Below are 57671 nucleotides of genomic sequence, written 5' to 3' on the forward strand. Positions count from 1 at the left end.
AGATGTTGATTTAGATCAGCTAAAGCAAAAGTAGAATAACTAACACCAGATTCTACTTCAAATTTATTGTCTTGAGCTATAACTATCGGTGTTGCTATTACTAGTATAAAGACTAACAAAAAAATCACTTGTTTCACCAAATTCCCCCTTTAAATAATATATTAAAGGAGTTTTAACCACTTCCTGCATCATATTTAATCCAATAACACAAAATTATTTATCTAAAGTTAAATTCATCCTCTAAAATTCTTAAAAAATAATAATTAATAATTTCCTCTAATCTCCAAATAATAAAGGTAAATAAATTAATTTAAATATAAAAAGGGAGGATTATTCGACTATTAGTTCTAAAAAAAATAAGTATTTGAAATCTACACTATTCTTATTAATTACAGCACTAAGTATATTAATCTTACTATTGACTAATAATTCATTACCAACTTACTACTCTTCAGAAAGGTCAAAATCAGAAATTGACTATCAAGAACTTAATCAACAAATTGAAAATTACTTAAAGAAAAAATCAAATAATACTAATCAGGCTCAGACTATTACCAACAAAGAAAATTTAAACAAATTAAGATCTGCTCTCTTTCTTTATCTACAAGATAATTACCACCTACCAACTGATATAAATCAATTAGTAGGAGATTATCTCAAATCAATCCCTCAAGAAAAGATGTCACATAGTAACAAAATAAGTAACCAACTAGACTACACTGGAGGTTGGTACTATAACCCTCAATCTAGTCTAAACCAAAACTTAAAATCATTAATCAGCACTAGTTTAAAACCAAATATTAAGAGGAACCACCCAACAGATTTTGAACCATACAAATTAATTGTGAATACTACTCAAGATAAACTCTATCTAACTAAAGGCAACAAAAGAATTAGAACCTATCCTATTGCCCATGGGAGTAAAAACAAACCAACTCCTACAGGGGAATTTACAGTTAAAAGGAAAGTTATTTTAAATGATAAGCAGAAAAAAGTTTATGGGGAATACTGGATAGGGCTTGATATCTGGACTAAAGGGGGCAGTTATGGGCTGCATGCTACAACTACTAAGAAAAAACTAGCTCAACAAAGTTCTCGTGGTTGTATTAGACTACAACCAGAAGATATAGCAGAACTCTATCAGCTTATTCCACTACAGACTAAAACAATTATAAAATAAAAATCGTAGGTATTCAGTGGTACCTACGATTTTTATCTAAACTAAAATTTATTTTTAAATCCAACACCAAAAGTAAATTCATCTAAGTCAATTGTTCCTAATCTAACTTCAATTCCTGGTTCAAACCTAAATTTAGCTCCTAAATTTACTCCATCATTATATTCGGCCATTAAGGTAGTAATTGGAATCTTAAAATTATTATTACCAGAAGAAATAGTAACTGGATTGATTATCTTGCTAACACCAGCAAATATATGATCATCAAAATAATCTTGATCACCAATTCCTATATGAGTTCTTACACCATAATAAGGAGTCATTTTACTAGCTACTAAATAATCACTACCATCATTAACTCCAAAGCTTACCTGGGGACGATAGTTATTATTTTCTGATAATAATCTAACTTTTACAGTAGGATAGAGTTGAGGATCATCATCTAACTCATTCCACTTAACTCCAGCACCTAATTGAACTCCTTTTCGCAAACCATAAATTCCTGTTATTAAATCTTGGTCATTACTACCAGCTACACCTTGATATCCCACATCTAAATCTCCAGTTAGTAGAATATCAGCTGTTGGGATCGTCAATAAACCATTACTACCAAAAGCTCCAACTTCATGGGCCTGACCTACACCTACCAGACTAAAGATTAACAATAAAGCTATGCTAAAAGTAACTTTTTTCATTCTGCTTCCTCCTTAGCTAATTCTTCTTCTAGTTGAGACACCTTCTTTTCTAACTTTCTCATTCTTCTAAGTAATTTAGGCAATTTCTTACGACTAGCTTTAATCCTTCTTTCAGAACGATGACTATGGGCCGGATAACCAGAAACAAAGGATTCAGCAGGTATATCATTAGTAACTACACTATTAGTAGCTACAGTTGTATTATTACCAACAGTCAGGTGTCCTGCTACTCCAGTCTGACCAGCTAAAGTTACTCTCTCTTCTATTTTAGCACTACCTGCAATACCTACCTGAGCAATAATCAAGCACTCTGGGCCAACTTCTACATTATGAGCAATATGAACTAGATTATCTATCTTAGTACCTTGCCCAATTATAGTTGAACCAGTAGCTCCCCGATCGACTGTTACATTAGCTCCAATTTCTACCTTATCTTCTACTATTACATTACCAAATTGAGGCACCTTGACATGGCCTTCTTCTCCTGTTTCAAAACCATAACCTTCTGAACCAATTACTGTCCCTGGATGAATCTCAACCTCTGCTCCTAGCTGACATTCATGTTCTACTACAACATTAGGATGAAGAGTACTGTCTTGACCTATCTTAGCATTGGCACCAACATAAACTCCTGGAGCCAAAATTACATTATCACCAATCTGAGCTCCTGCTTCAATAACTACTCCAGAATGAATAGAAATATTACTGCCTAACTCAGCCTCAGGGCTTACAGTAGCTTGGTTACTGATTTGAGGCTTATAATAGGGCTGAACTACAAACTCATTAGCAATCTTAGCAAAAGCTAATCTAGGATTATCAACTACTAATAATGGCTTATCAGTTTCTAGTTCAGCTAATTTAGAATTAACAACAATTGCTGCCGCTCTCTTTTCTGCTTGTTGAAAAAAATCCTTATTCAAAGCAAAAGTAATCTGATTAGCTTGAGCATTATCTGCTCCACCAACTCCATTAACCTCTACTTCTTCATCTCCAATAATCTCTCCACTGACTAATTGAGCTAACTCTTTTATCTTTTTTTCCATTCTTCTCCTCCTTTACCAACAGATCGAATATAACACCAATAATTATGTAGTATAAAAAGGGGGGGAGTCCCCCCTTTTATCAATTACTCTGATTTATCAAGCTTTTCAATTACTTTATCAGTAATATCTGTTCCACCATATTTAACTTCCTGCTTATTTAGAACTACATCATAATTCTTTTGCTCAACAATCTCTTCTACTATATTTATAATCTTATCTCTAAACTCACCTCTTAAATCTTCACGTAACTTATTAATATTATTATATACTTCCTGTCGTCTATCAGCCTTCTCTTCTTGACTTAAATCTTTGGCTTCTTGTTGATAATCTTGTTGCAATTTCTCAATCTGTTGATTCAACTTCTTCTGATACTGTTGTGCCTTTTCACTTTCAGTCCAGATCTTATCTTGACTTACTACAGCTACTTTTAACTCTTTCATTTTTACTTCAGTCTTAATCTTAGGTTTAGTTTCTTGTTGAGCACAACCTGCTAACAAAGCTAGTATAACTAATCCTAGCAATCCAAGCTTAACTAATTTCTGCACCAAATGTCACCTCCTACAATTCGTCCTTTACTTGAGCAGTTAAATTCTGAGCTGAAATATTTTCTTGTGCATCTGTTAAGACTAAATTAATATTATTCTTGCGTGCAACCTGTTTAATAACTTGATCAATATCTATTTTTCTTCTATCTTCTAGTTTCTTCTTTTGCTCTTTTAGCTGCTTGATTTCAGTCTCAACCTGCTCAACCTTAGATCTTACTTTAGATAATAGTTTCTCTCCAGCTTGATTAAAATCAGATTCAATATCTTGATTTAAATGTTTTCTACGTTCTACTAAAACTTGCTTTAACTCTTCTTCAAGTTGAGCTACTTCTGCTTTAAACTCAGTTTCCAATTCTTGTTTTCGTTCTTTGAAATCCTGCTGAGACTTCTTTACTAACTCCTCTTGATGGCTAGACAATTTTTCTTTTAACTCTTTTTCTTTTTGTTTAATGAATTGATTAACTTTCTGGTCATAAGCAGCTTGTCGTTTACTTAACTGATTCTCTTTAGTAGAAGTTAATTCTTTTAATCGTTGTTGATATTCTTTAGATTTCTCTTTACTTAGAGCACTTACCTGTAACTTTAACCTTAAGTTAAGAATTCTAGAGTTATACTGCTGATCTAATTGGGCTTTATACTCTTTTAATTTTTTATCATACTTAGCCCTCTTAGCTGCAATCTCTTTAGTTATCTTACTTTCTAACTCTTTTTTGCGCTCTTTAATCTTCCTATCTAACCTATCTTTGATCTCTTTATGATACCCTTCTAAATTAGATTTTAATTCTTCTTGTCTCTTACTCATTTTATTTTGATAATCTTGCTTAATAGATTCTAATCTATCTTGAGCTTGCTGATTAAAGTTAGCTAATTGTTTTTGACTATTCTTCTTAATCAGATCTAAATTATTTTTTTCTTGCTCTAATGTTAGCTCTGCATTAACAATCTTTTGTTGTAATTGTTTGATCTGACCAGTTAAAGGATGTTCTTGCTGTAATTCTTTAAAATCTACTATTCCAACTTGTGAATCATCTGTAATGTCTGTAGCTTCTTGTCTAATTTTAACTTCTGCTTGACTATAACCTACTACACCTAATAATAGAGCGATTAATAAAATACCTGCTCCAATTTTAAACCAATGACGTTGGAACATTTAAAATCACCTACCTTAATTACTATTCAGTAGTTTTTGTATTATTTTCTGTATTATCTGTTTGATCCTCTGTTTCAGCTTTAACTTCAGCCAATACCTCATCTGTTAGATTATATCCTCCAGTCAAGACAGCAGATTTATCAACTACAATAGTAATACCTTTTTCTTGAGCTACCTGACTAATTTTTTCATTAATATCCTGCATTACCTGTCCTACTAAATCACGCTCTAATTTATCAAGTTGTTTCTGATAATTCTGTAATAATTTCTGTCTTTCTTCCTTGCTTAAGTCTTTAGCTTCCTGTTCTAATTCCTGTTGTAGTTTTTTGGCTTCTCCCTGCAACTTACCTTCAGAAGCAACTTTTTGAGGGTGGTTATTAAATAACTTCTGCATATCAACATAACCAATCTGTGGTTTTTTCTCAGCTTTAGCAGGCTGATTGATTAAGAAACCAGCCCCTACTAAAGCAACTAATAATCCAACTAAAACTACAGGAGATAATTTTCGCATTATTTGTCCTCCTTAACTTAAAATCTATTTCCGATTCTAATACTAAAGTTACTATCTTCTTCTAACTGAGCATCTGGAGCATAACCATAATCTAAACCTAATTGTCCAATTGGTGTATTAAATCTAACTCCTAAACCAACTGAATAATTAATATCCTTTAATTCTTCTAGATCTAAGTGATCATTAAAAGTCCTACCAGCATCTACAAAACCAACTCCAGTTACTTTATCTACAATTTCAGCTCTATATTCTAAATTAGTAGCTAAGATCGAATCGCCAACAAAACCTTCTGCTACTGGATCATATCCTTCAGACTCATGTTCTTTATAATACTGATTATCATAACCACGTACCCCATCTAAACCAGCTAGATAATACTGTTCTGAATCAGTTAAATTACCACTGCTTTCACCTAGTTTCATACGTAAAGCCCAGCTATTTTCACCATCAGATAACAGCTTATCAGGAAGATACTTTCTTAAATCAGCTTCATATTTAGCAAAATCATTATCGCCGCCTAAAATACCTGCCTTCTCTACTGAAAATTCAGCTCTACTTCCAGTCTTAGGGTTAATGATATTATCTCTAGTATCGCGGATAGTCTTTAGAGTTAAGCTACGGCTATCATGCCATTCTGATTCCTCTTCAGTCTTTTCCCTATCCATAGTCAACTTAACATATCCTTTAGTATTCTCAGTTAGAGGTCTTCCAAGAGTAATATTTCCACCTTTTGTCTTTTCTGTTACATCATCTGCTCTATCTTCTTCTTTATTATAAAGGTTGAAATTAAGGCTAGTTTCTGTTCCAAAAGCCCACGGCTCATAAAAGCCTATCTCATAAGTGTTCTTTTTATTACCAAATTCCCAATTTAATTTGACACGTTGACCACGACCAAATAGATTATCTTTTTTAATATTAATTAATCCGGTCCACCCAGAAGTACCATTATAACCTCCACCAACACTAAAGGTACCTGTCTTCTTCTCTTTTACTTGAATTTCTAAATTAACTGCCTGTGGATTGTCTTTTACTTTATTAAACTTAGGCTTAACATCTTTAAAATAACCTAAATTATATATTTCTCTCAAATCTTCCCACATCTTATTAATATTAAATACATGACCTGGTTTCATAGATAGTTCACGTCTAATAACATAGTCTTTAGTTACATTATTACCGCTAATTAGAATCTTATTAAGCTTACCCTCTTTTATCTTAAGATGAAGTTCATCTTGATTTTTGATTGTTACATCAACTACTTTAGCTAATACATAACCTTCCTCTTGATAGTATTTATTAATCTCTTCTACACCTTTATTTAGTCGATTAACATTAAGCACTTGACCTACATCAAGACCTAGTAACTCCTTGACTTTGGCTTTAGAAAGATTTTTATTTCCTGTTACTTTTATAGATGATAATTTAGGGTTTTCAATCACTTCAAGAATTAACATTAAACCTTGTTTATGATTCTTAAAATTGACTCGTACATCAAAGAAATAACCTAAATCAAAGATTGCTTGTACATCTTTTTGTAATTTTTGATGAGAAATATTGTCACCAACTTGAGTTTTAACCTGACTCAAAATTTCATCCTTAGAAACATGCTTATTTCCTACTACTTTAATTTCAGTAATAACATTTTGACTTAACTTATTATCTGAACTGGATAATCCACCATCTATTTCAGCAGCTACTAAAAAACTACTATTAGCAACTACTAATACTAAGACTAAAGTTATTATTCCCAATTCTTTAAATCGCATTAGCTTTATCCTCCTCTATAACTATATTCTCTCACTAATATTTAAAATGGCACTGTCACTTCTACACCTAACTTATAATCACCTTGACTATCATAAGAACCTCTAAGTTGTAAGTTATCTAATCCTTGACTAAAGTTATATTCGAAACCAACAGCTTGCTTTTCTTCAATACCAAAACTACGATTATACTTTAGCATAAAGTTATCAAAGATAAACTTACCTATTTCAATCTCTAACTTATCACTTAATAAAGACTTAATTCTGACTTGATCTAAGTTCAATGATTCTTCAAAAGATCGTTCTACTTTATATATTAACTCTGTCTTAAAACCTTCGCCTACAATTCTCCATAACTCATCTTTAACAGCCTGTTCATAGTTTTTCTCTAATAAATTCCCAATCCCTCCTTGCTTAGTTAATAAAGTAATAATTTCTTTCTTTGTTAACTCGGGATCAGAAGAGAGAGAAAATTTCAAACGATCAGCTAAACCAGTTAGATCAAGGTTAATAGTAGTATCTTGCACCTTTGTCTGAGCCTGAATTTGTAAATTAGGAATATAACTATACTTATTAAAAACAGCTCTTCCTTCTTGTAGTTCAAATTCTGTATTATAATAAGTAAAGCGACCAGTAGTAGACTTTAACCTACCAGTTAGCTCTAACTTATCATTAACTGTCTTAAGATTTAACTCTCCACCTTGAACTAAGACATCAATATTGTCATTCCTCACTTTAACCTTCTCTCCTGGTTTAACCTGTAAGTCAAAACGTGGTTTAATAAATGGTTCCTGATTACTATTATCTCTTGGCCACTTAAAAGGAAGATTAAAGTTCATATTATGAGCTTTAATCTCACCTGAAACTAAAGGCTCTTGTAAAGATCCTGTAACTTCTAATTTAGCATCATTTAAACCTTGCCAAGAACCATGCTCAAAAGCAATATCTTGACCTTGGAATTTCAAGTCATAATTTATTGGCATTAAATCATTTAAAGCAATATCTCCTTGTAAATTAAAGTTACCTTCTCCATAATGGCCAGTCAAGTTATCAACTACTACTCTTTCATCTTTAAATAAAATATCACCTGTTAAATCTTGAATTTTTCTATCTAAAACAGGATGGGCAAAACTGGCTGATACTAACTTAGCTGCTCCAGTTAATCTAGGATTCTGCCAAGTACCTCCTAAGTTTAACTGGGCACTTCCTTGACCTCGGGCCAACTTAACATCATCTAACCAAAAAGAAAGCAGACTTAAATTTCCTTTCTTCATCTTTAAATTAAGCCCAAATTTTTGACTATTGTTTAAAGGGATAACTCCATCAGCTTGTAAAGTACTATTTCCTTTTACCTCTAACTCCTGATTTAGAATAAGTTTCTGACTATCAATTACCTTAGCTCGACCAGATAACTCTTCATAATCTAGTCCAGCCACTTGACCCTGGGTAATCTTCAAATTAGAATCAAAATCCAAACTATCTAACTCACCTGTTAACTTACCTGTAAGATCAAGCTGTCCTGCTATTTGATAAGGTAATAAATTAAATCTATTGAGGAAATCTAAATTAAACTGTTGTGCTACTAATGATAAGTCAACTCCATTACCAAACCAATAATCTCCATTTAGTTGCAGATTACCTTTTTGATCAATATCTGATATTGAGAGATCGGTCTTAAATTTAGGCTGTCTTACTGAACCATTAGCTTCAATTCGACCTGTCAGTTGATAATCTTCCCTAATTTGAATAGGAAGAATTTGATTTAAATAAAAAAGATTTCCTTGTTTAATATCAACTATAAAATCATCAAATTCTTGTTGGTGTAGGTTTATACCACCTCTAAAATCATATGAATTACCAACTTGATTTAATTGACCGTCTAATACAGATAACTTAGCATCATCATAATCTAATTTAGCATCTATCTGGCCTATCTGATACTGATTAACCTTAACTTCTTGGCTATCAACTGTAGCGGATACTTTAAGATCAGATACTTTACCATAAACTCTTCCTCTAGCCTTAGCTTTTCCTCTTATTGCACCTAATCTAGTTAAATGATCTAAATCCTGTAAAGATAAATTTTGGCTGTTAAAACTCAAATCCAACCTTTCATCCACAAAGGTACCACTTGCTTGAGCAGTACTATCTTGATAAGCAGCCTGTAAATTATAAATTCTAAACTCTCCTTGTTGAAAACCAAAATCAAGTTTAGCCCGATCAAAATGTTGATCAAAAGCTTGACCAGATTTAACAAAAGTCTGTCCTTTAATTACTGGATCAGTTAATAATTGCTTGATCTCAGTTCGCCCACTAGCTGCTCCTGTAACTGGTAGATCAATACCTAAGTTTGCTAATAGCTTAGCTGCTTCTACCTGTTGAGTATTAATCACTAACTTAGAATCATTACTAGCTAAATCAATCTTACCTTGCAGCTGACTATTCAACCTGGGTATATTTACTGACTGTAATTTAATTATTTGATTATTATAACTTAACTTACCAGTAGCCTGATTAATACTCAAATCCATTGGATCTGCTAAGACTAAATTTTGTAGCCCAAACCGACCTGTAAACTTTGGATCCGATATATTCCCAGTTAATTTCCCATCTAAACTCAGCTCACCTGATAACTTATCTAAGTTATGAAGTGAATTTAGTTGCTCTAATTTCAATTTATCAGCTTCCAAAGTCAAATCCAACTCTCCTGCTAAGTCAATCATACCTCCTAACTTAAACATACTCTTACCCGACTTTAATTGGGCCTGGTTAAGAAACAACTGACTTTGACTCAACCAGAAATTACCGTCAAATTGATCGAAATTATAATTACTTATCTTGCCTTGACCTATAGAAAGTGATCCTAATGCATTCAGTTGATCCCATTTAAAGGATGTACCTGAAATTATAGCGTCACCTTCAGCTTGTCCAGAAAGAGATAGACTTAAACCAAACTCTCTTTTCAACTTAGCTAAATCCAAATCTGAAAATTGAGCTGATAAAATATAATTGAATTCTTCACCAAAAGTCAACATACCGTCACCTGTAAACTGCCCTGTACCATAATTGAAATTTAACTTCTTTAAATTTAAAGCACTATTTTGATAATATAATTTACTTGTTAAATCACTAACTTCAACTTGATTTATCTTACCAGTAGTTAATTTTAGTTCAGCCGTTAGATTAGGATCCTGTAAAGATCCTCTCAATTGACCATTGATATTAGCTAAACCTGTTAATTGTAACTCAGATGGTAAGAAACTATTTAGCTTAGCCAACTGTAGTTGTGGTACTTGATAATTTAGATTAAACTGTGGCTTCTGCCAACTAAATACTTCTCCTTGAAACAATAAAGGGGCCTTCTTAAATCTAGCAAACAGCCTCTTTACTTTTAGACCATATTCATTAAGACTAAAATATCCACTAATATCATTTAGTTTCTTATCTTGATAGGATAAATTAGCATCCTTTAGCTGTAAATCACCATAATAGTTGGGTACTGCTCCCAACTTACCTTTAAAGCTAATATTACCATCAAGTTGGCCCTGATAATTAAGATCAGCTAAATTAAAATCAAATCTCTTTCCTACTTTAGCCAAATCAAGCTGACTAAATTCAAGTTTACCTTGATAGTTTTTGTCTTTAATCGACCCTATTAGCTTCAATTTACTATTATTTAAACTAGCTATTCTAGCTATTAAATCAACTTCTAGATTATTATTTACTTCTAAAGATCCTTCCAACTTATCAACTTTCTCTTTTAATTTATTAGACTGATAATCAACTTGGCCCTGCTTAATTTCAATAGTCAAATCTAAGTCACTAGATTCACTTGTAGAGGATGAATTATCTGGTTCTATAAACTTATCCTGTAAAGATTGATAATTCCATTGCTCTTGTTTAACTAAATTAATCTCTGGGCCAACTAAACTAATTTTTGCAATACTATCTAATGGCTTTAAATAATTAAATAGCAAGTCTTGCCAGCTATAATGAATTGTTATACTCCTAGCCTGTAATAAATCAGTATTATAATCACCTTTCATCTGAATCTGATTAATCTTTAACTGATTTAAACCTACTAAATTAATTGATCCTACTTTTAACTCTGTTTCTAAAACTTTCTCTAATTGATTGACTACACCAGTTTTAATTTCTGATAATAATTGATTACTATTTATAACTAATATAGAAGAAAGAATAAAGAATAAAGCAGCTACCCCGATGACTACTTTATTGTCTGCTAGAACCTGTAATTGCATTTTCCATCCTCCAGTCTAACTGGACAATCATGTATAAGATATTAGACTTATACTACAATACTTTATATAAATTTCGAGTCACTTTTAATAATATTATATTTTACTATCAGTTGCAATGGATATAATTAGTTATATGATCGACAAATAAATATAAGCAATATAATTTCCTACTATATAAAAAGAAAAAAGTCCCTTCTTAAGGGACTTAAATTCATTTAGCATTATCTTTTATTTGACTTTTATCTTGCTTGGTACTGACATCAACCTTCTCCATTACAGCACCTCTCAATACATAATTAGTATCAATCTTCTCTTTGACTAGATCTTTTTTAACAACTGGTTGTTCCTTTGAGGCTACCTTAGATTGGGACGTATAATTAGGTTTTACTTTCACTAATAACTGATTATTTTGATTCTGCTTCTGATATACCTTAATCAACTCTTCTAAAGACTTAATATTATTAGCTTTAGCCGATCGATTATCATTCTCCTGTTGGGTAAATTGTTCTAAGTTAGCTTCTTGCCCACTTAAAATATGCAACTCTAACTTTCCAGCTTCAACATCTTCTGGTATCTTTACTTTTACTTTCTTTTCTACTACTTCTTTTCTGTAAGGACGTAAAGTTATTTTAGCTTCAACTTCATCTCCAGGCTTTACTTTATCTTTGTCTAATTCTACTTGCTCTACTAAAGCCATTTTAGACTCTTTTTCTACTTCTATATTTAATTTAATACCATTGATTTCTACTTTCTGAAATGGGTTATTAATTATTAAATTTAAACCATTTAATAGGCTAGATAAAGAAGTTGCAGCTATATCACTAGAATTATAGTAGAGATCCTCTTTTTTAAGTAACTGATTAGGTAGATTATTCCCCATAATCTCCATCTTGACCTTAGCTGTACCTCCACCTTGACGATCAATAGTACTATCTATTACCTGTAATAAAGCAGCTGCAGACAGCTTAGGTAATAGTTCTTGATCTTGTACTATCTGAAAGTTATAGACTTGCTGCTTTTCTAAATCTTTATCTGTTACTTCAACTTCAACTGGGACAACATTAGAATATTTATCAATTACTCCAGCCAAACCTGCACTTCTATCCTGATTAATAGTTCCTTTCAAATCAATTGGGGAACCAAGCTTAAAAGGCATTTTAACACTAGTAATCATTTGATGAACATAGGCTGTAGATAAGAAATAATTAGCATTTCCTTTAGATAAAAAAGGATGACCAAAAGCTAACACCTGATTTTGATCACGATAAGTTAAAGTTCCAATTGCAGACACATTAATATCTCCTCGTACTAACTGAGCTGCTACTGCACTACCTGGCTCTAAAGTTGTTTCTTGCTTACCAGTAACTACTCCTCCACCATTAACAGGAGTCAAATCATAATTTTTTAATTCCTTGGCTAATCTACTTCGGGCCCTACCAGCTAAACCACTAACAACTAAAGGGGTTGTTACAGGAGTGGCCACTAGAACGTCAGATGAAGTAGTTTCTTCTTTTTTAGCAAACTTAACCTTATGATATTCTTTAGCTCCAACCTTAATTGGCTGATCTAACTTAATATCTTCTTTAGAGTTGGCTTTTTTATTTAATTTAAAGATATCAAGCATACTTTTAATAGGTGTTACCATACCAATCTTATGATTGGCCATCTGCCAACCATAACCAACAGCTCCTATCAACTTACCATCAATATAAACAGGGCTACCACTCATTCCGGAAGCAATACCACCTGTCTTATCTATTACTTCTCCACTAGTTTTAACTAAAATTAGAGGATTATTAGCCTTCTGCTCTAATATACTAATTACTTCTACATTAAAATCTCTAACTTTAGTCCCCTTAATAACTGTCTTACCTATCCCTTGCATACCAGGTTTAACCTTATCTAATGGCATAATCTGGGGACTAGCTATTGCTATTTGAGAAAATAAGAGACATATAAATGCTACTAGAATAGTCTTTCTGATTTTCTGCAATCAAATCCCTTCCCTTCTAGGTAAACTCTAATAGTTACCTTGATTCAACTGTCTATAGACAGCTTCAGAAATTCCAATCTTACTACCTTGAGCTGCTTTTTTAGACAGCTCATTGTAGTACATATCTTGATATATTTCTCCTTGCAGACCAGTATCTAATAATTTAGATTTAAAGCCTGCTTTCTTCATCTGTTTAAACATCATCCCAACAAACAAAGACTCAAACTTTTCACTAACCTTCTTTAATTCATCTTGACTGTTAGTTTTATCTTGTTCAACCTGATTAGTAAGCATCTTTTTAAAATCCTGTTTTGCTTTTGTCTGTTGAGATTGTTTCATCTGCAATTGATTCAGTTTTAATTTAGAATCTATCTTCATTCTTATAGCTGTCACCTCCTACATAATCTCTAACTTAGCATGTAAAGCTCCAGCCTGTTTAATAGCTTGGAGAATAGAAATTACATCTCTTGGTTTTGCACCTACGGCATTCAATCCTTTTACTACATCAGAAATAGTAGCTCCTTTAGGTAATACCATTAGTTTTTTCTCTTCTTGTTGAACATCAACATTAGTATTTTCTTCTGTTTCAGTCTCTCCATCAGAAAACTCTGGAGGCTGTACTACCTCTTCATTAGTCTCAATAGTTACTGTTAGATTACCATGAGAGACTGATACCTTAGACAAACGTACATTATGCCCCATTACAATTGTTCCTGTTCGTTCATTAACTACTACCTTAGCTTTAGTATCTGGTCGCACTTCCAACTGACCAATACGAGAAATAAAATTCACCTTTTTATCTTTAAAATGTCTTGGGATTTTAACCTCTACTTGACCTGCATCTACTGGCTGAGCATAAGCGCCACCTTGTGGAGTATATCCAAAGTTATTATTAATTACATCAGATATTCTCTGGGCAGTAGAAAAATTAGGTTCAGATAAAAGCAAAGTTACCTGGTCATTAGTTACAAATCTAGTTGGTACAGATTTTTCTATTAGAGCTCCATTAGGAACTCTACCTACTGTAGAATGGTTCTGTCTAACCTGATTACCTCCTTGACCACTATTAAATCCACCAATAGAAACTGGTCCCTGCGCTACAGCATAAACCTTCTTTTGGTTTGGCCCTTGCAAAGGAGTCATTAATAAAGTTCCACCTTGTAAACTGTCTGCTCCTCCAATAGAAGATAAAGTAACATCAATTTCATCTCCTGATTCTACAAAAGGAGGTAAAGTAGCCGTAACCATTACTGCTGCTACATTATCTCCTTCTAACTGAGAAGGATTAATTTGCAAACCAAAATTACGTAACATATTAGATATCGACTGCACAGTTTGGGCACTTCCTCCATCACCAGTTCCATTTAAGCCAACTACTAACCCATAACCTATTAGTTGATTGTTACGAACACCCTTAACTCGGGTTATATCTTTAATTCTAACTAAAGGATCATTTTTACTCTCTTGACTAGGGGTTAAAGCTAAAGCAGAACTAGCTATGATTAAAACTAATAATAATGAGATTATAACTTTTTTCATACTATTCCCTCTTTCTAGAATAACCAATTAAGAATCCTAGTAATAATTCCTGGTTTCTGCTTGTCAGCAACTGCTCCTTGGCCCTCATAATTGATATCTAACTGAGCAATTTTAGTTGAATCAATAGTATTATCAGGTGAGATATCTCCTGGTCTAATTACTCCATGCAACTTAATTTTCTGTTCTTCATCATTAATATTGATCTTCTTTTTTCCTATGATCTTTAAATTTCCATTATCTAAAACTTTTTCTACTTCAACAGTAACCTTAGCAGACAAATTACCACTACGACTAGTAGTTCCTGTTGCAGTACTACTATCACTTTCATTAAAACCAAAGGGATTAATAAAATCTAAAATTCCTGTCCCAGCTCCAGCATTAGCTTGATTACTTTGAGATACATCTGTGCTGGCCTGCTGATTAGCTGTAGCATTTTCACTAACAATTACTGTTAAAATATCCCCTGCTTTATAGGCCTTATTAGTTGAATACATAGGTTTTGAATCATCCCATAACGACGCTGCTTGACCTATTGTAGATACAAATAACAACAATAATAGAAATAAACCCCCTACTTTCTTAAACATACTATTATTCACCTGCTTTCAATTTAACGAATTATTACTTTAACCTGTCCTTTAGCAACTACTTTACCTTTTAGACTCTTACCACTACTCTTATTTTTAACTTTAATTATTTCTCCCTTATGCCCTGGCTCTAAAGAGCGCCCTATAGTACTTATTCTTACACCACCTATTTGAGCAATAATCATTACATCCTGCCAACGTTTGACCAGTGAAGGCATTTCAATCATATGTTTCAATAATGGTCTACCTGCTCTTAAAGAATTCTTCAGCTGCATATTTGTAAGAGAATCATCAAGAGTAACAAATTCTTGATTAGGATTAGTCACCAGTTTTCTCTTTTCTTTAAATAAACTCCGCTTAATAGTCTGATCTTGCTTCAAATTCTCTTTAGCTACCAATACTTTCTTCCATAACTTAACTTCATACTGTAAATAAAACCGTTTATAGAGTTGATTATCTACTAAAATCCTAACTGGAATCATAGTTCTACCAACTAAATGTCGTGAAAAAGTACTCTCTACTTCAATTTCTAAATTTCCAGTAGGAACTCTTAATTTCTGTGGTGGATTAATAGCTCGAATCTTTATATTATTACTAGAGTAAGGTAATTGATTATAAATGTAATTTTTACCTGTCTCAATTAATCTTTTAACTGGTAGCTTACGATAATTACTAATAACATTAAATTGATAAGGTACCTGTAAAACTACTTGAGATAAATCAATCTGTTTATTCCTTAAAACAGAAATTACTTCTTGTCGATAAATAGTTCTTTTATAATCTGGTAATGGAGCTTGGCCCAAATCAATATTTTTAATCTGTTCTTTAAATGATTTACTTCCTTTTATTTGAGCAATTTCTTGTAGTCTGACTTTGAGTCTAGTAACTTGAACCTGCTGAGGAATAACAATAGTATTTACCTGACTATCATTAGCCATAATACCAGATGTAAATAATAAGAGTAATAACAGTAAATTTAAAGCTATTAGATTCTTTTTCATCTCTAACGCTCCTATCTTCTTAAAGAATTAGCTTGCTGTAACATCTCATCAGAAGCTTTAATAGCCTTAGAATTTACTTCATAAGCTCTTTGAGCAGCAATCATATCTACCATCTCATCTACTACCTTAACATTAGATGATTCTAAAAATCCTTGGGCCAACTTCCCATAACCAGCTTGTCCTGGCTGATCAGTCATTGGTTCTCCAGAAGCAGCTGTCTGCTTAAAGATATTCTGTCCTATACTCTTCAATCCAGCCGGATTAGAAAAGTTAGCCAATTCGACTTGTCCACCTTCCTGTGGTACTTCTGCACCAGGTTCTTTATATGTAACCATACCCTCTTCATTAATTGTTACATCCTTAGCATTAGCTGGAATAGTAACAGGTGGTTGCAATTGATACCCATCAGAAGTTACTAGTTGACCACTACTATCTAAACTAAAAGAGCCATCACGAGTATAACCAATACTTCCATCAGGCAACTGTATCTTAAAGAAACCTTTACCTTGAATAGCTAAATCAAGTGAATTACCTGTATTCTTTAAACTCCCTGTAGTAAACATCTTCTGAGTAGCACCAGGCCGTACACCATGACCAACTTGAATTCCAGTTGGTACCTGAGAACCTTGACTATTAGGTGTCCCTGCTTGCTCAATTGTCTGATACATTAAATCTTGAAAGCTAACTCGAGATTTCTTAAAACCAGTAGTATTCACATTAGATAAATTATTTGAAATAGTATCAACATTCAATTGTTGAGCCTTCATTCCAGATGCTGCACTCCATAATGATCGAATCACTATAACTCCTCCTTGTTTATATTAGTGTACAATTTACAATTTACAGTTTACAGTTAAAACCATAAAATCAAACCATTAATAAACTATTAATATATAAAATCATAAAAATTTTAACTTTGGTTTTGATTTCAACTGTCAACTATCAACCGTCTACTGTCAACTATTGATATAAAGCTATAGCTTTATATCAATAACTAAACCTTCCCTACTTCATTAACTGCCTTACCTAAAGTTTCATTTTGTGCTTTAACTACCTTTTGATCAGCTTGATACTTACGACTATTATCAATCATCTTAACCATCTCCTCTACTGGGTTAACATTAGACTGCTCTAAATAACCTTGTTCTACCTGAGCCTGAGCAGCAAAAGCTTGTCCAGCTTGAGGGGTTCGTCTAAATAAAGCAGTTCCTTCCTTTACCAGACCTGATTTATCGGCAAAATCTTGAATCATAATTCTATTCTCCACTCTACCATCAACTACTAATTGATTATCTTTAATAGAAACTTGATTACTATTAGGTGGAACCTGTAATATTCCTTGTTCACCTCTAACTGGATACCCTTCTTGGGTTACTACTTGGTTCTGATTATTAATAGTAAAATTACCATTTCTGGTATATCTAACCCCTTGTTGTGTCTGAACAGCAAAAAAACCTGATCCTTTAATCGCCCAATCAAGTTTATTACCTGTTCTTTTTAAACTACCATCACTTTGGTCTGTAGGAGTCCCAGCCACAGTCACTTGACTACCAGATTTTCCTACCTTAGTAACTTCACCATCTAACCTTGCTACTAGTTCTTCAGAAAAAGACTTTTGAACTGTCATATCTTTTTTATAACCAGTTGTATTAATATTAGCTAAATTATTTGATATTGTATTATTCTTTTGTAAAGATGCTTGCATACCAGATGCCGCTGTGTATAGTCCTTTTAACATAACTGCCCCCCCTTTTTAATTACTTATTTATTAACTTATACACCTAGGACTAAAATCCTCTCTTAATCTATGATTAAATTAGTATTTGTTTTTTGTTTAACTAATTATTGATACTTAATAAAAAAAGAGACTGGCTTAATTGCCAACCTCCTTAGTCGTTTCTTCTGCACCCTTCCTTTCTTTCAAGTATTTTTTTCTTGTAGCTTCCCCACCTCTATAATGACGTTCAGATTTATTATAATCTAATACTTTACGTACCTCTTTTGCTAATTCATGATCTACTTTTTCAATTCTATCAGTTACATCTTTATGAACTGTACTCTTGCTAACTCCAAAAACCTTTGCTGCTTGTCTAACTGTAGCTTTAGTTTCATATATATAGTGAGCAACTTCTAGTACTCGTCTATAAATATAATCCTTCATAACTTGTCCCCCTTGTTCTATCTATATTTATTATATATATATGTTTAGGGACAAGTTATATTACAAATAATTAAAATTAATTCAAGTATTTACTAGGTGGTACATTTTCCCCTTCTTTAATCACTTCAAAATGAAGTCTATTATTCTGACTACCTCCACTATCACCAACTTTACCAATCACTTGCGCTCTACTTACTTGGGAACCTTCTTTTAAATTAGAGTTCTGTAAGTTACTATATAGAGTTTTAAAATTTCCTTGATGCTTAATAACAACTGTCACCCCCTTAAAATCATCTTTAGTTACTCTTTCTATTTGACCAGCTTGAGCTGCTTTAACATCTGTACCAATTTCAGCTACGATATCCATACCTGGATTATACTTCCAAGCATCCAAAGTCTGATCTTTATACCATTCTTGAGAATTAATTATTTCTCCATTGACTGGCATTACCAAATTATTTACTTGAGAATTAGTAGCTACTTTGACAGCCCGTTGGTTTTCTTTTTTCTTAGTCACCTGCTTCTCTTTTTCAGTTACCTCTTTTTCTGTCTGATTCTGTTCATCTTTCTTTTGACTTTGACTATTAGTAGGTAGAACTAACTCTTGATTCTTAAGGTCATAATCTGTAGGTTCTTTAACTTCAACTACTTCGACTTTACTACTAGGCTGTTTATTTCCACTCTGCTGATAAGCACCATTAAGCTGTTGATAAAGAGCAAAAGCAGCTCCTAGTCCAAAGAAGAGAATAAAGATCGCTAACCCCTTCTTCCAGTTTACTTCCTTCAACTTCTCTTTTATTTTAGCCATTAATTCCTTAATCTTGTTCATCATTTCCACCTCCAGGAATTATAATTCCCAGAGATTATATAGATATACATTTTAATTATATTTTACCAATGAAAATTCAATCCCTGTATAATAATGGGCCAATATCTCTCGAAAATTATACCCCTGTTTTGCCATACCAGAAGCTCCATACTGACTAAGTCCCACCCCATGACCATAGCCAAAAGTAATAAACTCTACTTCTCCTTTTCTCTTGTTAAGTTTAAGTCTAGTAGAAGGTAGATCCAAACTTCTTCTTAAATCTGGTCCAGAAAATAGTTTTTTACCTACTTTTAATTGTAAAATTCTATTACTCTGACTTCGCTTAACTACTTTTATTTGATTTAAATCAACATCTGCTAAATTTAATTTTTGCTCTAACTGAACTGCAGAAAGACTAGTCTTAACCTTATAGTAAGGAGATCTAGTCTCATAACTACTTTCAACACTCTGTAAATAAGGTATTGTTCTGCCCCATACCTCTTTAGCCGATGCCGTTTCTCCACCACTAGTAGAATGATAAACTGCATCAATAAATTCTCCCTGATAAGTTAAAACAATCCCCTGTGTCTCCTCTACTGCTGCAGATATTTTAGCCCAGTATTGCAAATAACCAATCAATCCCCATTTATGCAACAACTTCTGTTTAGAAACCCAAGCTTGATCTTTGGTACTATCTGTTGTTAGTTGTTCTCCTTGCTCTAAATGTTTTAAGGTATAAGTTCTAGCTGCTACTGCTTGTGACTTTAGGGCTGACAAAGGAAAACTAGCTGGCATTTCTGCAGCTAAAACCCCTTTTAAATAATCTTCTAAATCTAGATTCATCATCTGTTGTGTAGTTATATTGAAAACCTTAACTCTACGACTTTCTAAGTTATTTGTATTAATCAAAGTAGTTATTGTTGGTATGATAAGGGTGAAGATTAAAGTACAGATAATAAAAAACTCTAAAATATATCTCAATCTCAACCCCCTTTTTATGGTACTAATCTAATATAGTTACCCTATATGATATTTATTGTTGACTATAAAATTAAATCACAAAATTATCCCTTTCAAAATAAAAAAAGAGCAACGCTTTATGCGTCACTCTTACACTTCCCTAATATCTGCCCCTACATTAGTCAGTTTAGAGGTTATATCTTCATAGCCTCTTTTAATATGATAGATATCTTCTATTTTTGTCTGTCCTTGAGCTACTAAACCAGCTAAAACTAAACTAGCACCAGCCCTTAAATCAGTAGCTTTAACTTGAGCACCTGTCAATTGACTTGATTCTATTGTAGCTATATTATCATTAATCTTGATTTGGGCTCCCATCTTCTGTAATTCGTAAGCATGTCCAAAGCGATCTTCAAATACAGTCTCAATTACTTTACTGTTACCCTGAGCTTGAGTCAATAAAGCCATAAAAGGAGCTTGTAAATCAGTAGCAAAACCTGGATAAGGTAGAGTCTTAATATCTACAGATTCCAGTTGTTGATTAGCTATTACTTCTACCCCATCTACATCCTCTTTAATCTTAACTCCCATCTCTCTTAACTTAGCCAATAGAGAATTTACGTGTTCTACTAACACATTATCAATATACAACTGACTATTAGTAATAGCAGCTGCTGTTATGTAAGTTCCAGCCTCAATTCGGTCAGGAATAATGGTATATTCTCTTCCTCGTAACTCTTTAACACCTTGAATTCGTATTGTATCAGTTCCTGCTCCTTTTATCTTGGCTCCCATTACATTTAGATAATTTGCCAAATCAACAATCTCTGGTTCTTTAGCTGGATTCTCAATTATAGTTTCACCTTCAGCCATAGATGCCGCCATCATAATATTCATTGTAGCTCCTACACTAGGATAATCTAAATAGATTTTGGTTCCAGTTAATTGCTTAGCTTGTAGTTCAATTACTCCACAGTCTTGCTTTACTTTAGCACCTAGTGCTTTAAAGCCTTTTAAATGAAGGTCGATTGGACGATTACCAATTTTACAACCACCTGGTAAAGTCGTCTTAGCCTCACCATAACGGCCTAACAAAGCCCCTAGAGCATAGTAAGAAGCTCTCATTTCTGTAGCCAAAGAAGCAGGTACCTCTAACTTATCAACTGAGTCGGTATTGACCTGTAGTTTATTATCTTTAAATTCAGTTTCTGCTCCTAGAGAATCAAGAATCTTGATTAAATTATTAACATCACGTAAATCAGGAATATCATTTAATATACTTTCACCTTGGCCCATTAAGCTAGCCATAATTACTGGTAATGCTGCATTCTTAGCTCCACTGACACTTAATCTACCACTTAATTTATTGCCACCATTAATTACTAGCTTACTCATATTAATCCTCCTATTAATCAATTTCTTTAACAATATTCTCGATTAAAGGCTAATTTCCTTCTTAACCCTCAAATCTAATGGGGGCCAGGACACTGAGCACCAAATAATTTATCAAACCAGGATAATTGTTGATAATTATCTAATTCTTGCGGGGCTTTTTCTTGTAATAATTGATAGCATTCCCCACAGACCTTCTCTCCTTTAGCTGAAATTAACTCTTGAGGTATTCCTTGCTCTAATAAATAATTCTCTCTACTCTTAACAGAAATATCTTTTCGGTTAACAGCATGATCACTGACAACTACTAAGGCTATATCACCAGTAAAATCAGGGGACTCTACTTTCTTAAATGAAAGTCCAGCTTCCCTAGCCAACTTAATATATTCTTTAGCAGCCTCTCTATCAACTTGCCGATTAATAATCAACTTAGTAGCTGCAGAGTCATTCATACTATCTACTACTTGAGGGTAATTACCTTCCTCTTCTACCTGTTTAGAAGTTAGCGCCACTAAAACTCTTTCTCTATACTCACCTAAAAATCTATTTTTTTCTCCTTTCTTAAGTTCAAAACCTCCATGTAATCCTGCTGTTACCTGCTGTTCTAGCTTACTTTTCTGTTGTTGACCCTTAATTGCTTCTTGCTGAATATCCTGATCTTTCTTTTCAGACATTATCTCACCTCTGATTTATTATTAACGATTAGTTACTATTTTATGAAGAAACTATAAGATTAATATACCTACAATAAAAAAAGAGCAAGAGATTACTCCCTTACTCAAAATTACGACCTTTACTGACTTTAATTCTATTTAAGGCCTTCTGTAAAGCAATCTCTGCCCTTTTCTCATCAATATGTTCTTCATTTTTATCTAATCTATCTTCAGCCCGCTTTTTGGCTTCTTTGGCCCGCTCCACATCAATTTCATCTGATGATTCAGCGGCTTCGACTAAAATAGTAACTTCATCTGGCTTAACTTCCATATAGCCATGACTAGCAGCCAAATGATATTCATTGTTACCATCTTGAATCCGAATTGCACCAATATCTACTCCTGTTACCATTGGTTCATGTTCAGGCATAATCCCCCGGTCACCATCAATTGTTCTGACAGTTACCATCTCAACTTGATCATCATAAACAATTCCTTCGGGGGTAACAATATTAAGAGTCATTTGGCCCATAATTATTCACTTCCTTCTGCCTCTTTAGCCTTCTCTACAGCTTCATCAATTGTTCCTACAAATAGGAATGCTTCTTCAGGTAAATCATCATGCTTACCCTCTAGGATTTCTTTAAACCCTCGAATAGTTTCATCAATTGATACATATTTACCGGAAATACCAGTAAACTGTTCTGCTACAAAGAATGGCTGAGACAAAAATCGTTCAATCTTACGGGCTCTCTGTACAGTTAATTTATCCTCTTCAGATAATTCATCCATACCCAAAATAGCAATAATATCTTGTAGGTCTTTATACTGCTGTAATGTCTCCTGTACCCTACGTGCTACTTCATAATGCTCTTCTCCTACAGTATTTGGATCTAGAATTGTAGAAGTAGAGTCTAATGGGTCAACAGCTGGATAAATACCTTTCTCAGCAATCTGTCGCGATAGTACTGTTGTTGCATCTAAGTGAGCAAATGTAGTTGCTGGCGCTGGGTCAGTCAAGTCATCGGCAGGTACATATACTGCCTGTACAGATGTAATAGATCCTTTTTTAGTAGAAGTAATTCGTTCCTGTAAAGCTCCTACATCTGTAGCTAGTGTTGGCTGATAACCTACTGCAGAGGGCATTCGACCTAATAGTGCCGAAACCTCAGAACCTGCCTGGATAAAGCGAAAGATATTATCAATAAATAATAGTGTATCTTTACCAGCTTCATCTCGAAAATGTTCAGCCATTGTCAGACCACTTAAAGCGACTCGCATTCTTGCTCCAGGTGGTTCATTCATCTGACCATAAACTAAAGCTACTTTATCTAATATATCTGCTTCTTTAAATTCTAACCATAAATCATTACCCTCACGAGTTCTTTCTCCTACACCAGTGAATACAGAATAACCACCGTGCTCAGTAGCAATATTATTAATTAATTCCTGAATTAATACTGTCTTACCAACACCGGCACCGCCAAATAGACCTACCTTACCACCTTCAGGGTAAGGAGCTAATAAGTCTACCACTTTGATACCAGTTTCAAAAATTTCATTTGATGTATCCTGCTCCTCATAATCTGGTGCTTCACGATGGATAGGAGAATAATTTTCAGTTGGCACATCACCTTGGTTATCAATAGGTTCTCCTAACACATTGAAAATACGACCTAAGCATTCTTCACCAACAGGAACAGAAATTGGACCACCTAGATCTTTAGCTTTCATTCCTCTTACTAGTCCATCAGTTGAGGACATAGCAACACCTTTAACTCTATTATCCCCAACCTGATTCATGATCTCAACTGTAACTTCTCTATCATTTTCTTCATCTATAACTTTAATCGCATCATTAATTTCAGGTAATCTTCCTTTTTCAAATTCAGCTTCAACTACAGGGCCAATAACTTCAACAACCTGACCAAAATTTTGGCCCTCAGCATTACCTTGACTCATCATATTACCTCCTTCGTCCTAATCTAGTGCTTCTGCACCACCAACAATCTCAGTTAACTCCTGAGTGATTGCAGCCTGCCGGGCACGATTATAGGATAATGTAAGCTCCTCAATTAATTCTTCAGCATTCTCAGTAGCTGAATCCATAGCTGTCATTCGAGAAGCAAATTCACTAGCTTTAGATTGTAATAATGATCCAAAGATTACGTTTTTCACATACTGAGGTAGTACAGTTGCTAAAACTCCTTCAGCAGAAGGCTCATATAAAAAATTACCTTCTTGTTCTGTTTCATCTTCAGGAGGTTCAACAGGTAATAACTTGAAGAATTCTACATTCTGACTTAATACAGATTCAAATTCAGTATAAACTAAGTAGACTTCATCAAGCACCTCATCTTTATATAAATCAATCACTTCGTGAGCAATATTAGTAGCAGTAGAGAAAGTAGGATTATCTTCTAATTCTAGATATTCAGATAGAATTTCAACCCCATCACGTCTAAAGTAATTGCTACCTCGCTTACCAATAGCAATGAGAGCACTTTCCTCTGCTTTTTCTTCCATAGCTGCTTCTACTCTCTTAATAACTTTAGTATTATATGGACCACATAATCCTCTATCACCAGTGATTATTATATAGCCTACCTTTTCTACCTCTCGCTGCTCTAATAAGGGATTCAAGTCATCTTCTCCAGCAGCAAGACTAGTTAGTGTTTCTCTTGTTTTGGCAAAGAAAGGCTTCGCTTCTTCAGCCCGCTGTTCGGCTTTCTGCAATTTAGCGGCAGCAACCATATTCATTGCTCGAGTAATCTTTTTGGTATTTTCAACACTACTAATCTGCCGCTTTATATCGCGCATACTCTCCATTTCTAGCTCACCTCACTTTCTGACAACAACTAACTCAAATTAAGCAGTATCTTCTTCTCCGCTGACTGCAAAACTATCTTTAAAATCATTAAGAGCAGCTTTTAAATCTTCCTCTACTTCATCAGTCAATTCTTCTTCTTCAACAATTGTATTTCCTACTTGTGGATGAGTATCCTCCATAAACTGAATAAACTCAGCCTCAAATCTTCTAATGTCTTCTAAAGGAATATCATCCAAATAACCATTAGTTACAGCATAGATAATCATTACCTGATTCTCTACAGCCATTGGTGCAGTTTCATCCTGCTTTAGAACCTCTACAATTCTTTCACCACGGGCCAACTTCTGCTGCGTAGATTCATCTAAGTCAGATCCAAACTGGGCAAATGCCTCTAACTCACGATACTGAGACATATCAAGCTTTAAAGTACCAGAAACATCATTCATAGCACTAATCTGAGCATCTCCACCTACTCGAGATACAGATAGACCTACATTAACAGCTGGTCGGACACCAGAATAGAACAATTCACTCTCTAAGAAGATCTGACCATCAGTAATAGAAATTACATTAGTTGGAACATAAGCAGAAATATCTCCTGCTTGTGTCTCAATAATTGGTAGAGCTGTTAAAGAACCAGCACCTAATTCATCATTCAACTTAGCAGCTCGTTCTAATAGACGAGAGTGTAAGTAGAATACATCACCTGGATAAGCTTCTCGCCCTGGTGGTCGTCTAAGTAATAGAGACATTTCACGATAAGCAACTGCGTGCTTAGATAAATCATCATATACAACTAAAACATCTTCACCTTCATACATAAATTGTTCTCCAATAGAGCAACCAGCATATGGCGCTAGATACTGTAATGGAGCTGGTTCACTAGCAGATGCCGTAACAACAGTCGTATAATCTAAAGCACCTTCCTGTTCTAACTTATCTACAATTTGAGCTACTGTAGATGACTTCTGACCAATAGCTACATAGATACACGTTACATCTTGATCCTTCTGGTTAACAATAGCATCAATTCCTAAAGCTGTCTTACCAGTCTGACGATCACCGATAATCAACTCACGTTGTCCTTTACCAATTGGTACCATTGAGTCAATAGCTTTAATACCTGTCTGTAATGGTTCTTTTACAGGCTGTCGATCAACAATACCTGGTGCTTGGGATTCAACTGGACGTGAATCGTCAGCATTGATTGGCCCTTTACCATCAACTGGTTCACCTAAAGGATTAACTACACGACCCTTTAGTTCTTCACCTACAGGGACACTAACAACCTTTCCAGTTCTATGTACTTCGTCACCTTCTTCTATCTGTGACTCATCTCCCATAATTACGCAACCAATACTATCTTCCTCAAGATTTAGAATCATGCCATTAACTCCACTTTCAAACTCTAATAATTCACCAGCCATAGCATCTTCTAAACCATGGATTCTAGAAATACCATCTCCTACACTAAGAACAGTTCCTACACCCTCAGTTTCTATCTCTACATCATAATTTTTAATTTGTTCCTTAATGATAGAACTTATTTCTTCAGGCTTAAGATTCATCATCTCACCCCTAACTTACTTCTAACTCTTTTAGGTTTTGATTTAAATTTTCTAGTTGACTTGCTAAACTACCATCAATTATCTTATCACCAATCTTGAGTACTAGACCACCTATTAAATCAGGTTTAATTTCAACTTCTAATTTAATATCCTTATTTAATTGCTCTGCTAACTTAGTCTGTAATCTCTCTTGCTGTTCCTGAGACAATTCAATTGGTGATCTAACTTCAACTTCTAATCTATTAGCTTCTTTATCAACCAACTTCTTAAACTGTTGGTAGATAAGATCTAATAAAGTTTCACGACTCTTATCTATTAACAACTTTACAAAATTAAATAAATCATTCGATAACTCATCAGCAAAAACTTTTGCAAATAATTCTTTCTTCTGTTCTCCAGTAAGTTCTGGATGATGCAATACTTGATTTAGTTCTTCACTTTCTTGCACCATTGTGGTTAAATCAGCAAATTCTGTTAAAGTTGCTTCTAAATTATCTTCTTCTTGGGCCAACTCAAATAAAGCTTGAGCATATTTTTCAGCCACTTGTTCTTCTATCATGTTAGTTCACCTAACTTCTCTTGATCAAGTTCTTCAATAAACTGATCAATGGTTTCTGCTTTTAGATTCTGCTTAGCAACATAGTTAGCTAAGGCCTTCTTGCTCATTTCAGCAGCAATGTCAGCTACTTCATCTTTTAATTCCTCTTGAGCTTCTTGTTTGGCCCGAGCTATCTCTTCTTCTGCTTTAGCAATCTTTCTATTAGCTTCTTCTTGAGCTTTACTAACAATTTCATCTTTCTGTTTCTTACCACGACGACGACTATCTTCAATAATCTCTTGAGCTTCTGCTTTGGCTTCTCTTAGTTTTTGTTGATACTCTTCTTTTAATTCTTCAGCTTCTGCTTCCTTTTCTTCTGCTGATTCTATCTGATCAGAAACCTCTTCAGACCTCTGTTCCATAAAGTTAGTAATAGGCTCAAACAATAACCCCTTTAAAATTAGATATAACACAATAAAGTTAATTAACTGAAAGAAGAAGGTTATATCTAAACTAATCACTGTCTATTCCCTCCTTTCGAGACTACCATAATAAAAGGGAATGGAAGATGAATAGGCATATTCATCATTATCCAATCCCTTATTAAGATTTAACTTAGCCAAGAAGTGGATTAGCAAATAATAAGATTAAGGCAATTACCAAACCATAAATACCTGTTGTCTCTGCTACAGCAGCACCAAGTAACATTGTTCTAGTAATTACACCTTGAGCTTCTGGTTGTTTTCCTACTGCTTCAGCACCTTTTCCTGCTGCAAATCCCTGACCAATACCTGCACCAATACCTGCAATCATAGCTAAACCTGCTCCAATAGCAGATGCAGCTGCAATTAAAGATTGACCATCCATTATGTATTCCTCCTTTTTCTAAATTATTTATAGCAACTAACCAAGTAATGGGTTAGCAAATAATAAGATTAAAGCTACTACTAAAGCATAAATACCTGTTGTCTGACCTACAGCCTGACCTAATAACATAACCTTCATAATTAGACCTTGATATCCTGGTCTATTTCCAACACGTTCAGCACCTTTTCCTGCAGCAAAACCTTGTCCAATACCTGGGCCAATACCTGCAATCATAGCCAAACCTGCTCCTAAAGTAGAAGCAGCAATTACTATTCCAGCTCCTGCCACCCCAACTAGTGGATTAGCATATAGCAGGATTAAAGCTACTACTAGAGAAAAGATACCTGAAGTCTCAGCAACTGCTGCTCCTAACAGCATAACTAAAGTAACATTATTACTATTCTCTTCATTCTTACCTACTGCTTCAGCACCTTTTCCTGCTGCAAATCCCTGACCAATACCTGGACCAATACCTGCAATCATAGCCAACCCAGTAGCTATCGCAGTAGCAGCTAACACTTGAGTACGAGCACTAAATTGGTTAAACCACTCTAAAAGAAATACTACTAGGTTAGATATTTCTTCCACTCAAATCCCTCCTTTCTACCATGGAGAGATTACTCCATCTCCATTGAGATATAAGTCATAGTTAACATTGTAAAGATGAAAGCCTGTAACACACCAGAGAATAAATTAAAGTATAGATCAGCTAAACCTGGAATAATTAAAGTAACTACTCCATATAACAGCCCCATAATAACGACACTGGCCATCATATTACCAAACAAACGGAAAGATAATGACACTGGATCTGCCAGATTTCCAATTACATTCAATGGGAATAAGAAAGGCATTGGTTCAAAGTAACCCTTCAAATAAGTTCCAAGTCCATTAGACTTAATACCAAAGTAATGAATATTAAAGAAAGTAATTGCTGCTAAAGCAAAAGTAGTATTTAAGTCTGCTGTTGGGGTATAAAGATGCAAAACATCTCTTCCTGGAACAATCCCCATAATATTAGCAATAGTCAAATAAATCACTAAAGTTCCTATATAAGGAGTAAACTTCTTCATATTAGGGCCCATTGTAGTTTCAACTAGACCTGATACACTTTTTATAAATGCTTCAGCTATATTTTGAAGACTTCCTGATTCAGGTTCTCGTTTTAAATTACGAGTAGCTAACCAAGAAAATATAGCTAAAACAGCCATAATAACCCAAGTAGTAGTCACAGTTGATTTAATTGGAGCATTAGCAATATGTAACATTCTAGTTAATGCATTATCAGGCAAATAAAACATAACATCTGGGCTAAATGCATCAGCTGAGGGAGCCCCTCTTAAAAAAATCTTATCTAAAATACTCATCCTTTATCTTCCCTCCTTTCTTCCTACTTTCTTTAAATTATATTCACGACCTTGGGGCCAAAAATTAAAAGCATTAACTACCAAAATAACTCCTTTCACTGTTAACATACCTACTAGAACAGTTACTAAATTTACATCTGGCCTCTTTAGAGCTATATAAAAAGTTACGGACCAGAGAATATATCTTAGTATGTATTGAATAAAGGTATAAACTCCAGCTTTGACTGGTTTAAACTCTACTGCCCTCTGTAAGGAAGAAGAAAGTAGTTGGAGATTAAGCAAGCTCATTACTCCTCCTACAAAGATACCTAAAACAGCTTTCCTATCTAAAAAGATAGCCATTAACAACATTAAAACTATATTTAAAATAATTGTCCATTTAAAGATAAATGTCTTTGTTCTCTTTACTTGCTTCATAATTGATCACTTCCCACTATCTTGTTGGCTAATTAGTAGTCGATAAGCATTTCTAAAGCCAACAATAACTCCTAAAATAACTCCCAAAATCAAAAACAAAGGTTCAGTAGCCAATATACTATCTAAATAATCACCCAGCCAGACACCACCAATAATAGGAACAATAATAGCAATTCCTATTTGAGATAATAAAGCTAATGCCTCTAAAACTTTCACTTTTTCCTTCATACCAACTCTCCTAATTAGTGATTCCTAAATTAAGAAACATTATACATAAAGTACAAATAAATTAAAGAACTGTCTTTCTTCCCCTAATTATATCAGATATCCTTTGGCTTAACAACAAAAATAAACCAATAAGTTATAGGATGGTTTTAACTTTAACTTGACTAACAGCTGATCCTTCAGGTCTAAAAGACAAGACCTTTCGTAATAAAAACCATTCATAACAGATAACTCATAACAAAAATATAAAAAGACCACAGCAGATAGCCGTAGCCCTTTTTAGGTATACTTTTCTATTTATAGCTATAGAATGTTTAAATAGCTATAAACAGACTAGACTGATCCCCTTTCCGAATGCCTACGAGGTTAGCTGTCGGGCTCAGGTAAAAGGGTTACCTTACCACCTTGAGTTTAAGTCTGAGTCTAAGTCTAAGCAAAATAGATATTTACTTAAACTCAAGCTCAACTTCACCCTCAATAATGGATTCGCCCCAAAAAAATGGGTCCCCCGCTCCAATATAGGATTAGGCAATTAGCATAAATATTTAATTATCTACAAACATTATACAATAAAGTGATATTTACTGCAAGGAATTTGATTTCTATTTTTTATATCAAACTATCTCTAATTAATATTTCACTGCTTACATTATAATAGATATCTTAAATTTTGTAAAGGATATTTGTACTATTTATCACAATATCCTGTATCTTTGTAAACTTTAGAATCCGTCTTCAAAATTCCCAATTTATAACTACCACTTAACAGAAATAAAGTTATCATTCCTAATAAAAATACTAATTGATTTAAATCTGCTTGACTAATTCCTATAGCTACTAAGCTTAAAGACAGACTGACTAAATAAACGATAATCACAGCTTGCCACTGAGTTAAGCCTAAACTCAATAACTGATGGTGTAAATGGTTCTTATCTGCTTTAAAGATAGGTTTTCCAACTAATCTACGTCGTAAAATAGCAAATAAAGTATCAAAAATCGGAACTCCTAGTACCAAGATAGGAATAATAAAGGTAACAGTTGTTATACTCTTTAAAGCACCAGTAATAGAAATAACACCTAACATAAAACCTAAAAACATGCTTCCGGTATCTCCCATAAAGATTTGAGCCGGATTAAAATTGTAACGTAAAAATCCTAACGTGGCACCAATTAAACTTAAGGTCATTAATACAGCTAACATCTGACCTTGCTGATAAGCGAAGATACCTAATGGAATAGCAGCAATTACTGTCACTCCACCAGCTAAACCATCTAAACCATCAATTAAATTAATTACATTCATAGTACCTAACATCCAGATTAAAGTAATTGGTAAACTTAACATTCCTAAATAATGACCTTTGATAAATTCAATCTTAACTCCAGAAAAGACTAATAATAAAGTAATTGCTATTTGACCTATTAATTTAATCACAGCCGAAAGTTCATATAAATCATCTATAATTCCTAAAAATACAATTAAAGTAGCACAGACCATAATAGTTTTTATTTGAGAATTAAGTCCTAACCAGAAGAGACTTAGCATAACTCCAGCAAAGATCGCCAAGCCACCTAAATTAGGAATAGCTTCAGTATTAATACGACGCTTATTAGGTTCATCTACTGCTCCTAGAGCAAAAGCTAACTTTTTAACTACTGGAACCAATGCATAAGCTACTAATAAACTGATTAATAAAGGCATTAATAACATCAGTTTCACCTTCTTTCTAATTTTTATAACAATAAAAAACTGACCACACAATAGTGGTCAGTTTCCCAATAAGCAAGTCCATCTCTATTCTAAAAGATTAACTTACTTTTTGCAATTATTGAATTCTGATAATTTATCCAATTTGTTCTAATGTTATATCTGCCTCTTTTAACATCTTCTGGGCCAACTCATCTGGATAAGCTCCTTTAAAGACTATTCGCTTAATCCCAGCATTAATAATCATCTTTGTACAGAGAATACATGGTTGATGGGTACAGTATAAAGTAGCACCTTCAATTGAAGTACCATGTAAAGCAGCTTGAATAATTCCATTCTGTTCAGCATGTAAGCCACGACATAACTCATGACGCTGTCCAGATGGTACATTCTGCTCTTCTCTAATACAACCTGTTTCACTACAATGAGGCAAGTCACTAGGAGCTCCATTATAGCCTGTAGCTAAGACACGTTTATTCTTAACAATTAAAGCACCTACTTTTCTTCGTAGACAAGTAGATCGTTTAGCTACAACTTCCGTCATTTCCATAAAGTACGCATCCCAAGATGGACGCCCCTGCTTACTTAGTTCCGAATAATCTGTCACCAGCATCACCTAAACCTGGTACAATATAAGCATGATCATTTAGCTTTTCATCAACTGATGCAGTATAAATATCAACATCTGGATGGGCCTTTTGTAGTCTCTCTATTCCTTCTGGAGCTGCTACTAAACACATAAACTTAATATTCTCAGCTCCTCGTTCCTTAACAAATTCTAAGGCTGCCTCAGCAGTTCCACCTGTTGCTAACATTGGATCTACCATAATTAATTCTCTAGACTCAATATCTGTTGGCATCTTACAGTAATATTCTACTGGCTCTAAAGTCTCAGGATCACGATATAATCCTACATGACCTACTTTAGCTGCTGGTACCAAATCAACAATTCCATCTACCATTCCTAAACCAGCTCGTAAAATAGGTACAATAGCCAACTTCTTACCAGCAACTACATTAGATTTAGTCTTAGCAACTGGAGTTTCAATCTCTACCTCCTGTAGCTTAACATCTCTAGTAACTTCATAAGCCATTAATGCTGCAATCTCATCAGTTAACTCTCTAAAGTCTTTAGTCCCTGTCTCTTTCTTTCTTAAATGTGTCAACTTATGTTGAATTAATGGATGATCAATTGTATATACTTCGCTCATTATTTCTCCTCCTTTAGTTTTTAGTTGTTAGAGTGAGGAATTAGTGTGAGTAAAACTTTTACTAACCACTTACTACTCACACTCATCACTCACTACTCAGACTTAAACAATGGAAAATCTGCTACTAAATCTGCTACTTCTTTTTTGACTTCTTCTTTAACGTCTTCATTATCAATATGTAATAGTACTTTAGTAATTAACTGACCTACTTTCTTCATGTCATCTTCTTTCATACCTCTAGTTGTTAACGCAGGAGTTCCAATTCGAATTCCACTAGTCACAAATGGACTCTTAGTCTCAAATGGAATAGTATTCTTATTAACTGTAATTCCTACTTCATCTAAAGCTTCTTCAGCTTCTTTACCTGTAATCTCATGGTCAGTTAAATCTAATAGTAATAGATGATTATCAGTACCTTCTGCAACTAATCTAAACTCTTGACCTAATTCTTCTGCTAAAGTACGAGCATTCTTAATAATCTGTTCCTGATAATCATTAAAGCCTTCTGTTAAAGCTTCCTTGAAACAGACTGCTTTAGCAGCAATAATATGCATCAATGGTCCACCTTGAATCCCTGGGAAGATAGCCTTATCAATATCTTTAGCTAACTTCTCTTGACAAAGGATCATTCCTCCTCTTGGCCCGCGTAGTGTCTTATGAGTTGTAGTCGTTACTATATGAGCATACTGGACTGGATTTTGATGTAATCCTGCTGCTACCAAACCAGCAATATGGGCCATATCAACCATAAGATAGGCTCCTACTTGATCAGCAATCTCTCTAAACCGCTTAAAGTCTATCTCTCTTGGATAGGCACTAGCACCAGTCACAATCAACTCTGGCTCCTCTTTTTTAGCTATTCTTTCTACTTCATCATAATCTATTCTTTCTGTCTCTTGATTTACCCCATAAGAGACAAAATCATAATAACTACCAGACATATTAACTGGACTACCATGGGTTAAATGTCCACCATGAGTTAAATCCATACCTAATACTTTATCACCTGGCTCTAACAGAGCAAAGTAGACTGCTGCATTAGCTTGAGAACCAGAATGAGGCTGTACATTAGCATGATCAGCACCAAATAACTCTTTAGCTCGTTCAATAGCCATCTCTTCTACTTCATCAACCCACTGACAACCACCATAATAACGCTGGTTAGGATAACCTTCAGCATACTTATTAGTTAAAACAGTTCCCATTGCTTCTAAAACTGCATCACTAACAAAATTTTCAGAAGCAATAAGTTCTAAGTTATTCTTTTGACGCTCTTCTTCCTTATTAATCGCCTCAGTCAACTTAGGATCTACCTCTTCTAATTTACCCACTTTATCACTCCTCTAACTGATTAATCTTATCGATTCTTCTTTGATGTCTACCACCTTCAAATTCAGTCTCTAACCAAGTCTTAACAATTTCTAAAGCTAATTCACTACCAACTACTCTTTCTCCTAGAGTAAGCACATTAGAATTATTATGCTGACGAGTTGCCTTAGCTGAAAAAACATCATGGCATAGAGCAGCTCTAATCCCCGCAACCTTATTTGCAGTTATAGACATTCCAATTCCTGTTCCACAGACTAAAATACCTCTTTTATATTCATTATCTGCTACTGCATGAGCTACTTCCTTAGCAAAATCAGAATAATCAACTGATTCAGTTGTATTAGTCCCAAAATCTTTATATTGAATTCCTCTATCCTCTAATAAATCTATGATTTTTTGTTTTAAATTATATCCACCGTGATCACTACCAAGTGCTACTTTCATTTTTAGCCCTCCTTTTTTAAATAACTTTACTAAAGACTTCTTTAGTAAAAATAATTATCCTCCCTTTAATCTAAATTTTCGACAACTTTTTCTAGTTCTTCTTTAATTTCTTGAGCGCATTCTTGATATACTTCAACAGGTTGTCCAAAGGGATCACTTATATCTAAATCATTCTGACCACCTTGTAACCGGGCCAACTCTCTCTTTTCTGGAGATAGTTTACGGGCCAACTCATTCTCCAACCTAACAATCTCATTTTCTATCTCCTCTAATTCAGAAGTTAGTTTAGATCTCTTTTGTTCTAATTCTTCTAACTCATTCTGATATTGAGATAGAAATTCATTTCTCTTTTCTTCCATTTTATTATATAATTCTTCTATTCTTGCTTCCTCTTCTATATCTCTTTCTAACTTAGTAGAATACTCTTTAAGAGTATATACCTGACCTCTAACTTGAGGATAGTTATCTAAAATACTGACTTTGTGGCGTCGAGTCATAGTCAGAATTAAATCAGATTCTTTAACTAGATCTTCTGTTAAAGGGGTAGTTGTATGATCAGTTAAATCAAGCCCTTGCTGTTTTAGTACTTCAATGGCTTGTCTAGCTGCTGTACCTCCCTCTCTAGCAGATATACCAGCTGATAATACCTGATAATCATCTTTTCCTGACTTTTCCAATATTTTTCTACATAAAGCTTCAGCCATACTACTACGACAAGTATTACCAGTACAGACAAATAGAATTTTAGTCATCTTCTTACCTCCTAGACTAAAAGACAAAAGTTTTAATTCCCAAGCCGATTAATATTAAACCTCCAACTAACTCTAATTTAGCCATTACTGCTCCTAAAGCATCACCTAAAGTTAAACCTAGAATAGTCATTAAAAAAGCTACTGCCCCAAAAAATATAGCAGCCTGTACTATTCCAGCTCCTAAAGCACCTAAACCAAAGCCAACAGTCAAAGCATCTAAACTGACACTAATTGGAATCAAAATCAACTCTGCACCTGTTAATTTGAATTCTGTTTCTTCTTCTCCATCTTCCCGTACCATATTAATACCTAACAAGATCAAAACCCCTGCTCCTAAATAAGTAGCAACCTGCCCTAAATAACGGCTTAGTTGAGTACCTAAATAAAGCCCAACTAGTGGTAATACCAAATGTAATAAACCTATTATTAAACTAAACTTAATTACTTTTTTACTATCATCTACTCCTGCAACTCCTACTCCAATAGATACTGAAAAAGAGTCCATTCCTATAGCCAAAGCTATCAGCACTAGTTCATAGATATTCATGGCTTCAACTCCTTAGCCAGTTGTTAATATTAGATGGAGACCTAGTAAAACCAAAGCTAACCCACCTAGAATCTGTGCTTTATCAATTAAATTACCTAATTTAGTTCCTATTAATAAACCACTAGCTACCATTAAAGCTGCAATAATTCCTAGAGCAAAACAACTTAATAATAGACCAGCATTTAACATACCTAGACTAAATCCCACAGACAAAGCATCGATACTGACACTAAAAGCTAAAATTAAAACTGAGATACCATATAGATCAAATTTAAATTCTTTCTTACTACTAGTCATCTGGTCATAAATCATTAACATACCTAAAATCATCAATAAACCCGAACCAATAACTGTAGTAATCTGATCAATTGTATCTTCAAAGTAATAGTGCCCAAAAAAATGTTGTAAAAGATGTCCCAATTCTACTCCAATCAAGGGCATTAAAACATGGAAAGCCCCAATTATCAAACTTAACTTTAAAACTAATAACCAGTTTAGGCGTTTAGTTCCAATAGCTACTGAAACAGAAAAAGCATCTGTCCCTAAAGCCAATCCTAAAATTAATACCTCAATAGGTCCCACACTACCCCTCCCTATTTCATATCTAAACTATATATATTTTAGGAAGGAGTGATTTATTATAGTTATCCAGTATTGAGTTGTCAGTCAAAAGTCTTTATTTTAGAGAATTAAACTATTTTATGTTTTCGATTTTGAATTAGCTCATAGCACATAGCTCATAGCACATAGCACATAGCACATAGCACACGCCTCACACTTTAATTATATTATACCCCGCTGCCTTACGTAACCGATTCATAATAGCCAAGCCTAAGCCAGTCTTAGGTAAACCCTCAACTATTATCTTATCTACTCCTTGTTTATCAAGACTACGCAATAACTTGAAGATATTACTACTGACTTCTCTTAAATTAGCTCTACTTCCCATTTCTTTAACGATAGCTTGCTGATATCTATTACTTAATTCTGTAGTCGCCATCACACCTATTTTACCCTCTTCAGACCTAATTAATTCTTTAATCTTAGTTGAAATTTGATCTGGGTTTCCTTCAACTAGGATAACATCTGCCTGAGGAGCATAATGTTTATACTTCATACCTGGCGATATAGCCTGTTTAGATTCATTATTAACTTCAGCTTCTACTGCTGGATCAACCTCTACTTCATCTAATATATCCTCTAGCATCTCATATGTAACCCCTCCTGGTCGCAGTAAGGTAGGTGTCTCTTGTGATAAATCAAGAACTGTTGATTCAACACCGATTCCTGTCTGACCTCCATCTACTATGCCACTAATTCGTCCTTGTAGGTCAGCAAATACATGTTGGGCCAAAGTAGGACTAGGACGACCAGATAAATTAGCACTAGGAGCTGCAAGAGGTCTTTTGGCCTTAGAAATTAATTCTTTAGCTAGAGGATGATTAGGCATTCGAACTGCCACTGTATCTAATCCACCAGTAGTTACTTCAGGTATCTGCTCAGCTTTCGGGAGGACTAGTGTTAATGGCCCAGGCCAGAATTGGTCTATTAACTTTTGGGCTTGCTTAGGTATATCTCCTATAATTAAGTCTTCTAACTCTTCTTGTTGAGCAATATGTACAATCAACGGATTATCTGCTGGTCTACCTTTAGCTTGAAAGATCCTCTTAACTGCTTGATTATCTAAGGCGTTGGCCCCTAAACCATAAACTGTTTCTGTAGGGAAAGCTACTAACTTTCCTTGTTGTAATAATTTAGCTACTTCTGCTAATTGACTATCATTAAATACTTTAGTTTCTTTAATCTCTTCCATAATCATCACCTCTCCCAAACTATAAAGAAAAAAGTAGGCTCTAGAGCCTACTTAATACCATCCGTTCAATTCCAGCATAGTCTTCTTTAATTTCCACTTTAGTAAAACCTTGCTCACTTAATAAATCAGCTACATCTTTAGCTTGTTCAATGCCTACTTCAAAAGCAACTAATCCCGAATCAGTTAATAGTTTAGGTGCTCCTGTGACTAACTGGCGATAAAAATCTAGCCCATCATCTCCACCATCAAGGGCCAACTCTGGTTCATTTTGAACTTCTTGCTGTAAATCAATTAGATCTTCAGTAGGAATATAGGGTGGGTTAGAGACAATAATATCGAATTCCTCTTCTAATGGCTCTAATAAACTACCCTCTTTAAAATCTATTTTACCAGCTACTTGATGATTTAATGCATTTTCATAAGCTACTTTGAGAGCAGCAGTAGAAATATCAACTCCTACTCCCTGAACTTCCTTAGTAGCTAACTTAACTATACTGGTAATAATTGCCCCGCTACCTGTTCCAATATCAGCAACTCTGACTTCTTCTTGATCTATCTGATCTATTTTCTCTAAGATGATCTCTACTAGATGCTCTGTCTCAGGTCGTGGAATCAACACATCAGAAGTCACCTTGAAATTAAGGGACATAAATTCTTGTTCTCCTAAGAGATAAGCTACAGGCTGTCCTTGACTACGCTCGACTATTAATTCACGATAGTAGTCAGTTTCAGCTGTACTTAAAGGTCGATTAAAATTAACATAAAGCTTAACTCGTTCCATATCCAATACATTAGCTAATAATACTTCAGCATCTAAGCGAGGATTAGGCAGATTATGCTCTTTAAAAAAATCAACAGTCTTATCCAAAATTTCTTTAACTGTCAATCTGCTCACTCTACTCTACCTGCTTTAACTTTTCTATCTGATCAGCTGTAATTAAAGCTTCAATAATCTCATCTAATTCACCATCTAGAATAGACTCTAATTGATGAGTTGTTAGATTAATTCGATGATCAGTAATTCGACCTTGAGGGAAGTTATAAGTTCTAATTCGTTCACTTCTACCTCCACTACCTATCTGACTCTGTCTCTGTTCTGCCATTTCCTCTTGTCTTTCTTGTTCAATCTTTTCTTGTAATCTAGCTCTTAAAACTCGCATAGCTTTATCTCTATTCTTATGCTGAGACTTCTCATCCTGACAAGAAACTACCAATCCAGTTGGCTCGTGAGTAATTCGTACAGCTGAATCAGTTGTATTTACACTCTGACCACCTGGCCCACTAGAACGATAGGTATCTATCTTTAAGTCATTAGGATCGATATCAATGTCAACATCTTCTACTTCTGGCAATACAGCTACTGTAGAAGTAGAAGTGTGGATCCGACCACCAGATTCAGTACTAGGTATTCGCTGTACCCGATGGACTCCACTTTCATACTTTAAATAACTGTAAGCTCCTTTACCTTCAATTACAAAAATGATTTCTTTATAACCACCCATATCTGAAGGAGTAGAAGATAATATATCTATATCCCAGCCCTTACTTTCTGCATAACGAGTATACATTCTATATAGATTACCAGCAAAGATATTAGCTTCGTCTCCACCAGCACTACCACGAATCTCAACTACAACGTTTTTATCATCATTAGGATCTTTAGGGATCAACATTAATGGTAGTTGATTTTCTAGCTTTTCTAATGTTGGTTTAGCTTCAGCTAACTGCATTTCAGCTAATTCAACCATTTCTTCATCATCGGCCATCTCTAAAATTTCCTCTGCCTCATCTACATTATCTCTTAACTCTTGGTACTTTTCATATTTCTTAACAATCTTCTTCAAGTTAGCATATTCTTTTGATAATTTCTGAAATCTCTCCTGATCATTAATTACCTCTGGATCACTTAACAGACCTTCAATCTCTTTATAACGATCTACTACACCATCTAACTTATCTAACCATTTTTCAATATCAAAATCTAATTCCATATTAAACCTCCTAGCTTGAAATTCAGTATACAGTTTACGGTTTGCAGTTTACAGTTAAATTCATAAAATCAAACCCTTACCAAACATTAGTATATAAGAAGTTATAAAGGCTTTGAATTTGCTTTTAACTATAAATTGTACACTATACACTGTCCCTTCGGGTTCTAACGAACCACTTCGTGTAAAAATTATAACCATCAACTATTGATATAAAACTATAGCTTTATATCAGTTAAAATTTGTTCTCTATTATCTATTATTTATTCTTTACTATCTAGTTCCTCTTCCTCATCCAATACTGCTTCTAAAGACTTCATAGCAACCTCAACTTGTCTATTAGAAGGCTCAGCAGTTGTTAACTTCTGTAGATAAAGACCTGGTAAAGCAATTAATTTAACGATCTTAGGTGCCCCTTCCTTACCGGCCAACTTAATCAATTCATAAGATAGCCCAGCTACTACTGGCAATAAAGCTATATGAATTAAGATCCGATTTATTAAAGACGGACGACCGAAAAAGGAGAATAAAAGAATACTAACTATCATTACCAATAATAAAAAGTTGGTACCACATCTAGGATGTGAAGTAGAAAACTGCTGTGCATTTTTTACAGTTAAAGGTAGATCAGATTCATGATTATGAATCACCTTATGCTCAGCCCCATGATACTGAAAAACACGTTCAATATCTTCTAACTGAGAGATAGTTACAATATAAGTCAACAATACACTAACTTTAACTACTCCTTCAAATCCATTTAAGACTAAATTAGAATCTATATATGGTTGAATGAAATGAATAATTCCTGCTGGCAGAACAACAAATAATAAAACAGCTAATCCTAAAGCAGTTCCCATACTTGTAATCAATTCAAACCAAGATAGCTCTTCTTCTTCTTCACTAAACTGATTAGCTGAAAAAGTTAAAGCTTTTAACCCCAAGATTAAAGATTGAAATAAAGCTATTACACCACGTAATAAAGGTAATCCAAGTATTTTAAATTTATCTGTTAAAGAATTCAAAGGTTTTTCATCTAATACAATCTGTCCATTATCCTTTCGGACGGCCACTGCTATATTTTCTTCTCCACGCATCATAACTCCTTCAATGACTGCCTGACCACCATACTGTTTATCTGCTGCCATGGTTTTTTCCTCCCAAATTATATAGGAATTATAATATCAAAAAATAGCAGAGCAAAAGCCCTGCCATTTATATATTACTCAATACCATATTTTTCTTTAAATCTCTCAACACGTCCACCACGAGCATCGCGTTTCTTCTTACCAGTATAGAAAGGATGACAGTTAGAGCAGACCTCTACTCTTAAATCACCCTTAGTTGTCTTAGTTTCAAAAGTATTTCCGCAAGCGCAAGTAATTTTAGCTTCTTCGTATTCCGGATGAATTTTTTCCTTCATCTTAATCACCTCTCTTTATTACGTGATCTTCTGACTGCCATATTATAACACAGCAATAGTCAAATTTCAACATACAAGATATCATCTTATACTTATTTAATGATCTTCTGTAACGAAGCTAACATTTCTTGGTTACTAGAACTAGCATTTATCTGCTTAACAAAGGAATTAATAATCTGACTTGGACGGGAATTATTCATTTCTCTTCTTAAATTCCACATTGTCTCTATTTCTTCTTCTGATAATAATAATTCTTCTTTTCTAGTTCCTGATTTCTGCACATCAATAGCTGGGAATAATCTCTTTTCTGCCAACTTACGACTTAAGTGTAACTCCATATTTCCTGTTCCTTTAAATTCTTCATAGATTACATCATCCATTCTACTTCCTGTCTCAACTAAAGAAGTAGCTAGAATAGTTAAACTTCCACCTTCTTCAATATTTCTAGCCGAACCAAAGAAACGCTTAGGTTTATGCAAAGCTGTTGGATCTAATCCTCCAGATAAAGTTCGACCACTAGATGGTATATTGACATTATAAGCTCTAGCTAATCTAGTAATACTATCTAGTAAAATTACTACATCTTGTTTCTGTTCTACTAATCTTTTAGCTTCTTCTAATACTAATTCTGATACATTAATATGATTTTCAGGTGGTTCATCAAAGGTAGAACTAATTACTTCTGCTTCAACTGACCGCCTCATATCTGTTACTTCTTCAGGACGTTCATCAATTAAAAGAATCATCAATTTAGCTTCAGGAAAATTAGCGGAAATACTATTGGCAACCTTCTTGAGTAGAACAGTCTTTCCTGCTTTAGGTGGCGCAACAATTAATCCTCGTTGGCCCTTTCCAATAGGAGCCACCAAGTCAACTAGGCGACTGGAGACTTCATTTTGTTTATGCTCTAAAGTAATTCTTTCTTGGGGATATAGAGGGGTTAAATCTTCAAAATGAGGTCTTTCTTGGGCCAACTCTGGGTCTTGATAATTTACTGCTTCAATCCTCAACAAAGCAAAATAACGTTCATTCTCTTTCGGACGACGTACTTGACCTGAAACTACATCTCCTGTCCTTAAATCAAAACGCTTAATTTGAGATGCAGATATATAGATATCATCTGTACTAGGTACATACTCAGAAGGACGTAAAAAACCATATCCATCTGGGAGGATCTCTAAGACACCCTCAGCGAAGATCAAACCACCCTTTTCTGTTTCCGCCTTTAGAATTTCAAAGATCAATTCTCTCTTCTTCAGGGTGCTATATCCAGTAATTTCTAAATCTTTAGCAACTTCATATAATTCACTAATCGTTTTATCCTCTAACTCACTAATATTCATCAACTAAAATTCCTCCCTAAAAACCTTAAAACTGAATTCCTAATCTGAATAACAAATAGGCTCCAAATAAATAAATAGTAGCAATAGAAATAGAGTCCCAGCCAATAGTTAAGAAGGTCTTCTCAGAACGATAGAAGAGACCTATTACAGCAATACTACTTAAAATCAAACCTAATAAAGCTGTGATAGTATGAGATAAAGAGACAGCTCCTAATACAGGTTCTCCTTTATAGAATAACTCTGCCACTATAATAATTACCATATTAAAAATATTACTTCCAAAGACATTTCCTACTGCTATATCATAAGCATTAATCCGAATAGCAGAAACGACAGCTACCATTTCTGGTAAGGAAGTAGCTGCTGCAACTAAAATGGTTCCCATAAAAGTTGTCTCTAAACCAGATAACGTAGCAATTTTATCTGCAGAAGAAGACAATTTAATTCCAGCAATAATAATTATGATTGCAGATATACTAAATCCTAAAATAGCTCTATTCAATGAAATATTTAAATCTAGTAATTCTTCTTCTTTATCATCATCATCTACTTCATTCTTCTTTTCATAACGAAAAATTAACCGAGCCCCAACTAAATAAGTAACCAAAATAATAATAGGACCTAATCCAATACCAAAGATATTCAACTGTAAATCACTTAGATAGTTAGCTAAAATAAATAAAGTAGCAAAACTAGATAATAAAACCCCTAATAAAGCAGATAAGATATGTTTAGAATGCACCCGTAACATGAAAGGTCCTGACCCATGCATCAGATCAGCAAGAGCCAAAATTACTAAGTTAAAAGTATTACTTCCAAAAACATTTCCAATAGCAATATCAGGTGATCCAATTGCAGAAGATGTGCCACTGGTTACTACTTCAGGTAAGGAAGTAGCTCCTGCTACTAAAATACTTCCTACTAAAGCTTGACCTAATCCTGTTTTGGTAGCAATTATATCTCCATAATCAGATAATTTAGTTCCTGCAATAATAATTGCTAACGCTGATAATAGAAATACTAGCCATAATGATAACAACTCATATGCCTCCTGTTTATCTTCAATATAATTTATCCTTCATTACCTATTATATACTCCTGTAATTTTCAAGTCAATCGTCTAACAACAATTATTTTTGAGGTAGTGGTTTTTTGTCCAATTTATGGACTGCTTCTACAAATCTCAAAGTTCCTGTTTTAGATCTCATTACTACAGAATGTGTTGTTGCTTGGTCGCCTGTAAATCTAACTCCATCTAACATTTCTCCATTAGTTACACCTGTAGCAGAAAAGATAACATTATCTCCTGCTGCTAAATCATCCATTTTCAATGCAGCCTTAACATCTTCAATACCCATTTCTTGGGCTCTTTTAAGTTCATCATCATTTTGAGGCCTTAATCGGGCTTGCATATCACCATCTAAGCATTTTAAACCAGCTGCAGCTAAAACTCCTTCTGGAGCGCCTCCAATCCCCATTAATAAATCAACGCCAGTATCAGGTAATCCTGTAGCTAAAGCAGCAGCTACATCTCCGTCACTAATTAGCTTCATCTTAGCTCCTACTTCTCTTACTTGATCAATTAATCCGCCTCCTTTACGATGACGTGGCTTATCTAAGATAACTACTGTTACATCTTCAACTGACTTGTCCATTGCTTCTGCTACTGCTTTAATATTATCTTTAACTGAAGCATTAATATCAATACTCCCTTTAGCCTCTGGGCCAACTGCTATTTTATCCATATACATATCAGGAGCATGTAAGAAACAACCTCTTTGGGCTACAGCCAAAACAGATAAAGCATTTGGTCGCCCTTCAGCAATAATTGTTGTTCCTTCTAAAGGATCAACTGCAATATCAACTTTAGGTACTTCTCCTTCTCTAGTACCAATCTTTTCACCAATATATAACATAGGAGCTTCATCTATTTCTCCTTCACCAATTACTACCTCTCCATCCATATCTACTGTATCAAACATACCTCGCATAGCATCAACTGCTGCTTGGTCAGCTGCTTCTTTATCACCTCGACCCATCCATCTTGCTGATGCAATTGCTGCTGCTTCTGATACTCTAACAAATTCAATAGCTAATTCCCGTTCCATTATAATCATCTCCTTATATTAGTTTATAGTTTACAGTTAAGATCAATCAAATATTAAATTTAAACCTGAGTTTGAGTCTAAGCTTTAGTTTAAGGGTTTACTCAAGCTCAAATCTTAATCTTAAACTGATTTTTTAATAATTGTAACTCCTACATCATCAATTATTAATTATAAATATCTGTTAGACGTATAACCAACCCTTAAAAAACAGAAAAAAGGAGCAGAATTTAATTCTGCACCTTTTTCTTAATCAAATCTATTAAATTATAAGTTACGCTTTATTAGCGCTACCGAAGACTTCAATCTTCTTCTTAGCAGCTTCAATAATTCCTTTTTTACCTGGACCGATAATCTTTCGAGGGTCATATACTTCTTTATCTTCTGCAAGTAATTCTCGAACAACTTTTGTCCAAGCCTGCTGGAAGTCAGTATTAACATTAATCTTAGAAGTTCCACGATTAATTGCTTCTTTAATATCTTCTGTTGGAATACCAGTTCCACCATGTAATACTAGAGGTAAACCAGCAGTTTCTTTGATTTCTAACATCTCTTCAAACCCTAAATCAGGTTCTCCTTGGTATGGACCGTGAACAGAACCTAAAGCTGGTGCTAATGCATCAATACCAGTCTTTTCAACTAACTTTTTACATTCTTCTGGATCAGCATACTTAACTTCACCTTCAACACCATCTTCTTGTCCACCTACAATACCTAACTCAGCTTCAACAGACACTCCATTTGCATGAGCATATTCAACTACTTCTTTAGTAGTCTCAACATTCTCTTCAAATGGATGATGAGAAGCATCAATCATAACTGAAGTATATCCAGCATCAATTGCTTTCTTACAGCTTTCAATACTTGAACCATGATCTAAATGAATTGCAACTGGAATAGTAATATCCATATCTTCTAATAGACCTTTTACAATATTAACTACCGTCTTAAAGCCACCCATGTAACTAGTAGCTCCTTCAGATACACCTAAGATTACAGGAGAGTTCTCCTCTTCACAAGCTTGTAAAATAGCTTGCGTCCACTCAAGATTATTAATATTAAACTGTCCTACTGCATACTGCTCTTCTTTCGCCTTATTCAACATCTCTGTCATTGATACTAATGCCATTTTAATATAACCTCCTTAGTTATTTCCACTACATAGTATACAATACTAAAGATAAAAGTCCTTCATTTTATCCTATTTTTCGGGAATTTTCCCGATTTTTAGCCATTTGTCTTTTCTAAAGCACTAACTACTCCTTCTAAAATCTTAATCTTCTTCAATTTTCTTAATTCTTTTAAATCTCTTTCAGTCTTTGCTTCTACCTTAGTTACACCATCACATTTTTTACAGATTAGTTCTATTTCATTAGGTAACATTTCAATATCTATCTCTTTGCTACCACACTGACAGACTAAACCACTCTCTTTAGCTATATCATGTAATTCATTTAAAGCAGCTAACATAATATCAGGATTAGTAAAATAATCTTCAAAGTCTAGCTTATCCATCATTTCTTCTAAATACTCTTCTTCTTGTTCAGTTAACTCTTTAACTTCATTATAAGGCCCAAAATAACCCAATTCAGTTCTATTAATAGAGCATTCAATACTTTTAACTTGATTGGCCCAAAACTCATTCTGCTTATAAAAATTTCTATGTTTAGTATCACAGAAGATACAAGGATATTCTAACCAAAAGTTCTGGCCTTTTTTACCAATTACTAATTTATCAAAACCACAATCACACTCTAACTCTAATTTATCTGCACCTGAAAAATCAAATATATTAACTTCCTCTAACTCTAGCTTACCACACTTAGGGCAGCGACATGCTAGAGTAATTTGGTATTCAATTACCATTTTGCTCGTACCTCCTTTGACCACTTAAGTTATTCTTTATCTCTATTCCAATTCCTTTATTTAATCAGAAAAAACAGACTAAATATTACGTACTACAGCTAACTTAACTTGCTTATCAACCTCTAATTTAACCCATTGATTTACTGCTAAATCTTTAAATTTTATCTTTTGTTGATTATTTATCAGATTAGTTCCATCCTGTATCTGAAAGGTCTTTAGTTGAGGTTCCGATCTAGTACCTATATTAACAGTAATCTCTTTTTCTTGCTTATCTATCTCTTTAATAACACCCTTATCTTGATAATGATGTAATACCAATTTCTGTAGCTGATTATTAATACCTAACACTACTACCCCCTGATCACCTACCCTGATATCAGTTAAAGAAGCTGAATAATTATTCCTAATTATATCAAGATTAGATTTTAAGTCATAAACTATTTTTTGACCTGTATTTAGATTTTTAAAAATTATTACTTGCTTATTTACCTCTTCAACTATAATTGAGATACTACGATAAAAAGAATCAATAGTTTCTATTTTTCCTTCTTTATTTAACTCAATTCTAGCCTGTTGAAAATTATCTCCCTTAATTGGTCTTAAAGCTTTCAAAGATACATCTCTGTTATTTAACTGAATTGTAGCATTTAAAGCTAATTTATATTCTGTCATCTCTTCTCTACTTTTTAGTAAAATAGTGTCTTGATTAGTATTAACAGCTACTATTTCTCCTATTCTCTCTAAATCACCTTTAGCAGAAACTACAGTAGTCAACATCAACATAAGAACAATAACAAACGTTATGTATTTCTTCATCTTTATCCCTCCCATTTGATTATTCACTAATATTATTTACATTTTTTAGTAATTATATACCAAAAAAATAAAAAAGTAGGTAAAGAATTAACTTTACCTACTTCTTGAAACTACTTATTATTGATATAAAGTGGCACTTTGTGCCACGCTATCAGCAAATGGGTTTTATTACGTAAGGTCTTGATTTCAAGACCTGAAGGATCTGTCGTCTGCTAGGTGCAGATGGTCTTTATCACGAAAAGTTTCTATGAAACTCATAGGGTGAGCTAAATCAAGTTCAAATCATAAACACATCTCAAATCCTTAAAGTGCAGGAATCGTAAGGGAAAAATTTTTAACAACTTAGTTTAATCAAAACTAGCTATAACTTCCATCTCGATTCCTACATCCCTAGGCAACTTAGCTACCTCGACACAAGACCGAGCTGGCTTATGTTTACTAAAGTAATCGGCATAGACTCTATTAATCTTATCAAAGTCATCCATATTACTAATAAATAAGGTAGTTTTTGCTACATCAGACAATTCTAAACCTGTTTCTTTTAAAATAGCCTTCACATTCTCTAAAACCTGCTTAGTCTGTACCTCAATACCTCCTACTATTAGGTCATCATCTCTTTCTGAATCTGGGTCTAAAGGTATTTGTCCTGATAAAAATAATAAATTACCACACTTAACTCCTTGTGAATAAGGGCCAATTGCTGCTGGCGCCTCTGTAGTACTGACTGTCTCTAAATCTGCCATTTGAATACCTCCTAGTTATTTAGTTTACAGTGTATAGTGTATAGTGTATAGTGTACAGTTAACATCAAATAATATAATCATTGATAATCAATGTCAGGAATTACTACTCAAATAACTTATACCCATGCTCTTTTAGAGACTCATAAATCTTTTGAGCATGTTCACGGTTTCTTGTCTCTAACTCTAACTCTACTTCTGCTGAATCAATAGGAATCCCATCCTGGTGATGATTATGATGAATTGAAATTACATTTGCATCTGATTTGGCAATTCGATTTAAAAGTTGTTGTAGATTACCTGGTTGATCTTTGAGTATAGTCTTGAATCTGACTCTGCGACCTGCTTTAGTCAAACCACGTTCAATGATTCTAGAAATCATATTGACATCAATATTACCACCACTTAAAACAGTAGCTATATTTTTATTCTCAACTTCTAATTTATTATTCAAAACAGCTGCTAAAGCAGTAGCTCCAGCACCTTCAACTGTCATCTTGGCCCGTTCTAACAACATTAAAATCGCATTAGCAATCTCTTCATCACAGACTGTTACAACTCCATCAAGATACTCCTGACATAATTGATAGGTTACTGAACCTGGTCTCTTAACTGCTATTCCATCAGCAATAGTATTAGCCTTGTCTAAACTAATTATTTTATCTTGCTTTAATGATCTTTTCATAGCTGGAGCACTAGCTGCCTCAACTCCAATCACTTTTACTTCTGGCTTTATTGTTTTAGCTGCTACAGCAATGCCAGAGATTAATCCTCCCCCACCAATTGGGGCTAATATAATATCGACTTCTGGTAGATCTGCAAGGATTTCTAAACCAATTGTTCCCTGTCCTGCAATCACTTCTGGATCATTAAAAGGATGTAAAAAAGTTAAATTTTGCTCTTGTTGTAACTCCATTGCTTTATTATATGCTTCATCATAGACAGTTCCATACAGAACAACATTAGCTCCATAATTCTGTGTAGCTGTTACTTTAGCAATTGGAGCATCCTCAGGCATTACAATAGTAGCTTGTAGACCATTCTTAGTAGCACCTAAAGCAACTCCTTGGGCGTGATTTCCTGCTGAAGAAGCAATAACTCCTCGTTCCCTTTCTTTTTCAGTTAAATTGGCTATCTTATTGTAGGCTCCTCTAATTTTAAAAGAACCAGTCTTTTGTAAATTTTCTGCTTTAAGATAAATCTGGTTATTACTTAATTGGCTAAAAGTTGTACTATAACTTAAATTAGTTTTATGTATAATTCCTGTTAAATTTTTAGCAGCTTCTTTTATCTTATTTAAAGTAACTTCCATTATAAACCTCCTTGGTTGATAGTGCTATAGCTATCAGCAAATAGTTTCTATTACAAAAGGTCTTGTTTTTTAGACCTGAAGGATGTGTTGTGAGTAGATGGTCTTTATCACAAAGAGCTTCTGTGAAAAATCTGCTAATGGCACACAGCACACGACACATGACTGTATCACCTATGGTGACACAATTATATACATAATATACCATTAATAAAGCATACAGTTATTAAGATTATCCCCTATTAAATATAAAAATATAATTATCAACAGTGTTAAAATAAAAAAATCCTCTTCTTAAGAAGAGGATTTTACTCTTCTCATCTTTCAAAGTTCCACTAGAAAACTTTGTAGGAGTTGGCACCTTCCCTAATCGGGGGTTGCCGGGCTTCATTGGGCCAGTCCCTCCACCACTCTGGATAAGAATATAAAATTATTTTATTTTAAACTATATTAACATCTTTATCTAGCTATGTCAATTCTAATTATTTAAAGCCGCCTCAACAAATCCTTTAAATAATGGATGTGGGCGATTAGGACGTGATTCAAATTCAGGATGGAACTGACTAGCTACAAACCATGGGTGGTCCTCTATTTCAACAACCTCTACTAACCTATCATCTGGAGAAACACCAGATAAAACTAAACCTGCTTCAGTTAATTTTTTACGATATTGATTATTAAATTCATAACGATGGCGGTGTCGTTCATAAATTACCTCTGCTTCATATAAATCACGACAGACAGTATCTTCTGGAACCTTGCAAGGATATAATCCTAATCTCATAGTTCCACCTTTTTCTTCAACATCCTTCTGCTCTGGCATTAGATCAATTACTGGATAAGGAGTATCATCATCAAATTCAGCACTATGTGCTCCTTCTAAACCACATACATTACGAGCAAATTCAATTACGGCACACTGCATTCCTAAACAGATGCCAAAGTATGGAACTTCATTCTCTCTAGCATACCGAATTGTTTCAATCTTACCTGGTACACCTCGATCACCAAAGCCACCCGGCACTAAAATACCATCTACATTAGATAAATGGGCTTTAGCACCATCTTCTTCAACATCTTCAGCATGAATCCATTTAATATCTATTGCCGTATCATTACTTACACCAGCATGTTGTAATGATTCAACAATACTAATATAAGCATCAGGTAACTCAACATACTTACCTACAATGGCAATACTTGTATCATTACTTAGATTCTTCATTTTATTTACCATTTCTCGCCATTCAGATAGATCTGGTTGCTCTACTCGAGAATGTAAATCTAACTTTTTAAGAGTTATATCTGCTAAACCTTCTTGTTCTACAATTAATGGCACATCATAGATACATTCTGCATCTTTAACTGGAATTACTGCTTCTTCATCAATATCACAGAATAAAGCAATCTTATCTTTAACTTCTTTGGTTAACTCTCGCTCACTACGACAAATAATCACATCTGGTTGAATACCTAACCGTCTTAATTCTTTAACACTATGTTGAGTTGGCTTTGTCTTTAGCTCATTTGCTGCATTAAGATATGGAATTAAAGTACAGTGAATATACATTACATTCTCTGGGCCAAAGTCATGTTTACACTGTCTAATTGTCTCTAAGAAAGGTAGCCCTTCAATATCACCAACAGTACCACCAATTTCAACTAAAGCCACATCAACATCTTCATTATCACCTAATCGTTCCACTCTAGATTTAATCTCATCAGTTATATGAGGAATTACCTGTACTGTACCACCTAAATAATCTCCGCGTCGTTCTTTCTTCAATACTGTAGAATATATCTGTCCAGTTGTTACATTAGAATTTTGATTCAAATCAATATCAATAAATCGCTCATAATGTCCTAAATCTAAATCTGTCTCGGCACCATCATCAGTTACAAAAACTTCTCCGTGTTGATAAGGATTCATAGTACCTGGGTCAACATTAATATATGGGTCTAACTTCTGAACTGTAACATTTAACCCTCTCTCTTTTAACAATCTACCTAAAGATGCAGCTGTAATTCCTTTTCCTAATGAAGAAACAACACCACCAGTTACAAAAATATACTTTGTCATTAATAAATCCTCCCTTTAATATAGTGTCATGAGTCGTGATTTGTGTGTCCTGAGCTAAATTCTTTAAATTTTTAAACTCATAGCTCACAGCTCAAGACTCATAGCTTGAAACTTTATATCAATTAAATTCAACTTTTATAATTAAAATTAGATAGTAATCAATAATCTATGTGAATAATGCTTATATCTTATTCACGCTGACACTATCCGTCAGACGTCTATCTTAACCATATTATAAGAAAAAGACTAGAAAATTCAGGCCTTCCTAAATTTCCTAGTCTAAACATCTTAATTTAACATATTAACTAACATAAAACCTAAATAAATACCGATAATTCCCATAACTCCTGATAAAGTCGGTGGAGCTGGAATAGGCAAGTCCAAAAAGGAGAATAAACCTCCAACAATTAAACCAGATAATGTAGATAATAACGCCTGGTTCACTTTAATTCCTCCTTAGTATACAATCCCTCTCCCGCCCACCCGAAAAAAATCGGGCCAACAAATAAAGTTAACAGTTTACAATTTACAGTTGACAGTTATTATAAAGATTAAATAATAAATATAGAATTAAAATATTTATTCTCTATTCACTATAATCTATTATTTATTTTCTAACTGTAAACTGTCCACTATCAACTATCAACTACTACTACATGCTTTCTGGCGCTGAAACACCTAATAAATCAAGTACATTAACTAATACTTGCTGAGCAGCCAATGTTAAGCATAATCTAGCTCTCATTAACTCTTTATCATCAACTAAAACATGACATTTATTATAGAACTTATGGAAAGCAGAAGCTAAATCATAAGCAAATCGAGCTATATGATGTGGCTCTCTACTCTTTGCACTTTCAGCTATCTCTACAGGATAATCAGCTAACTTCTTAATCAGATCTAACTCTGTTTCCGTCTCTAACTTAGTAAAATCGACTTGATCAAAGTCAGGTATCTCAACCCCTTCTGCTTCTATCTGATCTAAAATACTAGAGATACGGGCGTGAGCATACTGGATGTAATAGACTGGATTGTCTGTTGATTCCTTTTTAGCTAACTCTAAATCAAATTCTAACTGACTATCAGTACTACGCATCACATAGAAATAACGAGCTGCATCTTTACCTACTTCTTCAACTACATCTTTAAGAGTGACAAAATTACCAGATCTCTTAGACATCTGCACCTGATTACCATCACGTAATAAGCTAACCATCTGAACTAATATAATCTGTAAAGCCTCTTTACCATAGCCTAAAGCCTCTACTACAGCCTTCATCCGCTGTACATATCCATGATGATCAGCACCCCAAATATTAATTACTTCATCAAAACCTCGCTGATACTTATTTTGATGATAAGCAATATCAGCAGCTAAATAAGTTGGAGTTTCATCATCTTTAATAACTACTCTATCTTTATCATCACCAAATTCAGTAGCTTTAAACCATAAAGCACCTTCTTTTTCGTAGATCAATTCAGCTTCTTTTAGTTCTTCAACAACTTCTTCAATAGCTTCAGAGTGAAGGCTTCGTTCACTAAACCAATTATCAAACTCAATTCCAAAGTTACTTAAATCTTCTTCAATATTAGCCAATAGTTCTTCGTAAGCATATTCTCTAAAGTATTCAATCTCATTATTTTCAGCTGCTTGTAAATATTTATCACCATCTTGATCAATAATTTCCTGGGCCAACTCTTTAACATACTGGCCATGATAAGCATCTTCAGGAAATTCAACTTCTACTCCTAACAGCTGTTGATATCTAGTTGCCACTGATCTACCTAATAGATCCATCTGGTTCCCAGCATCATTAATATAATACTCTTTAGCTACATCAAAGCCAGCTAAGTCAAGAATATTAGCCAATACATCGCCGACTACTGCTCCTCGACTATGTCCTACATGTAATGGTCCAGTTGGATTGGCACTTACAAATTCAACTTGCACCTGCTTATCATTACCTGTCTCTACTTGACCATAATCGCTACCTTGTTTCTTAACTTCTGATAAAACATTATATAACCACTTATTATTAAAATAAAAATTAATAAAGCCAGGTCCTGCAATCTCTACCTGTTTTACAAAATCAGGCTTATGTAAAGTATCGACAATCTCTTGGGCAATCTGACGAGGGGCCATCTTAACTTGTCCAGATAAGACCATAGCTAAGTTAGTAGCATAGTCACCATGAGCCTCTTCACGTGGCTCCTCTAATTTAATAGTTGGTACCTGCTCCACCTCAAAATCTGCTTCAGTAACTGCTGTTTCTAACTTGGCCCGTAACTTATCTTCTAGATCATGAATCAGTGCCATACTATTCCTCCTTATACGATAAACTCAACCAGTTAGTTCCCACTACTCCTTGTTCATTATACAATTGATATTTCAACTTGACTTTACCAGCACTAGAACCAATATCTACATCTAATTTCTCTACTTCAATTTCAAATTCTAAAGTACCATAAGGTGTCTTATAATCAAATGAAGTTCTAGCTTTAGGATTAAAGTCCTGAATTGTTCTCACTTTTCCTTGCCTAATCAGCGTCAATTCTCTATCTCTTATCTTAAGTGTCGTTGTAACTCCTGCTAAATCTCCAGTATCTTCATACCTTAAGTAATAAGTACCAGCTTTATTATAAAACTTACCACTAGTTTCTGTCTTTACTTCTGTCTCTTCTACACCATTCTCTTGTCTACCAACAACCTTGATTGCTACTTCTTGTGCCAAGGTATCAGCCTCACTTTTTATCTATAATACCTAAACTTAATATTTTTAATACAACAATAAATAATTATACAACCTTAACCTAGTTTTTGCAAGAAGAGAGCAGTTAAATTTTTAAACCTAAAGTATAACTTTTAGCTTCTGCATAATCTTTAAGAACTCTAAAGTCTTGTACAAAAGCTCCTTGCTTTTCTAACTGATCCATCAAAGTCTTAACTGCTTTACTAGCTCCAAATAACTTTGAATTAACAAAAGCTATTGTCTTTTGAGCAGATGTTCTCTTACACTGCCTTAAAAAGCCTTTTAGTTCATTATCTATTTTGCCACCAAAGAATCCTAACGCAGGACTGCCTACTAATACTAGATCATATGGTGCCCAATTCAATGGTCTAGTTCGATTCTTGACTTCTTCTATATCAACTCTAGCTCCTTGTTTTTCAAGTCCAGCCTGTAAGCCTGCAACTAAATCCTTTAAGCTATCTGTTGTAGAATGAATAACTAATACTCGTTTAATAACCAATCCCCCCTAATTTAGCCTATACTTGTATATTTAGACTTAAGGAAGATTATACCTGTTAAAAGATTTAAGAAAATAGCTTATATATAACAGCAGTAATTCCACTAGCAATCAATGGCCCACTAGGTAAACCATTAAAGAAGGCTACTCCTACAATGACACCTAATACTAAATTAACTGTAATAGTCGGTTCAGTCTCTAGTAATGAAATACCTTCTCGAGTAAATTGAGTAACAGCAATCCCCATAGTGATTCCTAATAAAGATAAAGGATCTAATAATCCTTCTGTCAATTTCTCTATCTTTAATTCTCCTGTAGCTAATGGAGTTAAAACTCCTAACATAATTAAAATAATTCCTATTTTAACACTATAACTATCGATTAAATCCATAACCCCATCTAACTTTAAATTTCTAACTACTAATAAGACTACTCCTGAAATAATCAATGAATCATTCTTAACTATTAATCCTAAAATTGCAATTATTAATAGTGCTACATTAACTTTCATATTTGACCACCCTTGTTAATTATTATACTATATTATTATAACAACCAATTTCAGTTTCTTGAAGTGATTTTTATTATTATATCATAAAAGCCTCTTCTTTTACTGAGCTCGTGAATAAGCTTTTATCTATAATTATTTATCTGCAAAAGTACCTTTAACTACTGCTTGACCATCCTCTACCATTAACTGACCTTGAGCCACTACTGATTTTACTTCTAAATCGTCATCCAAAATTGTTAAATCAGCTGTTGCTCCTTTTGTAAGTTGGCCCTTACCTTCTAACTTTAATAACTTAGCTGCATTAGTTGTAACAAATCGTAAAGCTTTCTCAAGCTCAATATCTTCATCTAAAACAGCCTTCTGAAGTTCCTCTAATAATGAACCTACAGAACCAATACCTAATTCAATAAAGTGACCAACATCATCAAATCTAGGTAAACTACCCATCCCATCAGAACTAAAAGTAATAGACTCTACACTAGCTCCTTTCTCAAGTAGCTTTTTAGCAGCCTTACTAGCTGGAATTTGAGGATCATCAGGATCATTAGTTGAGCTTGTAGTTAAGTCAACTACTCCACCTTTCTTTATAAAATCAGTAGCTGAATCTAATAACTCAGAATTTCTATTAATATGAGTAGGAAAAAACTGAGCCAAAGGAATTTCAGTCTCTTTAGCTATCTCTAATAAATAAGCTAAACCATTATCTCCATTACCCATATGAACATGAACAATTCCTGCTTTATCAGCCAATAGACCTCCAGTTCTAGTCAGAGCAGTAGCACGTTTAAATTCATTTAAACTAGGTTGAGAAGAACGATGATCTGCTAGAGCTATTTCTCCAATTCCAATTATTTTATCTATCAAGATTATATCATCTCGGCAGTTATCAGTTATTGTCTGTAACGGAAACTGATATGATCCTGTATAGATATAAGCACTAACCCCTTCTTCCTCTAAACCTCGAGCTTTAGCCAATAAAGAAGTCATATGTCTAGTAGTACCATCTGTACCTAAAGCACCAATAACAGTAGTTATTCCAGTCCTAGTCAACTGAGTTAACTTGATTTCTGGAGTTCTGCTACTGAAACCATCTTCTCCTCCACCGCCAATTATATGGACATGAGGATCAATTAAACCAGGTACTACTTTCAAACCTTCAGCATCTAAAACTTCAACTTGATAAAAGTCTGGATCAGGGCAAGGAATAGACTCGGCTATCTTTACAATCTTATCACCAGCTACCAAAATATCATTAGTTCCTAAATAATCAGGACTATAGACTGCTCCCTGTTTAATTAGTTTGAGCATGAGATCCTCCTCTATTTTTACTTTTTATCAAAAAATTTCAGTTAAAATTTAAGTTCAAAAACTGTTTCGGAACGGCTTATCAGCCTGTTTCCGAATTACTTTTGTCCAAAAACAAAAGTAATCAAAATTTTTTAGGAGAAATAAAACTCACTTACCGCTACTTAAAGTTATTTAAACTAAAATACTATACTATATTAAAAAATTTAGAAACTTTTTTATTAAGCATTTATGCTCTATAACCGCTTCGTTCAAACAGTATTTCTCCAAAATTCAAAACATAGAAAAATCACACTACCTTTGATAATAACAAAGCAACAGGAATAATTTTGACTGACGTTTAGAAAATTTTATTTGTGATTATGAAATGAAGAGCAAAATAAGATACGAATAAGACGAATCTATGATTCGGTTGATCTTATTTTACTTGGAATGAAATTAATAAAAAATTCTTTGAGAAAGAAAAATTTCTCCTATTGTCTTACACGAAAAGTGAAGCAATATATCAATTAAGTTCCACTTCATAAATATAATTCACAACAACTACTAATTTATACAATAGAGGAGGTTCAAATAAAAATAAAGCAGGGCAATTAATTGCCCTGCTTTATTTCTATAACTAATTTAAATTAAAATGTTTTTAAGTACTGGTCTAATTCCCACTGATGCACTTGAGTACGATATACATCCCACTCTAACTTTTTAGCTTTAACAAAATGTTCTAAAACGTGATCTCCTAAAGCATCCTTAACTACATCATCTTTTAATAATTCAGCTACTGCATCATTAATATTACCTGGTAGGCTTTCGATACCTAACTCTTCTTTTCTTTCGTCGCTCATAGCAAAGATATTCTCTACAACTTCAGCTGGTGGCTCAATTTCATTCTTAATTCCGTCTAATCCTGCTTTTAACATTACAGCAGTTGCTAAATATGGGTTAGCTGCTGGGTCAGGATTTCTCATCTCTACTCTAGTTCCTGCTCCACGAGAAGCTGGAATTCTAATTAAAGAACTACGATTAGAAGCAGACCAAGCCTTATAAACAGGTGCTTCATAACCTGGTACTAGTCGCTTATAAGAG

General features: G+C 34.0%; 61 protein-coding genes and 2 riboswitches (2 of these 63 running past the window's edge). Of the genes, 1 reads left to right on the plus strand and 60 read right to left on the minus strand.

What is annotated here, in order from left to right; all coding sequences use genetic code 11:
- Positions 1-137, minus strand: the 5' end (the start) of a protein-coding gene (locus ACYQ39_RS06965) for an outer membrane beta-barrel protein (protein ID WP_459841470.1). Its footprint begins 583 nt before the window's first position; only the first 137 of its 720 coding nucleotides appear in the window; the start codon lies at positions 135-137; its stop codon lies beyond the left edge, outside the window.
- Between the two features lie 227 nt (positions 138-364).
- Between ACYQ39_RS06965 and ACYQ39_RS06970 the strand changes: the two genes are divergently transcribed.
- Complete coding sequence (locus ACYQ39_RS06970) at positions 365-1180, plus strand: L,D-transpeptidase (RefSeq protein ID WP_459841472.1); 816 nt, start codon at positions 365-367, stop codon at positions 1178-1180.
- A 41-nt stretch (positions 1181-1221) separates the two neighbouring features.
- Here the strand turns inward: ACYQ39_RS06970 and ACYQ39_RS06975 are convergent, their stop codons facing one another.
- The 59 genes from ACYQ39_RS06975 to glnA all read right to left on the minus strand — a co-directional run.
- Complete coding sequence (locus ACYQ39_RS06975) at positions 1222-1872, minus strand: YjbH domain-containing protein (RefSeq protein WP_459841473.1); 651 nt, start codon at positions 1870-1872, stop codon at positions 1222-1224.
- The gene (gene lpxD / locus ACYQ39_RS06980; protein WP_459841475.1) at positions 1869-2915 is read right to left on the minus strand and encodes a UDP-3-O-(3-hydroxymyristoyl)glucosamine N-acyltransferase; all 1047 of its coding nucleotides are present in this window, start codon (positions 2913-2915) and stop codon (positions 1869-1871) included. The genes ACYQ39_RS06975 and lpxD overlap by 4 nt, the downstream gene beginning before the upstream one ends.
- Before the next feature lie 83 nt (positions 2916-2998).
- Positions 2999-3460, minus strand: a complete 462-nt coding sequence (locus ACYQ39_RS06985) for an OmpH/Skp family outer membrane protein (RefSeq protein ID WP_459841477.1) — start codon at positions 3458-3460, stop codon at positions 2999-3001.
- Between the two features lie 13 nt (positions 3461-3473).
- Positions 3474-4610 (minus strand): coiled-coil domain-containing protein, encoded by a 1137-nt coding sequence (locus ACYQ39_RS06990; RefSeq protein ID WP_459841479.1) that lies wholly within the window; start codon positions 4608-4610, stop codon positions 3474-3476.
- 22 nt (positions 4611-4632) lie between these two features.
- The gene (locus ACYQ39_RS06995; RefSeq protein ID WP_459841481.1) at positions 4633-5121 is read right to left on the minus strand and encodes an OmpH/Skp family outer membrane protein; all 489 of its coding nucleotides are present in this window, start codon (positions 5119-5121) and stop codon (positions 4633-4635) included.
- A 17-nt stretch (positions 5122-5138) separates the two neighbouring features.
- Complete coding sequence (locus ACYQ39_RS07000) at positions 5139-6887, minus strand: BamA/OMP85 family outer membrane protein (protein WP_459841483.1); 1749 nt, start codon at positions 6885-6887, stop codon at positions 5139-5141.
- Positions 6888-6928: 41 nt separating this feature from the next.
- The gene (locus tag ACYQ39_RS07005) at positions 6929-11146 is read right to left on the minus strand and encodes a translocation/assembly module TamB domain-containing protein (protein ID WP_459841485.1); all 4218 of its coding nucleotides are present in this window, start codon (positions 11144-11146) and stop codon (positions 6929-6931) included.
- A gap of 211 nt (positions 11147-11357) precedes the next feature.
- A complete protein-coding gene (locus ACYQ39_RS07010; RefSeq protein WP_459841487.1) occupies positions 11358-13139 on the minus strand; it encodes a SpoIVB peptidase S55 domain-containing protein in 1782 nt (593 codons plus the stop codon).
- Positions 13140-13166: 27 nt separating this feature from the next.
- On the minus strand, positions 13167-13517 hold the full coding sequence (locus ACYQ39_RS07015) for a rod-binding protein (RefSeq protein ID WP_459841488.1): 351 nt from the start codon (positions 13515-13517) through the stop codon (positions 13167-13169).
- Between the two features lie 18 nt (positions 13518-13535).
- The gene (locus tag ACYQ39_RS07020) at positions 13536-14678 is read right to left on the minus strand and encodes a flagellar basal body P-ring protein FlgI (protein WP_459841490.1); all 1143 of its coding nucleotides are present in this window, start codon (positions 14676-14678) and stop codon (positions 13536-13538) included.
- Positions 14679-14692: 14 nt separating this feature from the next.
- A complete protein-coding gene (locus tag ACYQ39_RS07025) occupies positions 14693-15265 on the minus strand; it encodes a flagellar basal body L-ring protein FlgH (RefSeq protein ID WP_459841492.1) in 573 nt (190 codons plus the stop codon).
- Positions 15266-15288: 23 nt separating this feature from the next.
- The gene (gene flgA, locus ACYQ39_RS07030) at positions 15289-16266 is read right to left on the minus strand and encodes a flagellar basal body P-ring formation chaperone FlgA (RefSeq protein ID WP_459841494.1); all 978 of its coding nucleotides are present in this window, start codon (positions 16264-16266) and stop codon (positions 15289-15291) included.
- An 11-nt stretch (positions 16267-16277) separates the two neighbouring features.
- Entirely contained in the window at positions 16278-17066 is a 789-nt protein-coding gene (flgG, locus tag ACYQ39_RS07035; RefSeq protein WP_459841495.1) for a flagellar basal-body rod protein FlgG, read from the minus strand.
- 194 nt (positions 17067-17260) lie between these two features.
- Positions 17261-18004, minus strand: coding sequence for a flagellar basal-body rod protein FlgF (gene flgF / locus ACYQ39_RS07040; RefSeq protein ID WP_459841497.1), 744 nt, complete (start codon positions 18002-18004; stop codon positions 17261-17263).
- Positions 18005-18139: 135 nt separating this feature from the next.
- Positions 18140-18427, minus strand: coding sequence for a sporulation transcriptional regulator SpoIIID (spoIIID, locus tag ACYQ39_RS07045; protein ID WP_459841499.1), 288 nt, complete (start codon positions 18425-18427; stop codon positions 18140-18142).
- Between the two features lie 76 nt (positions 18428-18503).
- Positions 18504-19256 carry a peptidoglycan DD-metalloendopeptidase family protein gene (locus ACYQ39_RS07050; RefSeq protein WP_459841501.1) on the minus strand — a complete coding sequence of 251 codons (753 nt, stop codon included), beginning with the start codon at positions 19254-19256 and terminating at the stop codon, positions 18504-18506.
- A gap of 51 nt (positions 19257-19307) precedes the next feature.
- Entirely contained in the window at positions 19308-20216 is a 909-nt protein-coding gene (gene spoIID / locus ACYQ39_RS07055) for a stage II sporulation protein D (protein ID WP_459841503.1), read from the minus strand.
- A 129-nt stretch (positions 20217-20345) separates the two neighbouring features.
- Positions 20346-21590, minus strand: a complete 1245-nt coding sequence (gene murA / locus ACYQ39_RS07060) for a UDP-N-acetylglucosamine 1-carboxyvinyltransferase (RefSeq protein WP_459841505.1) — start codon at positions 21588-21590, stop codon at positions 20346-20348.
- A gap of 74 nt (positions 21591-21664) precedes the next feature.
- Positions 21665-22261, minus strand: coding sequence for a YueI family protein (locus ACYQ39_RS07065; RefSeq protein ID WP_459841507.1), 597 nt, complete (start codon positions 22259-22261; stop codon positions 21665-21667).
- A 100-nt stretch (positions 22262-22361) separates the two neighbouring features.
- A complete protein-coding gene (locus ACYQ39_RS07070; protein ID WP_459841509.1) occupies positions 22362-22772 on the minus strand; it encodes a F0F1 ATP synthase subunit epsilon in 411 nt (136 codons plus the stop codon).
- Between the two features lie 2 nt (positions 22773-22774).
- Entirely contained in the window at positions 22775-24202 is a 1428-nt protein-coding gene (gene atpD / locus ACYQ39_RS07075) for a F0F1 ATP synthase subunit beta (RefSeq protein WP_459841511.1), read from the minus strand.
- Positions 24203-24220: 18 nt separating this feature from the next.
- Positions 24221-25069, minus strand: a complete 849-nt coding sequence (gene atpG, locus ACYQ39_RS07080) for an ATP synthase F1 subunit gamma (protein WP_459841513.1) — start codon at positions 25067-25069, stop codon at positions 24221-24223.
- A 39-nt stretch (positions 25070-25108) separates the two neighbouring features.
- Positions 25109-26638, minus strand: coding sequence for a F0F1 ATP synthase subunit alpha (gene atpA, locus ACYQ39_RS07085; protein WP_459841515.1), 1530 nt, complete (start codon positions 26636-26638; stop codon positions 25109-25111).
- A 10-nt stretch (positions 26639-26648) separates the two neighbouring features.
- Positions 26649-27197 (minus strand): F0F1 ATP synthase subunit delta, encoded by a 549-nt coding sequence (locus tag ACYQ39_RS07090; protein ID WP_459841517.1) that lies wholly within the window; start codon positions 27195-27197, stop codon positions 26649-26651.
- The gene (atpF, locus tag ACYQ39_RS07095; RefSeq protein ID WP_459841518.1) at positions 27194-27697 is read right to left on the minus strand and encodes a F0F1 ATP synthase subunit B; all 504 of its coding nucleotides are present in this window, start codon (positions 27695-27697) and stop codon (positions 27194-27196) included. Before atpF ends, ACYQ39_RS07090 begins: the two co-directional genes overlap by 4 nt.
- Before the next feature lie 94 nt (positions 27698-27791).
- Positions 27792-28043: an ATP synthase F0 subunit C gene (atpE, locus tag ACYQ39_RS07100; RefSeq protein WP_459841520.1), complete on the minus strand. Its 252-nt coding sequence runs from the start codon at positions 28041-28043 to the stop codon at positions 27792-27794.
- Between the two features lie 36 nt (positions 28044-28079).
- Positions 28080-28631 carry an ATP synthase Fo subunit C gene (locus tag ACYQ39_RS07105; RefSeq protein WP_459841522.1) on the minus strand — a complete coding sequence of 184 codons (552 nt, stop codon included), beginning with the start codon at positions 28629-28631 and terminating at the stop codon, positions 28080-28082.
- Between the two features lie 29 nt (positions 28632-28660).
- The gene (gene atpB / locus ACYQ39_RS07110; protein WP_459841524.1) at positions 28661-29410 is read right to left on the minus strand and encodes a F0F1 ATP synthase subunit A; all 750 of its coding nucleotides are present in this window, start codon (positions 29408-29410) and stop codon (positions 28661-28663) included.
- Positions 29411-29413: 3 nt separating this feature from the next.
- Positions 29414-29827: an ATP synthase subunit I gene (locus ACYQ39_RS07115; RefSeq protein ID WP_459841525.1), complete on the minus strand. Its 414-nt coding sequence runs from the start codon at positions 29825-29827 to the stop codon at positions 29414-29416.
- Positions 29828-29833: 6 nt separating this feature from the next.
- The gene (locus tag ACYQ39_RS07120; protein ID WP_459841527.1) at positions 29834-30055 is read right to left on the minus strand and encodes an AtpZ/AtpI family protein; all 222 of its coding nucleotides are present in this window, start codon (positions 30053-30055) and stop codon (positions 29834-29836) included.
- A gap of 336 nt (positions 30056-30391) precedes the next feature.
- Positions 30392-30593, minus strand: a riboswitch (cyclic di-AMP (ydaO/yuaA leader).
- A 147-nt stretch (positions 30594-30740) separates the two neighbouring features.
- Positions 30741-31763: an MraY family glycosyltransferase gene (locus tag ACYQ39_RS07125; RefSeq protein ID WP_459841529.1), complete on the minus strand. Its 1023-nt coding sequence runs from the start codon at positions 31761-31763 to the stop codon at positions 30741-30743.
- Positions 31764-31896: 133 nt separating this feature from the next.
- On the minus strand, positions 31897-32373 hold the full coding sequence (locus ACYQ39_RS07130) for a deoxycytidylate deaminase (RefSeq protein ID WP_459841531.1): 477 nt from the start codon (positions 32371-32373) through the stop codon (positions 31897-31899).
- Entirely contained in the window at positions 32342-32971 is a 630-nt protein-coding gene (gene upp / locus ACYQ39_RS07135; RefSeq protein ID WP_459841533.1) for a uracil phosphoribosyltransferase, read from the minus strand. The genes ACYQ39_RS07130 and upp overlap by 32 nt, the downstream gene beginning before the upstream one ends.
- 92 nt (positions 32972-33063) lie before the next feature.
- The gene (locus ACYQ39_RS07140; RefSeq protein ID WP_459841535.1) at positions 33064-34302 is read right to left on the minus strand and encodes a serine hydroxymethyltransferase; all 1239 of its coding nucleotides are present in this window, start codon (positions 34300-34302) and stop codon (positions 33064-33066) included.
- 4 nt (positions 34303-34306) lie between these two features.
- A complete protein-coding gene (rpiB, locus tag ACYQ39_RS07145) occupies positions 34307-34744 on the minus strand; it encodes a ribose 5-phosphate isomerase B (protein WP_459841536.1) in 438 nt (145 codons plus the stop codon).
- 65 nt (positions 34745-34809) lie between these two features.
- Entirely contained in the window at positions 34810-35496 is a 687-nt protein-coding gene (locus ACYQ39_RS07150) for a low molecular weight protein arginine phosphatase (protein ID WP_459841538.1), read from the minus strand.
- Between the two features lie 16 nt (positions 35497-35512).
- A complete protein-coding gene (locus tag ACYQ39_RS07155; protein WP_459841540.1) occupies positions 35513-36043 on the minus strand; it encodes a manganese efflux pump MntP in 531 nt (176 codons plus the stop codon).
- 12 nt (positions 36044-36055) lie between these two features.
- On the minus strand, positions 36056-36625 hold the full coding sequence (locus ACYQ39_RS07160; RefSeq protein ID WP_459841541.1) for a manganese efflux pump MntP: 570 nt from the start codon (positions 36623-36625) through the stop codon (positions 36056-36058).
- A gap of 190 nt (positions 36626-36815) precedes the next feature.
- Positions 36816-37856 (minus strand): L-threonylcarbamoyladenylate synthase, encoded by a 1041-nt coding sequence (locus tag ACYQ39_RS07165; RefSeq protein WP_459841543.1) that lies wholly within the window; start codon positions 37854-37856, stop codon positions 36816-36818.
- 40 nt (positions 37857-37896) lie between these two features.
- Entirely contained in the window at positions 37897-38751 is an 855-nt protein-coding gene (prmC, locus tag ACYQ39_RS07170; RefSeq protein ID WP_459841545.1) for a peptide chain release factor N(5)-glutamine methyltransferase, read from the minus strand.
- A 1-nt stretch (position 38752) separates the two neighbouring features.
- Positions 38753-39847, minus strand: a complete 1095-nt coding sequence (prfA, locus tag ACYQ39_RS07175; protein WP_459841546.1) for a peptide chain release factor 1 — start codon at positions 39845-39847, stop codon at positions 38753-38755.
- Between the two features lie 260 nt (positions 39848-40107).
- A complete protein-coding gene (locus ACYQ39_RS07180) occupies positions 40108-40992 on the minus strand; it encodes a DUF1385 domain-containing protein (protein ID WP_459841548.1) in 885 nt (294 codons plus the stop codon).
- Between the two features lie 74 nt (positions 40993-41066).
- A complete protein-coding gene (rpmE, locus tag ACYQ39_RS07185) occupies positions 41067-41267 on the minus strand; it encodes a 50S ribosomal protein L31 (protein ID WP_459841550.1) in 201 nt (66 codons plus the stop codon).
- Positions 41268-41359: 92 nt separating this feature from the next.
- Entirely contained in the window at positions 41360-42610 is a 1251-nt protein-coding gene (gene rho, locus ACYQ39_RS07190) for a transcription termination factor Rho (protein ID WP_459841672.1), read from the minus strand.
- Between the two features lie 25 nt (positions 42611-42635).
- Positions 42636-43649, minus strand: coding sequence for a sodium:calcium antiporter (locus tag ACYQ39_RS07195; RefSeq protein WP_459841552.1), 1014 nt, complete (start codon positions 43647-43649; stop codon positions 42636-42638).
- A gap of 91 nt (positions 43650-43740) precedes the next feature.
- Positions 43741-44718: a class II fructose-bisphosphatase gene (gene glpX, locus ACYQ39_RS07200; protein WP_459841554.1), complete on the minus strand. Its 978-nt coding sequence runs from the start codon at positions 44716-44718 to the stop codon at positions 43741-43743.
- Positions 44719-44989: 271 nt separating this feature from the next.
- On the minus strand, positions 44990-45844 hold the full coding sequence (gene fba / locus ACYQ39_RS07205) for a class II fructose-1,6-bisphosphate aldolase (RefSeq protein ID WP_459841556.1): 855 nt from the start codon (positions 45842-45844) through the stop codon (positions 44990-44992).
- A gap of 98 nt (positions 45845-45942) precedes the next feature.
- Positions 45943-46581 (minus strand): hypothetical protein, encoded by a 639-nt coding sequence (locus ACYQ39_RS07210; RefSeq protein WP_459841558.1) that lies wholly within the window; start codon positions 46579-46581, stop codon positions 45943-45945.
- Positions 46582-46659: 78 nt separating this feature from the next.
- Entirely contained in the window at positions 46660-47397 is a 738-nt protein-coding gene (locus ACYQ39_RS07215) for a hypothetical protein (RefSeq protein ID WP_459841559.1), read from the minus strand.
- 347 nt (positions 47398-47744) lie between these two features.
- Positions 47745-48140, minus strand: coding sequence for a RidA family protein (locus ACYQ39_RS07220; protein ID WP_459841561.1), 396 nt, complete (start codon positions 48138-48140; stop codon positions 47745-47747).
- Between the two features lie 103 nt (positions 48141-48243).
- Positions 48244-49449: a threonine ammonia-lyase gene (gene ilvA, locus ACYQ39_RS07225; protein WP_459841563.1), complete on the minus strand. Its 1206-nt coding sequence runs from the start codon at positions 49447-49449 to the stop codon at positions 48244-48246.
- A 311-nt stretch (positions 49450-49760) separates the two neighbouring features.
- A riboswitch (SAM riboswitch) is annotated at positions 49761-49869 on the minus strand.
- A 55-nt stretch (positions 49870-49924) separates the two neighbouring features.
- Complete coding sequence (pyrG, locus tag ACYQ39_RS07230; protein ID WP_459841565.1) at positions 49925-51526, minus strand: CTP synthase; 1602 nt, start codon at positions 51524-51526, stop codon at positions 49925-49927.
- Between the two features lie 288 nt (positions 51527-51814).
- Positions 51815-51970 carry a XapX domain-containing protein gene (locus tag ACYQ39_RS07235; protein WP_459841567.1) on the minus strand — a complete coding sequence of 52 codons (156 nt, stop codon included), beginning with the start codon at positions 51968-51970 and terminating at the stop codon, positions 51815-51817.
- Positions 51971-52178: 208 nt separating this feature from the next.
- Positions 52179-53843 carry an arginine--tRNA ligase gene (gene argS / locus ACYQ39_RS07240; protein WP_459841569.1) on the minus strand — a complete coding sequence of 555 codons (1665 nt, stop codon included), beginning with the start codon at positions 53841-53843 and terminating at the stop codon, positions 52179-52181.
- Between the two features lies 1 nt (position 53844).
- Complete coding sequence (locus ACYQ39_RS07245; RefSeq protein ID WP_459841571.1) at positions 53845-54258, minus strand: YwiB family protein; 414 nt, start codon at positions 54256-54258, stop codon at positions 53845-53847.
- Positions 54259-54361: 103 nt separating this feature from the next.
- Complete coding sequence (locus ACYQ39_RS07250) at positions 54362-54775, minus strand: flavodoxin family protein (protein WP_459841573.1); 414 nt, start codon at positions 54773-54775, stop codon at positions 54362-54364.
- Between the two features lie 64 nt (positions 54776-54839).
- Positions 54840-55283, minus strand: a complete 444-nt coding sequence (locus ACYQ39_RS07255) for a DUF441 domain-containing protein (RefSeq protein WP_459841575.1) — start codon at positions 55281-55283, stop codon at positions 54840-54842.
- A gap of 132 nt (positions 55284-55415) precedes the next feature.
- The gene (gene iadA / locus ACYQ39_RS07260) at positions 55416-56591 is read right to left on the minus strand and encodes a beta-aspartyl-peptidase (RefSeq protein ID WP_459841577.1); all 1176 of its coding nucleotides are present in this window, start codon (positions 56589-56591) and stop codon (positions 55416-55418) included.
- Positions 56592-57217: 626 nt separating this feature from the next.
- Positions 57218-57671, minus strand: partial view of a type I glutamate--ammonia ligase gene (glnA, locus tag ACYQ39_RS07265; RefSeq protein WP_459841579.1) — the 3' portion only. It continues 878 nt past the right edge of the window; 454 of the gene's 1332 nt are visible here — the last part of the coding sequence; the start codon falls outside the window, past its right edge; the stop codon is at positions 57218-57220.

The sequence above is a fragment of the Halanaerocella petrolearia genome (assembly GCF_054657875.1).

Bases quoted from the DNA above. Each gene is read 5' to 3' on its own strand.
- ACYQ39_RS06990 (WP_459841479.1), bottom strand. From the start codon at position 4,610: ATGTTCCAACGTCATTGGTTTAAAATTGGAGCAGGTATTTTATTAATC.
- atpA (WP_459841515.1), bottom strand. From the start codon at position 26,638: ATGAATCTTAAGCCTGAAGAAATAAGTTCTATCATTAAGGAACAAATT.
- ilvA (WP_459841563.1), bottom strand. From the start codon at position 49,449: ATGGAAGTTACTTTAAATAAGATAAAAGAAGCTGCTAAAAATTTAACA.
- ACYQ39_RS06975 (WP_459841473.1), bottom strand. From the start codon at position 1,872: ATGAAAAAAGTTACTTTTAGCATAGCTTTATTGTTAATCTTTAGTCTG.
- ACYQ39_RS07120 (WP_459841527.1), bottom strand. From the start codon at position 30,055: ATGAAGGAAAAAGTGAAAGTTTTAGAGGCATTAGCTTTATTATCTCAA.
- ACYQ39_RS07210 (WP_459841558.1), bottom strand. From the start codon at position 46,581: ATGGTAATTGAATACCAAATTACTCTAGCATGTCGCTGCCCTAAGTGT.
- ACYQ39_RS07130 (WP_459841531.1), bottom strand. From the start codon at position 32,373: ATGCTGGTGACAGATTATTCGGAACTAAGTAAGCAGGGGCGTCCATCT.
- ACYQ39_RS07050 (WP_459841501.1), bottom strand. From the start codon at position 19,256: ATGAACAAGATTAAGGAATTAATGGCTAAAATAAAAGAGAAGTTGAAG.
- argS (WP_459841569.1), bottom strand. From the start codon at position 53,843: ATGGCACTGATTCATGATCTAGAAGATAAGTTACGGGCCAAGTTAGAA.
- lpxD (WP_459841475.1), bottom strand. From the start codon at position 2,915: ATGGAAAAAAAGATAAAAGAGTTAGCTCAATTAGTCAGTGGAGAGATT.
- atpB (WP_459841524.1), bottom strand. From the start codon at position 29,410: ATGAGTATTTTAGATAAGATTTTTTTAAGAGGGGCTCCCTCAGCTGAT.
- iadA (WP_459841577.1), bottom strand. From the start codon at position 56,591: ATGCTCAAACTAATTAAACAGGGAGCAGTCTATAGTCCTGATTATTTA.
- atpG (WP_459841513.1), bottom strand. From the start codon at position 25,069: ATGGAGAGTATGCGCGATATAAAGCGGCAGATTAGTAGTGTTGAAAAT.
- glpX (WP_459841554.1), bottom strand. From the start codon at position 44,718: ATGGAACGGGAATTAGCTATTGAATTTGTTAGAGTATCAGAAGCAGCA.
- ACYQ39_RS07125 (WP_459841529.1), bottom strand. From the start codon at position 31,763: ATGTTATTAATGCCTTTATTAATCAGTTTATTAGTAGCTTATGCATTG.
- ACYQ39_RS07000 (WP_459841483.1), bottom strand. From the start codon at position 6,887: ATGCGATTTAAAGAATTGGGAATAATAACTTTAGTCTTAGTATTAGTA.
- upp (WP_459841533.1), bottom strand. From the start codon at position 32,971: ATGAGCGAAGTATATACAATTGATCATCCATTAATTCAACATAAGTTG.
- ACYQ39_RS07090 (WP_459841517.1), bottom strand. From the start codon at position 27,197: ATGATAGAAGAACAAGTGGCTGAAAAATATGCTCAAGCTTTATTTGAG.
- ACYQ39_RS07065 (WP_459841507.1), bottom strand. From the start codon at position 22,261: ATGTCTGAAAAGAAAGATCAGGATATTCAGCAAGAAGCAATTAAGGGT.
- flgF (WP_459841497.1), bottom strand. From the start codon at position 18,004: ATGTTAAAAGGACTATACACAGCGGCATCTGGTATGCAAGCATCTTTA.
- rho (WP_459841672.1), bottom strand. From the start codon at position 42,610: ATGAATATTAGTGAGTTAGAGGATAAAACGATTAGTGAATTATATGAA.
- flgA (WP_459841494.1), bottom strand. From the start codon at position 16,266: ATGAAAAAGAATCTAATAGCTTTAAATTTACTGTTATTACTCTTATTA.
- murA (WP_459841505.1), bottom strand. From the start codon at position 21,590: ATGAGTAAGCTAGTAATTAATGGTGGCAATAAATTAAGTGGTAGATTA.
- rpiB (WP_459841536.1), bottom strand. From the start codon at position 34,744: ATGAAAGTAGCACTTGGTAGTGATCACGGTGGATATAATTTAAAACAA.
- atpE (WP_459841520.1), bottom strand. From the start codon at position 28,043: ATGGATGGTCAATCTTTAATTGCAGCTGCATCTGCTATTGGAGCAGGT.
- ACYQ39_RS07150 (WP_459841538.1), bottom strand. From the start codon at position 35,496: ATGACTAAAATTCTATTTGTCTGTACTGGTAATACTTGTCGTAGTAGT.
- ACYQ39_RS07180 (WP_459841548.1), bottom strand. From the start codon at position 40,992: ATGGCAGCAGATAAACAGTATGGTGGTCAGGCAGTCATTGAAGGAGTT.
- ACYQ39_RS07070 (WP_459841509.1), bottom strand. From the start codon at position 22,772: ATGGGCCAAATGACTCTTAATATTGTTACCCCCGAAGGAATTGTTTAT.
- ACYQ39_RS07255 (WP_459841575.1), bottom strand. From the start codon at position 55,283: ATGAAAGTTAATGTAGCACTATTAATAATTGCAATTTTAGGATTAATA.
- pyrG (WP_459841565.1), bottom strand. From the start codon at position 51,526: ATGACAAAGTATATTTTTGTAACTGGTGGTGTTGTTTCTTCATTAGGA.
- ACYQ39_RS06995 (WP_459841481.1), bottom strand. From the start codon at position 5,121: ATGCGAAAATTATCTCCTGTAGTTTTAGTTGGATTATTAGTTGCTTTA.
- spoIIID (WP_459841499.1), bottom strand. From the start codon at position 18,427: ATGAAGGATTATATTTATAGACGAGTACTAGAAGTTGCTCACTATATA.
- ACYQ39_RS07025 (WP_459841492.1), bottom strand. From the start codon at position 15,265: ATGTTTAAGAAAGTAGGGGGTTTATTTCTATTATTGTTGTTATTTGTA.
- ACYQ39_RS07155 (WP_459841540.1), bottom strand. From the start codon at position 36,043: ATGAATATCTATGAACTAGTGCTGATAGCTTTGGCTATAGGAATGGAC.
- ACYQ39_RS07220 (WP_459841561.1), bottom strand. From the start codon at position 48,140: ATGGCAGATTTAGAGACAGTCAGTACTACAGAGGCGCCAGCAGCAATT.
- ACYQ39_RS07115 (WP_459841525.1), bottom strand. From the start codon at position 29,827: ATGAAGCAAGTAAAGAGAACAAAGACATTTATCTTTAAATGGACAATT.
- ACYQ39_RS07165 (WP_459841543.1), bottom strand. From the start codon at position 37,856: ATGGAAGAGATTAAAGAAACTAAAGTATTTAATGATAGTCAATTAGCA.
- atpD (WP_459841511.1), bottom strand. From the start codon at position 24,202: ATGAGTCAAGGTAATGCTGAGGGCCAAAATTTTGGTCAGGTTGTTGAA.
- prfA (WP_459841546.1), bottom strand. From the start codon at position 39,847: ATGGAATTAGATTTTGATATTGAAAAATGGTTAGATAAGTTAGATGGT.
- ACYQ39_RS07215 (WP_459841559.1), bottom strand. From the start codon at position 47,397: ATGAAGAAATACATAACGTTTGTTATTGTTCTTATGTTGATGTTGACT.
- rpmE (WP_459841550.1), bottom strand. From the start codon at position 41,267: ATGAAGGAAAAAATTCATCCGGAATACGAAGAAGCTAAAATTACTTGC.
- fba (WP_459841556.1), bottom strand. From the start codon at position 45,844: ATGGCATTAGTATCAATGACAGAGATGTTGAATAAGGCGAAAGAAGAG.
- ACYQ39_RS07020 (WP_459841490.1), bottom strand. From the start codon at position 14,678: ATGAAAAAAGTTATAATCTCATTATTATTAGTTTTAATCATAGCTAGT.
- ACYQ39_RS07005 (WP_459841485.1), bottom strand. From the start codon at position 11,146: ATGCAATTACAGGTTCTAGCAGACAATAAAGTAGTCATCGGGGTAGCT.
- ACYQ39_RS07015 (WP_459841488.1), bottom strand. From the start codon at position 13,517: ATGAAGATAGATTCTAAATTAAAACTGAATCAATTGCAGATGAAACAA.